Source organism: Mobilitalea sibirica (genome assembly GCF_015999265.1).
GTDB classification, from domain to species: Bacteria; Bacillota; Clostridia; order Lachnospirales; family Lachnospiraceae; genus Mobilitalea; species Mobilitalea sibirica.
Map to the genome: position 1 here is coordinate 1 of NZ_JAEAGR010000008.1, position 57,671 is coordinate 57,671.

Genomic DNA, 57,671 nt, shown 5'->3' on the forward strand with positions numbered 1-57,671 from the left:
CTTATAAATCACCTTCTTTCATAGTGTTAGCGAGGCAGTACGAAAGTAGTGGTAGGCGATTTATAAGTGTATTTTATTACAAATAAATATCGGGGTGAAGTACCACCCCAATATTTATTATAGAACCTTGTATTATAGATATTTAAATGGTTATTGATATTTATTCCAAAGGTATAGGAAACCAAGATCCAAGGACTTTCTCTGCTAATGTATAGGTTTCCTCATAGATAAAAGCCCCCTGTCTGGCGATATCGGAAACCCCGTGGAGAGAAGCTTGTTCAACGGTGTAGTCGGTTAATTTAAAAACATCATAGTTATAATCAGCAGGACCATGTTCGTAATGAGTCACAATCGGTATGATGCCGGCATCGCTTATGTAAGTTTCGTTATCCTCCTTAATAATTGTAATATTGGCCATGCCGCCAAGCATTCTAGGAGCTTCTTTTTGGTAGGATAAAAAATTCCCCAAGGAGTAATAAACCAGCATTCGATGATTTTCATCGGTCTCAATCCATTCTACCGGCTGAAGAACATGGGGATGTGCTCCAATCACGAGATCAACCCCCAATTGATAATAGAAGTCCGTAAGATCCTTTTGTGATTTTGTGGCCTCATATACATATTCAGACCCCCAATGAGGGAATACAATTACAAAGTCCGCCAGTTCTTTCGCCTTTTTGATATCGGCTGACATCTGTGCCTTATCCAGCATATTCACTAACCAGGGCATATCTTTAGGTAATTTATGTCCGTTTAAGCTAAAGGTGTAATTTAGCATAGCTATTTTAATCCCGTTCTTCTCTACGATTGGTATGGTTTCCTGATCTTTTTGACTTTTATTAATACCAAGTACTTTGATGAAGGGATACTTGTCCCAAAAGGAAAATGTATTCATAACAGCTTTTTTTCCTTTGTCCATAGTATGATTTGTAGCATGCAGAACGACATCAAAGCCGGCGTTTACAATAGCATCACCGATTTGTGTCGGAGAATTAAAATTCGGGTAGCCGCTGTAACCGAGTTCAGCGCCTCCCAGGATGGTTTCTTGATTAATAACAGCAATATCTGCTGCTTCTATATCTTCTTTAATTCTATCATATAAATGATCATAACGATAAGAGCCATCTTCTTGTTTACCGCTTTGTACCACCTCAATATGAATCAGATTATCTCCCACTGCCAATAGGGTTACCTTATTTACATCCGTGTCTGCTATGGTCTTTACCTTATCTGACATAACAGGTATTACCCTATCCATATCTACAGGATATGAAGCATCTTTATCTCTTCTGCTATTTGAACCACTGGTAGCGGAGGCTTGCGCCAAAGGAAAATCTGACCAACGAACCAAGGTATCTTCTTCAAATGTCCAGGAGGGTGTTTGTAAAGGATAGGTGAGTTCCAACTCATAATACCAAGGATCCTCGGGATGGAGAGGATTGATCAGTATATGAAAATCTTGGGCCGGCATATAACCTTGAGCGAGAAGAAAACTGCGATTTCCGTCCATATCCTCTGCAACATCTACAATAAGTACGCAGTGACCGGGGCTTCCCCCTTGTAAAAACATATCCCCCGGTAAAATCTCATCGATGGTAATGGGGGTACTTTCCTGTGACAGGGAGAGGGTACCGGCATAAGAGAATACCATATCAAGATATTTACGAAAGGTTTCATAGGAGTCATCATAAGTCTTGGTTTTACTCCAACGTACATCATTACCTTCTACAATGATGCGATAGCCGTCCCTCCACTTAGAATACTCCATGAAAAAGCCGTTGGTCAGATGAAAGGCGATTTTGTCATAGGCACCTAAGGACCAATAATATTCAGCATAAACCCGCATCACGGAATCGGCACATTGTTGAAGATCCCTATTACCTATATCCAGATCAAAAACAGCGATATGGTTATTTTGATTTTGTTTTATCTTCCCGTCATATAAAAGAACCTTGCTTCCGTTTTCCTTTAGCTTTAAATTCCGCATAAAAGAGGTGAATTCACCCTCCTGTGAGGATATACGTTCATATCCTGGAGGGGTATTAATTCTACTTTGCAGAGTATTACCGGAGGAATTTATAAAGGAAAAATCTGAATCCGAGATTACCTCATCAACGATAGGATTGATTACGCGTTCATCGGATTTCTGCGAAGGTTCGACCTCAGAGTCTGCATCTTCCTTATTCGTTGTAGCCGATAAACTATTATCTTCAGCAGGAACGGTGGATGGGGAGGATTCGGAGGGATGATTTTTATTGGAACAACCATACAATAAAAAAGCCATAAAAATGGTAACCAAAATAATTTTATAAAATACATTTTTGTTGCGACTAACATTAGGAATAACAGTTTTCATACATGGCTCCTTTCAAGGCGTATCTAATCTATTTTCTCTCATTGAAAACATTGCCATACTTGTTTATAATTATAACATAAGGAATAAAAGATTACTATGAAGACAAGAATAAATCATTCAAACATACCTGTCTTGTAATTGATTTCTTTATTCCATAAACAATATGACATTTATATAGGGAGACTGAAATTGAAGAAAATAATACTTAGTATATGTGGTATCATCTCGTTAGCACTTGGAGTGATTGGCATCTTTTTACCGGTTCTGCCAACAACACCGTTTGTTTTATTATCGGCAAACTTATTTGTTGCTAGTAGCCCAAGATTATATAAAAAACTGATTAAGAATAAAATGTTTGGAAGTATCATAGAGAATTATCGTAATAAAACCGGTGTTCCTATAAAAGTTAAGATACGGGCAATTGTGTTTTTATGGGTGGGACTAATCCTATCGATGCTTCTTTTAAAAGCGATATGGATCATCTTAATTTTGTTTGTTGTTGGTACCGGGGTGACAATTCATTTAGTTACATTAAAAACCAGGAATGATTAATATAGTAATGCATATAATAATAAGAATATAATAAATGAAAATCTTTGACAAATACAACATTGCATGGTATACTTTGTCATAAATATAATGAAAAAAGGCTATGAAGAGAAGAGTAGACAGTGGAGCGGTTAACAGAGAACCCCGTTAGCTGAGAAGGGGAAATGGATATTATCCTGTTTATCCTTAGGAGACGTAATTCCTATTAGGAAAACACGCAGATATTGTTGAAGATGGTCTTGGAGCTGCGTACCGAGGAAGGATTTCTTAGGCTACGACGGTAGCAACCGTTATATTGCTCAGCTGTCAAAGTGCAGTGAATGAGGTCTTTATCGTGAGATAAAGATAAATTAAAGTGGTACCACGGGAGCATCTCTCGTCTTTAAAGTGATTTAAAGACGGGATTTTTTTGCGTTAAAGTAAGGGGAAAATCATAAAAAAGTTATGAAAGAAAGGAAGAGACGATTATGAGCAAAAAACCATATTATATTACAACAGCAATTGCTTATACATCTGGAAAACCGCACATCGGTAACTCTTATGAAATTGTCTTGGCAGACAGTATCGCGAGGTTTAAACGATGGGAAGGATATGATGTATTCTTTCAGACGGGTACGGATGAACATGGACAAAAAATTGAACTAAAGGCAGCAGAGTCAGGGGTTACACCGAAGGAGTTCGTAGACCGGATAGCAGGAGATATAAAAGATATCTGGGATTTAATGAATACCTCCTATGATAAATTTATTCGTACGACAGATGCTGACCATGAAAAGCAAATTCAAAAAATATTCAAAAAACTGTATGAAAAGGGAGATATCTATAAAGGTACCTATGAAGGAATGTATTGTACTCCTTGCGAATCCTTCTTTACCGCTTCCCAGCTAGAGAATGGTAAATGCCCGGATTGTGGCAGAGAAGTACAGCCTGCCAAGGAGGAAGCATATTTTCTTAAACTAAGTAAATACGCTGACAGACTGATAGAACACATTAAAACACATCCGGAGTTTATTCAACCGGAATCCAGAAAAAACGAGATGATGAACAACTTCCTGTTACCTGGACTACAGGATTTATGTGTATCCCGTACTTCATTTAAGTGGGGTATCCCGGTAGATTTTGATGATAGGCATGTAGTATATGTATGGATTGATGCTTTAAGCAACTATATTACAGGCATCGGATATGATGCTGACGGTAACAGCAGTGAGCAGTTTAAAAAATTCTGGCCCGCTGACCTTCATCTGATCGGTAAGGATATCCTCCGCTTCCATACGATTTATTGGCCGATTATGCTTATGGCTTTAGACATACCTCTACCGAAGCAGGTGTTTGGACACCCTTGGCTGTTACAGGGAAGCGCAGGGGATAAGATGAGTAAATCCAGAGGAAATGTCCTTTATGCAGATGATCTGGTTAAGCATTTTGGTGTCGATGCAGTTAGATACTTTGTCCTTCATGAGATGCCCTTTGAAAATGACGGTATCATATCCTGGGAACTTTTAGTAGAAAGAATAAATTCTGATCTTGCTAATACCTTAGGAAATCTGGTAAACCGTACGGTATCCATGTCCAACAAGTATTTCGACGGAATTGTAAGGAATGGTAAAGTAACGGAAGAGGTAGATGAAGAGTTAAAGAAACTGGCTCTGGAGACACCGAATAAGGTAATCGCCAAGATGGAAAAACTTCGGGTAGCAGATGCCATTAGTGAAATATTTACTTTGTTTAAACGTTGTAATAAATATATTGATGAAACCATGCCTTGGATTTTGGCAAAAGAGGAAGCCAAGAAGGAACGGCTGGAAACTGTGTTATACAATCTGGTGGAAAGTATCTGTATCGGTGCGAGTCTGTTAGAACCGTTTATGCCGGAAACTTCAACAAAAATACTTACACAATTATCGACAAAACCAAGGACACAAAACGAAATCGGAGAATATGGTCTTTATAAGGACGGAACAAAAGTAACAGAAAAGCCGGAGATTTTATTTGCCCGTCTTGACCTAAAGGAGGTACTTGAAAAAGTGGATGAAATGAACAAAGCACTCGAACAAAATGTAACAGATACCGTACAGAATGCAATGGAAGACACATCTGTCATTGATATTGAAGCTAAGCCGGAGATTACCTATGATGATTTTGCGAAACTGCAATTTCAGGTAGGGGAGATCATAGCCTGTGAGGAAGTAAAAAAATCAAAAAAATTATTATGTTCACAAGTAAGAATTGGCTCTCAGGTAAAGCAAATTGTCTCCGGTATTAAGGCATATTACAGCCCGGAGGAAATGGTAGGTAAGAAGGTAATGGTGGTAGTGAACCTAAAACCTGCTACCTTAGCCGGTATTTTATCCGAGGGAATGCTACTTTGTGCGGAAGATGCCCAGGGTAATCTCTCTTTGATGGTACCGGAGAAGGAAATGCCTGCCGGAGCTGAAATACAGTAACAGATATATAGGTAAAAAAGTACAATGAGATTTATGGATAACGGGAGGTTGGAGAATGTTAAACCATATTGGTACAAAAACCTTGGAGACAAATAGGATTCTATTAAGAACGTTTCAAGAAGAAGATGTAAAAGACATGTATGAAAATTGGGCCTCGGATGATGAGGTTACAAAATATCTTACATGGCCAACCCATAAGGATATGAAAGTCACGGAGAGCATTGTCTCTATGTGGTTATCAAAGTACAGTGAGCTTGATAATTATCACTGGGCAATCGTTTTAAAAGATTCGAAGAAAGTAATAGGTACCATAAGTCTTATGAATATAGATAACCATAATTTAAGCTGTGAGGTCGGTTATTGTATCGGAAGGCCTTGGTGGAATCAAGGGCTTGTGACGGAAGTCTTTAAAGAAGTCATAAGGTTTGGATTACTGGTAGTGGGCTTTGAACGAATTACGGCCAGACATGATGTTGTAAATGCGGCATCCGGAAGAGTTATGGAAAAATGCGGACTCCAGTATGAAGGAACCTTAAGAAAAGTATTAAAAAATGGTAAAGGCGAATTGGTAGACTGTAGATATTATTCCATTTTAAAAAGCGAGATGTCATAACTATGAAATAAAAAATAGAAATCTATTCTATATTAGAAAATTAAATTAAGTACAGTTATTCTTAGAAATAAACAGCTGTAAATTCTGAAAAAAATGGATTTACAGCTGTTTATTATTATATGTTTAGGATTAAAGTTATAAATTAGGCTATAATCATTAGGTAGCTTTCTGTCATAGTGTTAAATCAACGTCGGGAACATGATTGCAGGGAACCTGTTATCGGCGCTGTACTTTATTTCCTATCCAAATATCAAGGTGATTGTCAATTATACCAAAGCCAGCGGGCCCGATATCTAATAAAAACTTATGAAATTCTTTTGCAACAAAATCATCCTGAAGTTCTTTTTCGGCTTTTTCACGCAGTTCCATAATTTCAAGATAACCGACAGCATATGGAAGGTATATGGCTGGCTCTTCCAATAAGATTGAATAGATTGACTCTGCAACATTTTCATCACCAACAAAGTTCATGATATAGGAAACAGCCTGTTTTTTACTCCAGCCTTCATAATGAATCCCGATATCGGTCCGGGCATACATACATAATATTACAATGTTATTATGTTTTAGAAAGTCGGCCAGGTTTTTATCAATACCTGCTAACTGATAGGAATACATCTCTACATAGGTAGCCCATCCTTCATCATACCCTAAAAAATCCATAAGATTTCGAATAGGAGCAGGTTTTTGATTTCGGAAATATACGCATTGGTATAAATGCCCCGGATAGCCTTCATGAGCTACGGTAGTATAAATCTTAGACAGAGTTTCATTGTCATTTCCATTAATATAAATATTATTATTCGTATAATTATCAAGCGCAGGCACCAGATACATAGCCGGACTTAAGTATTCAGATAAGGATTCATGGACATATTTAATTTGACAATTGACAGGAACCGGCTCAGGAAAATCCTCTCTTATATCTGTTTTCAAATCATTTAGTATTTCTTCCGGATCGGTAATTGGAAAGGATGTGAAGGATTGGTATTTGTCAACGATTAAGGCATCACTCATAGTAAGAGTGGTTATATTAAGAATTCCTTTACCAATAGCGACATCCAGCATCTTAGCCATATCCTCCATACTCTTTTCTGATCCGGTTTTAAAGCGAGCTAGACACTCATAATAAGACTGTCCCTCCGGGTAGTTATAAAGACCTCCCGGATTGATACCGGAACCTTTTAAATCCTTTAGACATTGAATAATCATTTCATAGGCAGGAATGATATAATTTAAGACCCCATTTTGGTTAGCCTCTTGATAAGTAAGGATTTCTTCCTTAGTTAAGCCTTCATACAGTCGTACCTTCTGATTAAAATAACCGATTAAAAAATTGTTCTTAGGATCAGCAATAAAGGCCTTACACTGCTCTATAATTCTATCTGCTACCGCATCATCCATAAACAAGCCTTTCTTCGACTTTTCTTTCTCAAATTCTACAATATCTTTAAAATAATCATAGACACAGGGAAGAAGTTCTATATAACGATCAATATCCTCCTTACTGTAAAAATTATATTCAGCTAACAATATTGGAAGCTGAGCCTGGATACCGGTTGTAGGACCAAGACACTCTATATAATAAAGATATTTTCCGAACTCCAGATCGTTTTTCAAATAATTACTTAGTATATCATAGGTAAGCTTTTGTTCCTTGGATAATTCTTCATAATCATATTGCGTAAGTCTCTTTAAGTAATTTTCAGAAAGAGAGAGCCCTTCATACATATGTTCTATATTATATTCACCCAGTGTACTTTTTGAATAATTTATTCCAAAGTTCTCCGGTTGTGCCAAAGAATAGTTTAGCATTAAGGTATCTGATTGAACTTCCTGAATAAACATATCATTGATAAAGTGGTCGAATTCCTTTTGTATATCTTTCGGCCGGTTTTGCTTCTCACATCCGTTACCCAATATAGTAAAGATGAAAATAAGAAGAAGTAAGGCATAATAGCGGATTACTTTACGATACATAAAAACCTCCTGCAAGCTGATCATTATATAGTTTAAGTATAGACATTTGTAAAAAAAGTTTACATCGGTAAATTCATGGAATGCTGTAAAATGAGTTAATGGGAATATGACTTACCGTAATGCACTGTTTGACGGACATATTGCTTCGTATGTATGACTAGAGCGAACAATTTTGTTAGATAAAGGCATACGAAGTAATGTGTCCATCAACCTGTGTGTGAGGTAAGCCATATTCCCTTAATAATCATTTTGCAGCATCTCCTTAAATAAATATATTATTATTTTATAGTATTCATAGAATAGAGCGCTAAGAAGTAGTACCTTAAATCTTGTGTAATAAATTGCCAAATCAAATTGATAAAAATCATTAAAGGAAACTGAAAAAAAAGCCGAAATATAAGTAATCTTGATAACAAATTACAATAATGTAAATATAAAAATGGACGTGAGGATATGGAACAACAGATACTTGGAGCCGGTAAGGGTCTTAAGGCTGATAAAAAACAAGATTTCATACAAAATACATATAGTGGATCAGATAATAAATCCGGTTTGACATCTCTTAAAAAAGGGCAGCAGATTACCGGAGTTATTACTGCGATCGGAGATACCATAACGTTATCCATCGGTGGGCAGATGATACTGGCCAAGGGGAAACTGCCTTCCGATACAGTCCCCGGGGAGAGTAAAGTGTTTCAAGTACTTAATGTATCCGATCGGCAGTTAGAACTTGGAATCGTTGATTATGATAAATCCGGTAAAGAGGGTCAAGGCCCAATGGCAGTCATGAAACTGGATCTAGATCAGGAAGTTTTTTTAACTCGGATGGATTACACCGGAAAGCAAGCAGAACAAGAGAAAGAGTTCTTGCTTATGAAGCAAAAGATAAATGAAATTCTCTCAAAAATGACAGAACTGGATTATCAGTCTTTGGAAAAGGAAGGCTTTCCTGTAGAGAGTTTTACAATAGAAGGACTATATACCGCTTTAAACAGGATAAAAAACAGTCATGATAATATGTCCTTAGACAAATCCATAGACAGTAACCAATTTACAGATCAGTACATAAAAGAGTTTTTAGAGAAAGCCAATCTGCCCGTTACCAAAGAGATGATACATAAAATATCCACAGCTTTGAGTTTAAGTGAGGCAATATCACAGATAAATGAAAAAGCAATTAAATTCTTAATTAGTACAGAACAGGCACCAACCATTGAAAATATTTACAGAGCTCTTTATAGCCAGAATGCATCAAATACGGGACATAATAAAACACTCTCAGAACAGGACTGGAAGGAACTGATTCCGCAGGTGAAAGAGGCTCTTGAGGCAGCAGGCTATGATATTACGGAAGAAAATATGGGACGGGCCAAATGGCTGATAGAAAATCAGCTTCCGCTAACCGGACACAGTCTGGATTACTTAAATAATTTGAAAAGCATCTCAGGGCAGATAGATAAGGCTGAAATTCTTCAAAGAATCGTTGAAGGAGTGAAAAGCGGAATTGCGCCTAAGGATATCGTGTTATTACAAAAGCCGAGGAAGGATATAGAACAGTTAATTAAGGATATTCATTCCATTGAAGAGGATACGATCGGTGAGGCCATAAAAGAATCCTTAGAGCTAACGATACGTAAATTAGTTGCGTATCAAAAAACGATAAAAGAGCCGGAAAAACATGAAAATAAGAATTCACATCCTCCCAGGTCCGGCGAAGCGATAAAGGCACAAAGACAACTGGAAGAAATTCGACTTAAAATGACAGCAGAAGCGGCACAGAGACTGGAAAGCAGAGGGTTTCATATAGAGACACAGAGATTGGAAAGAGTCGTAACAGAGCTACGTAAATTGGAGGATGAATATTACCGAGAGCTTCTTATAGAGGCTGATCTGGAGGCAGATCAAGAGCAAATCAGGGTTTTAAGAGAAACGACTCACCATATGGAGAGATTTAAGCTGTTACCTTCGTATATCCTCGGAAAAACCCTATCCGGACGAGTAACCCAGACCGTTCCGGGACTTTTGGATAACGGTGAAAAGCTTATGGCTGAGTTATCAAGAGCGAATGAAGCGTATGAAACCTTAATGACAGTTCCAAACAGGGAATACGGTGACTCAATCCAAAAAGCATTTAGCCATACAGATCAGATGTTAAAGGAAATGGAGCTTGAGACCACATTGCTTAATCAAAGGGCCGTAAGAATTCTTGGGTATAATGGCATGGAGATTACCAAAGAGTCAATTGAAAAAATTAAGGCCTATGATCTGGAGGTTCAGACTCTAATTAAAAACTTACAACCACAAATAACCGTAAGAATGGTGAAAGACGGCTTTAATCCCCTTCATCTTTCCATCGGGGAATTAAATCAAACCATTGATAAAATAAAAAGTGAAATGGGATCTTTACCGGAAGAAAAGTATGCGACGTATCTTCGTAAGCTGGAGAAGGAAGAAAGTATCTCCCAGGAAGAGAGAAAAGCCTATATCGGGATTTACCGATTATTGCATGCGGTCGAGAAAACAGATGGGGCTGCGCTGGGAGCATTAATAAAAGCGGAGAGAGAAGTAACACTGAGTCATCTGCTTACAGCTGTTCGTACCCTTAGAACTGGAAGTATGGATGCGAAAATTGACGATGGTTTTGGTTCGTTACAGAGTATCACTTATAAAAATGAAACCATAACGGAGCAATTAGAAGCGGTCTTCTCAGAGCAAGGAAGTACGGACATTATGAGAGGAAACGATCAGGCAGTAGGACTTTATCCGAAGGAACAGATAGAGATTTTACATACAATGCTAAAACAGATGAAGGAAGATATAACGCCCGGTGGACTAAATGAGGCAAGGAATAGAATCGCGGGATCGTCACAAGACATTAATTCTTCCGTTTTAGAATTTATACCGGAGATCTCCTCGGGCAAGGGAATATGGGAAGCGATAAAGGATATCCCGATAGAGAAATTATTCGACCGGCTGCCTACACCGGAAGGAATGGAGGATGATCCGGTTTATATTCAGAAACTACAAGAGCTTAGACAGATTTACAAGAATTCAGATCAGGCAATGCGCTTTCTTGAGGACTATAAAATCCCCAGTACAACAGTAAATGTTATGCTGGCTAAGCAAATGCTAAGTGATGGCGGAACTTTATTTAAAAAGCTGCAAAATCAGGATAGCGAGAAAATAATAGATGAAAGTTTATCAAAGAGCCTTAAGAAAATAGAGGAACTGTCCGATACAATATTCGACAGGAAAACCTTGATGAATGCCTATGATGATTTGGAGAAGAATGTAGACAACCTGATTGAGAGGGAATTACAGACCGGACCGGTAGAACAGATTAAGCTAACTGAGCTAAAAAGCATGAGAGCACAGATGTCATTTATCAGGACTTTGGCAAGGAAGGAATATTATCAGATACCGGTTAATACACAAAGTGGAGTAACTAATATCAATTTAACCATTGTCCGAAATAATCATGCCACAAACAAAGTATCCGTTACTATGCAATCGGATTATCTCGGTAGCATAAAAGCGGAATTGACCCTGAAAAAGAATACGGTAAAAGGTTATATCAGCAGTGATAACAGAAAAGGATTAGAGTTATTACAAGATCATAGTATTGAGATTGAGAATATCATAAAAGAGAATAAAGTCACTTTAAAACAATTGAGCTATTGCCTGCAACAAAATAAGAAGGATACATACGCATATCAAAATCCGGAGGAAAACGGACACGAGGAAACGGTATCATCGGAAACAGAAAGAGTATTATATGGGATAGCGAAGGGCTTAATTCTAACAGTGCGGGCAGCAGAGCTTGCCGGAGCGGACAAAGACAGAGCCGCATCATAACAATGAATTATTCGGCCACATGGAGGTTGCTGATATTAAAAAGTAAATAATGAACTGGGGCAAACCATAAACAGGGAGGGTATGGCTGCCAAACAAGAAAGGGAAAAGGTGAAATAAAATGAGAATTAACCATAATATTTCGGCTTTAAAAGCAAACAACCAACTGGCCAGAACCAATAAATTACTGGATGGAAGCTTAGAGAGATTATCCTCCGGTTTTCGTATTAACAGTGCAGCGGATGATTCTGCAGGTCTGGCAATTTCCGAAAAGATGAGAACCCAGATATCCGGCCTGGAACAAGCCTCTAGAAATGCATCTGACGGTATCTCCGTAATTCAGACGGCAGAAGGAGCTTTAGTAGAAGTGGAAGCTATGCTGCAGAGAATGAGGGAGCTGGCGGTTCAATCGGCGAACGGTATCTATACTACGGACGACCGTGTAGCCATCCAGGCAGAGATTGATCAGTTAAATGAAGAAATTACAAGAATATCGGAAACGACCGAGTTCAATACCATGACACTTTTGGATGGTAATATAGACCGTAAATCCTACTCCAGTGACAACCGCGTAAGCTTAATCTCCTTATCGGATACAGTATCTGTCGGTGAGTATGGCATTAATATCATACAGGATGCAAGACAAGCCGTTATTGTTGGTCAGAGAACTAATTTCACCACAGGGGTACCAACAACAGAAGTATTTATCACGGAAGACCAGGCTGGATCAATTAACGTTAACGGAGAATCAATTGTAGTAAAAGCAGGAGATTCTTTAGATCAGGTGTTTGAAAAACTTAGGGATGCCTGTGATAATGTTGATGTGAATGTATTTGCGGTGGATTCAGATGCAGTATTTGGAGATCCCCTAGCAACGCCAGTTGTATTACCCACTTTGCCTGTTACAGGTGACAACTTTGATTTGGCCGGATATGAAAGTAAGCAACTAGAGGCCGGTGACACCTTGGTATTTACCAGTAGGGATTACGGATCTAAGGAAAAGCTTGAAATTCATGTTGACAATGATGACTTAAGCGCTCTCTTAGGGTTAACCATTGAAGGGGCAAAAGCAGAGGGTATTGATGCAAAAGCAACCTTAACTTATAAATCCGTAGACCCGGATTCTTTATTTGAAAACACGGCTACAGTGTCCGTAAATGGTAATAAAGTTACGGTTTCTGACCGAAATGATTTTAATATGGTATTTGAAGTAAAACCAGGTACTGTTGGAACGCTATTCGACGATTTTCAAATCAATGTGAATAATGATGGTAATCCTGTTGCTTCTCCTAATAACGATGTAGATAGTGATCCTTCGACAGACAATTCGGTTGCGATTACGGTATCTGTACTTGATGCCGGTCCGATGGATCTTCAGATTGGAGCAAATGAAGGACAGATAATGTCAGTCAGAATACCAAGAGTAACCCCGGAAACTTTAGGGGTTGATAAAATAAATATCGGTACAGCAGACGGTGCACAGGAAGCGATAACACTTCTTGATACTGCAATTAATATGGTATCTGCAATTCGTTCAAAGCTTGGTGCCTATCAGAACCGTCTGGAGCATTCCATTTCAAATCTGGATGTAACAGGTGAGAATATGACGGAATCCTTATCCCGTATTGAGGACGCGGATATGGCGGAAGAGATGGCAGATTATACTCAGAAGAATGTATTGGCACAGGCAGGAACCTCAATGCTGGCACAGGCAAACCAAAGACCACAGACAATCTTATCCTTATTACAGCAATAATAATGACGGTTAAGACAGATTTTGTGGGAGGGACATTACGATGAAGAAAGAAGCAATACAGAGCTTTACGGCAAGAATCTCACAGGCATCAAAAAGTGAGTTGATTGTAATTCTATATGAAATGACGTTAACCGAAATAACGGAGGCTAGGGAAGTTTATCATGCAGGGGATATGGCTGCATTTAATAAGGAGCTGAAGAAGGCACAGAAATATGTAAGTGAGCTAATGGCAGCTTTGGACTACAGATTTACGCTTTCCTACGATTTGTTAAGTCTTTATCTATACATTAATAAAAGGATCATAACAGCAATTATGAAGAAAAACCCCCTTCCTTTGGATAGCGCCGAAGTGGTACTAAAGAAGCTGCTTATTGGTTTTGAAGGGGTCAGTAAAGCGGACACCAGTGGTCCTATGATGCGTAATTCGCAACAACTCTATGCGGGCTTAACCTACGGTAAAGGTAAGTTGAATGAAACTTACATAGATCCTGATAACAGGAGCCGAGGGTTTATAGCATAAAAGCCAATACGAAAGAGGAATTTACAAAGTACAAAAGAGCTTGTAAGTAACGTAAGTAAAAAGCAGCTAAATACGAAAGAGAATTACCTTATTTACAAAAGAAAAAAGATAGAAACACGAAAGAAAAATGGATGATTTACAAAAGAAAAAGGATATACAAAAGATAATAATGTAATACGAAAGTACGAAGGAAAAACGTGCAATGTAATGAGTACAAAGGACAAAGTTTAATGTACGTAGACTAAAATACGGAACTAGCGAAAAGCCACAAAGAGAACAAAAGAAAAAGCATATAAAAGAAGAAATACAAAAGAAGAAATACAAAAAATATCTAAGTACGAGAGAGAAATGTTTAGAACACAGATCAAAGAGAAAGACGTTTCGACAATGTCCAAAACGTGAGACAACAATACCAAAGAAACAACATAAGTAACGAAGGATAAGACTTAAACTACGAACGAAAACACTTCAAAGAACCAAAGAAAAGTATAGTAAGGAACTACGTGATTAATACTTATAGTACAAAAGACGAATTATATGTAAGCCTTTGAAGGACGAAAAGAAGGTAACATAAGAAAAACAACAAAAGAAAAAGAACCGGTCTGTCAATTTTGAAGGCCGGTTCTTTTAACGTATTAAAGCTCATCCGGTTTTCTCGGCGTTCTTTTCATATTCTTTCGCCTGTTTCAGTAAGTATTTATATCGGTTTTGTACGGCATTTAACTCGTAAATACAGCTATCAATCAAATCCGGGTCAACAACATTTTGAAAATGGGAATAGGCAGCCTCCAGTGCCACTTTCGTCTTATTAATCTCCTCAATAAGATGGTTTTCCTTTGAACAAATTTTCTTTGAAAATAGCTTCAGCCTCATGATCCCTCACCATCCTTTTCTATTACTAATTTGTTATTAGTATAGTCAAAAATTTTGCCATTTATTCTATTTCCTAGAATAAAATGGATAATTCCGTATATAAATGTAATGGGTTGTATTAAGTTTTTGGAGGCTTGTATGAATCAAAATAGTATTATCCTTCTGGCTATTATAATAATATGTGTCGTTTTTATTGCTGTCTGCCTCATTAAGCGCAGGCCTGATTTGATTGTCGATTTTGGACTAAGAGCGGCAATAGGAACAGCAGGGATCTATCTTCTTGACTTTATATTAAGAAGCAGGGGATATGATTTTACGGTAGGTATTAATGGGTTGACGGTTCTTACTAACGGGTTGCTTGGTTTGCCGGGGTTTATCATGCTTTATGGGCTGGCATTCTATTATACCGTTTCGTAAGTTTTTTTGTGCACTATAACCAGTAAGCAACAAAAAGTTGTATAAAATACCAAAGTTAAAAATTTTAGATGGGAAGTATTGACAGTTTGTGAGTCATATTGTAACATATAAATGTAAAAAATTTCAAAATTCTTTCTTTATCAACGAAATTCATGCAGTAATGTCCGTTAATGATGTAAAGCGATCTGTAATAACTCCTGACGAATAAAATATAATTTCTTTGTGTTTTCAATGAAGCTTTTTCTCAAATTGTTATTCTAGATATTTTCTCTTCAAAACGATCAAAAATCTTATTCCAAATTTATTCATTAAATAAGAAGTATATACTTATTATCATGTTATAAGGTACTTAAGGAGGATTGAGTTTATGGATAAACTTCTCATAATACTTGATTCGGATGTCACATATGCGATCCGATTCATGGAATATATGAAAAATATGGACGAACCGGAATTTGAGGTTTCGGTCTTTTCTAAAAAAGATAGTTTATTAGATTATATTAAAGTACAAAAAGTTGATGTGCTTTTATTGGAGGAAAATCAATCTCCTAAGGATATACCTAGAGAAAATATTAAACATATTTTTTGTCTTTCAGACCATAGAAATTCTGATAAAGTAGCGGAGTACCCACAGATTTATAAATATCAATCTGCAAAAGAAGCTTATAAAGAGATAGTGTCTCATTATTACAAACTGGAGAATATAAATCATTCCGAGTATAACGACGGGAATGTAAGGTTTATTTCTGTATTTACTCCAATACCGGGCTATACAAAAGCTTCATTTGCCTGGACATTGGCTAATATATTATCCGAGAACAAAAAGGTGCTATTCGTTCCGTTTGATTTGTTACCGATCAATCAGCTCTATGGCAGGGAAACTCTAAATCAAGCAATCTCGGAATTTATATATTATTGGCAAGAGGAGAATGAGGATGTGAATCTGAAGATGAAATCACTATTACAGTATTCGGGAAAACTGGCACATCTGTCCGGAGTCACCCATGGCTTAGATCTTCTTTCTATTACCGGGGAGGACATTAGAAGATGGATAGAGAATTTACAGGTTAACAAAGACTTTGATGAAGTCGTTTTCTACCTGGGAATGTATACGGAAGCAACAGTGGAAGTCATAAAAAAGAGTCAAAAGTGTTATGTGGTAATCGGAGAAGGAGTTTATGAAGAAAAAGTAATGAAAGAATGGGAAAGACAAATGATTTTTTTAGAGATACCGTTACAAAAGGACAAATTTGTTAAGGTATTACTACCGGATCTTGAGTTATTGGATTCGAATAACATGCAAGTGCAGTACTGTGACGGAATACGATCTATGGCTTTGCAACAGGCATTAAAACTATAGCTAAGGGGGCATCTATGAGCTGGTTAAAAGAGAAACTTCAGCAATCCGTACTAGAAAGCATAGATTTATGCAGAGAAGTATCGGATGACGAACTATTAAAAACCATTGATTGCATTTTGGTGGAAAAGAGTAAGGAAAACTATATCAGTATGCAGGAAAAGAGGAGGCTAAGGAGAGAAATATTTAACTCCATTCGTAAACTGGATATCCTGCAAGATCTAGTAGACGATAAGACAATTACAGAAATTATGGTGAATGGAATGAATTATATTTTTATAGAGAAGGATGGGACAATCTCTCCCTGCGATATGTGTTTTGAATCAGAGGAGAAGCTGGAGGATGTGGTACAACAGATTGTTTCCCAATCCAACCGAATTATAAATGAAGCGAATCCTATCGTGGATGCCAGACTTTCGGACGGTTCGAGAGTCAATATTGTACTACCGCCCATTGCCATGGACGGACCGGTGATTACCATCAGAAAATTTCCGGAGAAGCCTATCACAACCGAGCAGTTAATTGAATATAATACAATCACCATGGAGGCTGCTAATTTTCTAAAGCAGCTGGTTGTGGCAGGATATAACATCTTTATCAGTGGAGGAACCGGATCAGGTAAAACAACATTTTTAAATGTACTATCGAATTTTATACCCTCCAATGAAAGAATTATAACAATAGAGGATTCTGCGGAACTGCAGATACTTAATATTCCCAATTTGGTTCGTATGGAGGTACGTAATGCCAACACGGAAGGAGAAAATGAGATAACCATCCGGGATTTAATTAAGACATCCTTACGGATGCGCCCAGATCGAATTATCGTTGGTGAGGTGAGAGATGGGGCAGCAGTTGATATGCTTCAGGCGTTTAACACAGGTCATGATGGATCCCTATCAACAGGCCATGCCAATTCTCCGGTAGATATGTTAAGCAGATTAGAAACCTTAGTATTAATGGGAGCAGAGATTCCCCTATTAGCCATACGAAAGCAAATAGCTTCTGCCATAGACATTATAGTTCATCTTGGAAGATTAAGGGACAAGTCCCGTAGAGTATTGGAGATTACAGAGGTACTGGATTGCAAAGACGGAGAAATAAATCTTAATCCGTTATATACCTTTGTGGAAAGTGGAGAGGAGTATGGGAAAGTGCATGGATATCTCACAAGAATAGGGAGCCTAAAACGTACGGATAAATTACTGCGGGCAGGGATAAAACCGGAATCATAGGAAGAAAGCTTCTTGTAATCTATAATAGGTCTAGATAAAGATGAAAGGAAAGTAGGGAATCCCATTTGATAAAAGATTATAGTGAATATCATTTCTCCTTCCGGGAGTATATAAGGTATATGTTACAAGGCACATTGTATATTTCATTGATCGGCGGATTATTTTATCAAAGTATCTTTGGAGTTGTCGTCTTACTTCCTGTTGTCTGGCTTTATTGTAAAAAGAAAAAGACAGAGCTGATAAATAAAAGAAAATGGGAGTTAAATCAAGAGTTTAAAGATGGTATTATCAGCTTATCTGCAGCACTTAGTGTCGGGTATTCTGTAGAACATGCCTTAGAAGAGGCTGTGAAGGATTTAAATCAATTATATAAACCTGATGCCTACATTGTAAGGGAATTTACCTACATAGTAAACCAGATAAAAATGAATATTTCCGTAGAGAAGGCCTTAAGTAACTTCGCCAACCGGTCGGGAGTGGAGGATATAGTAAGCTTCGCAGAAGTGTTTTCCACAGCGAAAAGAACCGGTGGAGATTTAATTCAAATAATTAAGATGTCAAGTAACACAATCAGTTCAAAAATTGATGTAAAGCGTGAAATTATCACTTTGATTACCGCTAAAAAATATGAAGCGGATATTATGAAAGTAATACCTCTCGGAATACTTCTTTATCTATCGTTCTCCTCACCCGGATTTTTAGCACCTCTTTATCATAATCTGTTCGGAATTACAGTAATGTCACTTCTGCTTATGATCTATTTCGGAGCTTATCTACTTGCAGATAAGATCGTATCCATTGAAGTCTAGGGGGTATCCTTATGATCTATATTAATCTTTTACTTATTTTTATTTATATCACGGTATACCTTCTCACTGTCAAAAAAAAGCCAAAATGGTATCAAAATATTGATAAAAATGAGCATAAACTATATTTTTTATATCCGATTACTGATTTTATACTATCGAGACCCGGGATTAACAGGCTGATTTATAAAAATAGCAGAGTAAAGGATGCCATCAGAGCCTTGAATATATCTGTAAAGATGAAATCCGAACAGACACTATATTGGAATCAAAAATTGGCTCAGGTTATATTCGTTGTATTTCTATTCAACTTAATATCCCTTATGGGGGGACTTATGAATGCTGGGGGAGTAGGACAGTTAGAAGGAAACCGTTTTGTAAAACGTCCGGATTATTGGGAAGGAAGCAGAGAGGTTAATTTAGAGGTTAAGTTGAAACCCTCTGAAACATTTAAGTCGGAGGATACGAAGGGGTTAGAATTCACCAAGGATATAACACTATCTTTGGAAGAGCGAAAGCATACCGAGGCAGAGATACATAAGGTATTTGATCAAAGCTTTCAATACTTAAGGGGTGCGGTTTTAGGAGAGAATTCATCAATCGAATATGTTACCACGCACTTAAATTTCATAGACATCATTCCTGGAACGCAGATTTTAGTAGAGTGGTTTCCGGAGGACATTAAACTGATCCATAAAGACGGAAGCATACAAAATAAAGAAATCGAAAGAGAGATTTATACCTCGATTTTAGTTAAGCTTTCTTATGAAGAAGCCATTAAGGAATATCAGATTGATGTTGTCGTTATTCCGAAAACCTTCACAAGAAAGGAAAAACTTATCAATCGATTGGAGGATAAGCTAAAGGAAACCTCAGAGGAAACTTCCACAAAGGAGAAAATACCTCTTCCTGAAACTCTGGATGGGTTTACATTAAGCTGGAAGGAGAGAAGAAGATCCTATGGTATGACGTTATTTATAACAGGATTTATAGCTGCAGTATTTACCTGGTTTTTATCAGATAAAGAATTAGAGGATAGGATGAAAAAAAGAAAGGAACAGATGCTGATTGATTATCCCGAAATTATCAATAAATTTACTTTATTGATGAATGCCGGTATGACTGTAAAGCAGGCTTGGACTAAAATAACCGAGGATTATGACAAAAAGACTTGTAACAAGAAACGTAATGTAAGATACGCATATGAAGAAATGATCCAAACCGTTCATGAACTTAATCTGGGCGTACCGGAAAGTACTGCCTATGAGAGTTTTGGAAGGAGAACCGGTGTACTTTCCTACCAAAAATTTAGCTCTTTGGTTTCTCAAAATTTAAAAAAAGGGAATAAGGGATTAAATGTACTTCTTCAAAAAGAAGCTTTAGAAGCTTTTGAAGAACGTAAGGAGATAGCGAAGAGATTAGGAGAAAAAGCAGGAACAAAACTGCTGTTACCTATGATGTTAATGTTACTGATAGTTTTAATTATCATTATGATACCGGCATTTGTTTCCTTTGGATAAATTAAAGCAAGGAAAGGAGAAGCTGCTTTTTAGGGCAGCGAATGAAAGCATATGAAAAAACTTATTCAAAAGCTTTTCCAAGGGAAAGCAGAGGGAATAGGAGTCGTAGAAATTATACTAATCCTAGTTGTACTAATCGGATTGGTGTTAATATTTCGTGAACAGCTGGAAGCACTGATTGATAATATATTTAAATCAATTACAGGTAAGACCAGTTCAGTAATCGGTTAATATAGATTGCTAAGAAAGGTGGGAGTAAAAATCTGCGAAAAGAACAGCGAAAGAGAAGGATCGATTACTATATTTTTAAGTCTAATTTTACTTTTGATTTTATCCCTTATTATGACCATAATTGAAGGGGCTAGGTTAAGTACGGCAAGAATATTTGCCGAGCGGGCTCTTTTAACAGCGATGGACTCTGTGTTAGCTGAATTTTATGACCCCCTTATGGAAGAATATCATCTACTGGGGTTAAACACCGGGTACGGTAACAATGAATCGGAAGATAATAATATTCTAACAAAACTGGATGAGTATATGAGCTATACCTTTGAACCAAACCAAGGTATTCGCAATCACAATGACAATCTCGAGCTTTATAATATATCCATTGATAACATACACATGAAAGAACGGACCAATATAACAGATTATCAGGGTGAGATATTCATAAACGAAGTGGTTTCCTATATGAAATATAAGGAACTAGGGGATTCCATTGAGCTTATCCTAGACAAGTTATCCTTACTGGAAGAAACAAAAAAAGTCAGTTATCTCTACGAAGAAAAGCACAAACTAGAGAAGGAAATACTCGTAATAGATGAAGGAATCTTACGTCTTATGTGCCTAATGGATGGAGTAATGACAGATAATAAAGGGCTTCAAGTGAATAAAGATGGTGCCCTAAGAACCTTACCGGACTATATAAAGAAAATACAGTTTGGCATCATTAGCAAAGAACAGGTTGGAATTAACAACGAAGATATTTTTATTGCTTTAAAAGACAGTTATGTGAATACGAATGATTTATTCAACCGTATTGAAGAGAATTTTATCAGCTTTGAAACTACACATATAAAAACAGAGGAATTAAAGCAAAGGATCACGGAAGCGGAAAGCTCATTAATTGAGGCAGAAAAATATTTATCCGAATTGCAGGGTATAACCCCAAGAACGAAGGCTCTCGAAAAACAGATCGATAACTGTATGGAGGGTATCAATTCCTTGGTGGCAGATAAAGATGCGCTAGAAAAAGAAAAGAGCGGCTTTGAACAACGAAAGCTACAGCTTTTAGAGGATATTGTGCTCGTAAAGGATAAGCTTTCAGATACAATACATAACATAAAGCCTCTTCTTGAAGAAGCTATTGCTGTGATGGAGGATATTATATCCGCAACAAAACAAGCCGAACCACTTATAACGCAGTACGAGATAAAACTTTCTCAGGAGAAGGGTCAACTGGGAGATGAAATATATCGGAGTTTGGAGGAGGAGCTTTCGGAGTTAAAAAGATATACGCTGGATAACAAAGCCGGATATAATTTTATACAGATGAAACAAGTTTTACAAAAGAATCTACAGAGGATAGACACTACGATTCATATCATAAATCAGGCAGAGCAATCCTTAGGGGTATCGGATTACATAGGAGCAAAAAGCAGTTTTCACTCAGCAGGAGAAGCTATCTTGGGATATCAGACATCAGAACTAAAGCTGGATTACAGTACGCTTGTCCTAAGCAAAAGTGAAAAAGCAGATCCAATCGGAGAGATCCTTGAATTGTTGAATGAGGGAATGATCTCACTGGTCCTTGACCCGGATACGATTAGTAATCTTAAGCTCACCGAGGAGGAACTACCTTCTGATCTGGAAGCGTTAGCTACAAAAGAGGGTACACTTCACTTTACCTCACTCTTTTCGGGAATGAGAATTGGGAGCTTAAATTCCGGTTTAGGAGATTTATTTGCACATATGGGTAACTATAACTTCTCCTCAATGGTCGGGGAAGTGGTGGAGGAAATTGCGGAGATCGTGTTATTTCAGGAGTATCTACAGGAACACTTTTATAGCTATACGCAGGATCAAACAGAAATTAATTATAGAAAGCCTTCCTCTCTTCAATATGAACAGGAGTACCTATTCATCGGAAAGAAGACGGACAAGGATAATCTGGAAACTGTTATAGCAAGAGTTATATTTCTTCGTACCCTCTTGAATTTCACAGCTATCTTAGGAAATCAAACTCTTCGAAACGAAGCTAGGCTCCTAGCAACGGCATTGGTAGGCTTCTCTGGTTTACCGATTCTGGTTTCAATAACACAAACCGTTATATTAATCCTATTATCTTTTCAGGAGGCATTGGTTGATACCTGTGCATTACTGATTGGCAAAGAAGTTCCAATCTTAAAAAAGAAAACAATCCTTGGAATTCATGAGTTGGGTTTATTAAGCCGAAGTAACATAAGGTCTAAAGCTGCTACCTATAAAGATCAACCCAAGGAAATCTCTCTTTCCTATCAGGAAATCTTAAGAATATTTTTATTATTTCATAACAAAAAAGAGCTATCCTATCGTTCGATGGACTTAATACAGGAGAACATTAAAATTCGATATGAAGACAAGTTTTCTATAAATCATTGCATGTTTGGATTTCGAGCTGAAGCAAAATTTCATATAAAACCGAAGTTTATTACAGTACCAATCCTTAAGGATTTATTAGGCAGTAATAATCAGGACTTTATCCATCTATATGAAACATCCTACAGTTATTAATATAAACAGAAACATAAGATAAGAAATTTAATTGATATCAATATAAAATCATGGTTACAAGGTCTTTCCATTATCTTTCACACTAACATCTCACCATATATCTTTATCAATATACAGGCCTAATAATATCAATCTTTGATGGTACGGGATGTCCGCTCTTCTGGTAAATCTTTAAATATTCATATTCTTAACAATCATTTCTAAAAAATAAATCAAATAAATCTCTCTCCAAGAAATCATTTGCTTAAAAATCAATATCATGTAGAAGAACGGACATCCCGTGCCATCAATGCGTTAATAACAAACCGAAATATCATTAATTTCGTCTGTAATATCAGCTTAGCACCAATAACTACTCTACAAGGCGTTTGTAGATGATTTTAGTAGTAACCATGGTATAACCAATAGCAATAAAAGTATATATAATTAATTATATGTTTTCTATTAGAGATTGGCAGAACTAAAAAGGTAGGAAAATGAAAGAAAAGTTAAGATTATATAAATTTATTTCCTGTCATAAAAAGCCACCTGCCAGAGGCAGTGGGATAAAAGCTTCTCTAACGATAGAAGCTGCTATCGTTTTACCGGTGTTTTTGTACTTTTTTATAGCGATCATCTATTTTATTCAGATTATTACCGTGCAGGAACACATTCAACAGGGGATCACTAGAATGGGGCTTAGTTTGGCAAAATCATCTTATCTCTACTCTGATTTTACAGGCCCAGATGAGGTTGAAAGCTATGATGCCTCTGATTTTGGCTATGAAATAGAGTATGAGTTGAAAGCCCTCACTGAGGCTGCGTTGGAGGGTACGTTTTTAAAACAAATGGTAAAAGCTTATCTGGATGCAGAGATTGTTAATCACTCCGCCGTTTTAGATGGATTTAACGGTCTTAGCTTTTACGAATCTAAGGTTTTGGATTCTTCGGACTGTATAGATATCGTTGTCAGATACCGTATCAGAATACCTGTGAAACTATTTGGATTAGAAGACATACGACTGATACAAAGGGTAAAGCTTAGAGCCTGGAATGGACATCGGGTTCCGGCATGTTATAGAAAGGAAACCGAAGGGGAAGAAGATGAGACTTATGTCTATATCACGAATACGGGTTCGGTCTATCATAAGAACATGAACTGCTCCCATATTAAATTATCCATTGAAGAGATATCTTATGTGCCAACGGAGCGTAGAAATAAAAGCGGAGGAAAATATTATCCCTGCGAAATATGTTGCTCATCGGATGTACTATATAACCTGGTTTATTATATTACCGCGTACGGTGAGAGATATCACACAAAAAAAGATTGTCCTAAGATAAAAAGGACCGTAACGAAGGTATTATTATCTGAGGTGGAGGGAAGAGAGCCTTGTAAACGTTGCGGCAGATGATAAACGGCAATAATTAGGCAAGGTTTAGGTAAGGTTGTTCTTACGTTAGCCTAACTACTCGAATAAAGTATAAGAATTAGATACATTAGATTAAATATGATATGTTTACACAAAAGAGGATATTAAGAATGAATAAAGTGTAAAGGATAAAAAATACAACGTATCATAAAGGGAGAACAATTATGGCAGATACAATGATTAAATTTATTATAGGGGGACTGTTACTCTTATGTGCAATCCAAGATGGCTTTCATAAAAAGATTAGTACCTGGTTTCTTATCCCCTGTATGGCATTATTAGTTGCATTAATTCCGTTTAGCATAACCCCTTCTATCCCGGAACGAATCGGAGGTGTATTGGTAGGAGTTGGCGTCATTGTTATAAGCAAGGCAACCAAAGGTAAGATTGGAATAGGAGATGGGATTTTACTCTGCGTAACAGGAATGGGCATAGGGTTTTGGACAAACATAGAGTTGTTTGCCCTAGCGCTGTTAGCTGCAGCTATAGTTTCTATAGGGTTATTGGCTCTAAAACGGGCAAATCGTAAGACCAGCATACCCTTTGTTCCGTTTTTATTGCTTGGGTATATCGTAACCGTAATAGGAGTTAGATAGGCGCTAATATGCATATGAAAGCAATATAGCAGTTTGCTAAGTAATAACTCCTTGCGGGAGGATCTTATTTTGTCATAAATGAGGTTAGGGAAGAAGTAGGCTCTCTGGGACGAACATGAATTTAGGTACTAGGATGAGTAATTATTAACTTTTACAGGAGAGTTTCTTATGAAGAAGAAATGGGAGGGAAGTCTGACAATTGAAGCGGCACTCATTATGCCTGTGATAATCTTAGTGATTTTATTTCTTATATATCTTTCCTTTTATCTTCATGACAGATGTAAGCTTCAAGGAATAACGAATAATACTCTTTTCAAGGCAGGACAGATAATAAGACATGCTGGAAACATCGATTCAGAGGAAATAGATTATGAACATATAAATGACAGAGGGGTCTTTTACCTTCTCTTTGGTAATTCAGAGGAAGAGGAAACTAAGATTCGATATTATCTGTTTCAGCAGTTTGAGAAAGGGCTGTTTATAACAACGATATATAATATAAAAGTTGATTGCAGTCATAACAAAATTAAAATAATTGTAGAGGCGGATATCAAGATACCGGTACCGGGTATAAAAGACTTTTTTAATCCAGATCGAGCGTTGGTGATACAAGCCGAAGGAGCTGTCCATAATCCGACCCAAACCATACGGATGGCAGAGGTTATCTTAGAAACCGGATCTAAAATCAAGGGGTTCGATGCATGGAAGGAAAAAATGAATAAGATTCTTAAGATAATAAAATAGCGAAAACCGTCTTATATAAAATCGGGATTAAGATCAGAACGTAATCGATGTGTAACTTAATGAATGAAAAACGGGTTTATCATCAAAGTTATTCTAAGGAGTGTATTACATGAATGCAGAGTATAGGAAGGATCTACACCATAAATATATGGTGTTGCAACAAAGTAAAGATAGCGAAACGCAACCGTATTGTATAAAGATGCTGAGTAAGAATAACATGGAAGGGCTTCTTATGTTAGAACTACGATGTATTGATAATCATAATTTTATATACTATGACATTACGGCGAAACAATCCTTAAATCAGTTGTTTGTGAAAAACAATATGAACGCCTATGATGCCAGAAACTTATTGCTGGGAATTATGAATGCAATAGAACTGACTTATGAGTATCTCTTGAATGAGGATGACATAATTCTATCTTCAGAATTTATCTATGTTGATTTGGTAACGAATAAGATATCGCTTTGCTATTATCCCGGCTATCAACAAGACATAAAAAATCAGATGAGCCAGTTGTTGGAGTATCTCATGAATCGAATCGACTATAACGATAAAGAGGTTGTAATGCTGGTTTATAACCTATATGCCATCAGTAAGGAAGAGGGCTATGCCTTTTACGAACTAAAAAACCAGTTAAAATCGGATCTAACAACGTACATAGAAGAAACATCGTACTTACAAGAAGCATCGGCTAAGAATACAAAAGTCGATAAAAATTCACTTGTATCGATGCATCAGGAAGGACCTAATAATATAAAAGTGTTAGACAATGATACATCTACGAAGAAAGATAAGAGACCACCAATCAACAGACTTATGAATAAAAACAATATGCCTCCGTGTACAGATAATGAGCATGGGTTAGGGGTTATGAAAGAGATGGTGACAGGGGAGAAAGAGATATCATATTATCCGATTAAAACTTATCTTCTTAGTGCTGCCGGTGCTTTATTCGGCATAATACTTATATTCATAGGATTTACTTCAAAAATAATTTATCATTCGATGGGTAGTCATATCGATGTTAGTAAGCTTTGTGCATTGCTTTTGATCATTTGTTGCATTGAGAGTTATTTTATGAAAATTATATGGGATAAAAAGAATAAAATTACGAAGCTGGTTCCAATGGAAGAATATATAAATCCCTTGGAGGATACAGCACCGGAGGAAGAGGCTTTGGAGAAACCTATTACCACAGATAAAAGATTACATATCAAGGATGAGGAGGAAGTCTATCATCAGGACTTCTACTCCGCTGAACAAAGAAAGCAGAAGAATAAGAAAGCGCAGTATAATCAAAATCAATTCGAAGAGGATGATAACCCAACCTGTTTGTTAAGTGAAATAAACCAAAGGATACAATATTTCTTAAAACCTGTGGAAGAGACAACTTATGATGCAATTCATATAACAGAATTCCCCTTTTTTATCGGGAAACTTAAGCAGAATGTGGATTACTGTCTGGAAAAAGAAGTGGTTAGTCGATATCATGCAAAGCTGACTATGGAAGGAGACCGCTTCTACTTAACGGACTTAAATTCAACCAACGGAACTTTTATCAATAAGGAATCCGTTCCAACATATCAACCAATAGAAGTGAAAGAAGGAGATGAAATTGCATTTGCCAATATAAAGTATCGTTTTGAGATACAATAACTATTATATATTTTTATAAAGATAGAAATAAATAGCTCCACCATAAATAAACCCGATTGGATATCAACTTCTCAGACGGGTTTATTTTCGCGAAAACATGCTTAGATTCTGGATATATTTATTTATTTTTAATATGTCATTGTAAATATTGGGATTTGTTTGGTACAATTATGTTAATGATTTAAGTAAGAAGATACATTAAGGTCACCTCATTATTTATGAAAATAATTCATAGTGAATAAAGAAAATTTAAGGGAATATTATGAGGTATATGGTATAGAAGAAACTAAGAAGATGTTAAGAAGTGTTTTCTATTAATATATTGAAAAGGGGAGTGTTTGATGAAACAATATGTTATGGCACTAGATCAGGGAACCACCAGTTCCAGATGCATTATATTTGATAAACAGGGAAAGATGAAAAGCATTGCACAGAAGGAATTTACTCAGATTTATCCAAAACCCGGCTGGGTGGAGCACGACCCCATGGAGATATGGTCCTCCCAGGTCTCCGTAGCGACAGAAGCTATGGCAAAGTTAGGTATTCGCGCAGAGGAGATTGCCTCCATCGGTATTACGAATCAAAGGGAGACAACCATTGTATGGAATAAACATACCGGACAACCGATTTCTAATGCCATTGTGTGGCAATGCCGTCGTACCTCCGGTTATATAGAAGAATTAAAAAAGAATGGAGTGGAAACCTATATTAAAGAATGTACCGGCTTAGTCGTAGATGCATACTTTTCAGCGACTAAGGTAAAATGGATGTTAGAACATGTGCCGGGGGCCAGAGAAGAAGCCAGCAAGGGAAACCTCTTATTTGGTACGGTGGATACCTGGTTGATCTGGAACCTTACGAAGGGAAAAACCTTTGTTACGGATTATACCAATGCTTCCAGAACCATGCTGTTCGATATTAAGAAGCTACAGTGGGATAAGAAGATTCTAGGAGAGCTGGATATTCCGGAAAACATGCTTCCTGAGGTGAAACCATCCAGCTGTATCTATGGGAATACTGATCGTTCCATCTTCGGTGAGGAAATACCAATCTCCGGGGCAGCAGGGGATCAGCAGGCCGCGTTATTTGGTCAATGCTGCTTTACAAAAGGTGAGGTAAAGAACACCTATGGAACAGGATGTTTTCTTCTTATGAACACCGGGGATGAAGCAATAGAATCAAAGCATGGATTATTAACTACGATGGCAGCTTGTACGACGAATAAACCAGAATACGCCTTAGAGGGAAGTGTCTTCGTTGCCGGTGCAGCCGTTCAATGGTTGCGGGATGAGCTTAGACTGATACGTACGGCAGCAGAAAGTGAAAAATATGCAACGCAAGTTGAGGATACCAACGGAGTGTATGTTGTACCGGCTTTTGCAGGACTGGGTGCCCCTTACTGGGATCAATATGCCAGAGGAGCTATTGTAGGGATTACCAGAGGCAGTAACCGAGAGCATATTATTCGTGCAACCCTAGAGTCAATAGCCTATCAAACCTATGATGTACTTAAATCCATGGAAAATGATTTGGGAATGAGTTTAAAGTCTCTGAAGGTGGACGGTGGTGCTTGCGCAAATCGTTTCTTAATGCAGTTTCAGGCAGATATCTTAGAGACCAAAGTGCATAGACCGGAGTGTATTGAAACCACAGCCCTTGGAGCGGCTTACCTGGCAGGTCTGGCTGTGGGCTTTTGGAAGGATAAAGAGGAGATTAAGAAAAACTGGTCATTGTCAGAGACTTTTGAACCTAATATGAACGGTGAAAAAAGAAGCAGTTTGATTAAAGGATGGCAAAAAGCGATAAAACGCTCCTTTGATTGGGAAGAGTAAAGAACAGTAAAAATAAAGGATATTAAGATGAGAATAGCAGACAGTTTGATAAATCAATTAATTCTTATGGGATATAAGAAAGTGAATCTTAGCACAGATAATATCGCTCTGCTTTATCTGCCGGATAGCAGCAGAGTTATTATTGTGGCTCTTTTTCGGGTTTATAAAGGAGATGAGATAACAGAAGATGACTATAAACAAATACTCAATCAGATTAAGACCAAATTTACGGAACATGGGTATCAGGAATCGCATCTTCTAAGTATCATTTTTACCGGGAATCCGGATAAAGTAAAGCATCTGTGCGTTGATATGGATGTTCATTGGTTAATCAACGTAGATGAGGCCCGATTACTTATCTATGAAAACCAGTCAACCGATTATTATGGTATAAAACAAATCATAGAAGATTTAATCGATAAGATATATTATAACAAGCAGATATTACAGTATAACTCCGGAAATGACAACGGGTATGAGAAAGAGCAAGACAGACATACCATGGAGGATAAGGATGAGTATCGGGAGCTATGGAAAAGGAATAACTCAGGAGATCAATTAAGTAATAACGGTGATGGCAGAGGGAAAGATACTATAATTTACGATACAACCTTAATGAAGGCGGATAACAATCCAAATAATGAGTATAAGACGATTGATCCGTACATTGACTATTACAATGAGGAAGAGAATGAACAAAACCGGTCTTCGGATTCGTACCACGGTGTTAAGCTTGGTTGGCTAAGTTTGTTTAATACTATTATTATTTTACTAAATATCTTAATTTATCTGGCTGTTTATCATACACACATCTTTGGTGAAAGTAATCAGGCCATAGCCGGGGGAGCCCTTTCCTGGTATTTTGTTAAGGAAGAGGAAGAATATTATCGCATCCTGACCTCTATGTTTTTGCATTCGGATTTTTCTCATCTAATTAATAATATGCTTGTTTTATTCTTTGTTGGAGATAATCTGGAGAGGGCGGCAGGAAAGATAAGATATTTACTGTTTTATTTCGGTTCGGGAATTATTGCAGGGATTTCCTCCATCGGTTATAATATGAGAAAAGACGGTTATAACTATACTTTTTCTGTAGGTGCTTCCGGTGCCATCTTTGGTGTTGTTGGCGCGATGGTTTATATCCTTATCGCTAATAAAGGGCGTTTAGAAGATATCAGCAGCAGGCAAATTATACTATTTACAATATTTAGCCTTTATGGAGGTTTTTTCAGTTCGAGAATTGATAATGCCGCCCATATCGGTGGTTTTATGGCCGGATTATTGTTAGCTGTAGTCCTATATCGGAAACCAAAGAAGAAGTATATCTTAGAATAATCAAAAGAGATTAAATGAAAGACGGCAGGAGGAGAGGTAAGCCCATGAAGATAAATATCTATTATGGTGGTAGGGGGTTAATTGAAGATCCCACCATTTATGTAATGAGTAAACTTACATCGGTTTTAGAAGAAATCAGAGTTCAAGTGACCAGATACAATCTTTTTGAAGAGAAGAATACGATTGCCATGCTGCCTAAGACATTAAAGGAAGCGGATGGTGTTATCCTTGCCACTTCAGTGGAATGGATGGGCATAGGTGGCCTGATGCAGCAGTTTCTGGATGCCTGTTGGCTCTATGCTGATAAAGAGAAGCTTAGTAAGCTTTATATGTTACCGGTGGTAATGGCCAGTACCTATGGGGAAAGGGATGCAGAGCTTACCCTAATGAAAGCATGGGAAATTCTTGGCGGAATACCCTGTAACGGCTTATGTGCTTATGTGGATGATCATGTTGATTTTGAAACGAATTTAGATTATGCGAAACTGATTGAGAAACAAGCAGAAGCCTTTTACCGTATGATTAATCAAAAGACCAAAATGTTGCCGACCAGTAATGCAGCGATAAAACAAAATGTCCTGAGAAATAATTCCATTGTTCTGACACCACAGGAAAGCGAGCAGCTCTCTATGTATGTATCAGACGATACCTATGTGAAAAAACAAAAGGAAGATATTGAAGAGCTGACACAGCTGTTTAAGGAAATGCTTGATAGCGGGGAAAATGAATCAGGACAAGAGTTTATTAAGAATTTAAAGGATAATTTTCATCCATTAGATGATTTTGTTGCATCCTATTCCATTACCATAACTGATATCAAAAAAACTCTGATTGTTGAGATTAATGATAAGCGTTTAAAATGCTATTATGGAGAGAAACAGGATGCAGATGTAATTGCGAAAACCACTCATAATGTAATGAACAGATTGGTATTGGGTCGTATTACCTTCCAAGGAGCATTTATGTCCGGTGATTTAACCGCGAAAGGTAATTTTAAGACACTTAGAACCTTTGATCAGGTATTTCAGTTTAACATCTTATAGAGGAAGCAGAATGGTGAAGCAGGTTTCTTCTTCCTTGGAAGTCACACTAACGCTGCCATAATGAAGATCTATGATTTTTTTAACAACGGCTAAACCGACACCGGTTCCACCTTTCTTATAAGTGACAAAGGGTATAAAGATACTGTTGATTTCATCTTCCGGTATGGGAAGCCCATTATTACTAACCTGAATCGAAAGCTTTTGTGGTATCTGTTGATTTCCTGCAAGATAATCTAAGATAATATGAATGAAGTTACCTGGTGTAGTTGCCTCAAAAGCATTCTTAATTAGATTCGATAAGACCTGTTTGATTTTAGCACAGTCACATTCATAAGAAGAGAAATAAGTCTCACAGCCCGGACGAAGGATGATATCTAAATCGATATTTTGATTGATGGCCTGAGGCATAAAATTATTTTTCATTCCTTTGATTAAAGAAAGTAAATCACATTTTTCTTTCTTAATACTGTTGCAGGTATTTAACAGGGAGGCATCTGCCATCATGTTTTCCAAGTCATGGACTAGTTCATGAAGTTGGTCCCAATATTTGAAATCTTTTGTTTCAGGATGCTTCGCTTCTATGTATTGAAGGGTACCTTTCATTAAGGAGAGAGGATTACGCAGTTCATGAACAAACATGGTAGTAGTTTGCTTGTTATCCTGTATAATTTTTTGGATAACAGCTTCAAAGTCGGGATTGGATTTAATAAGATTAGTGATTGTATCATTATTAATTTCCGAATACATTCATATTCCCCCTTTAAACGAAGAAAGCAGAACAGAAAAATCAAAGGATTTATGTTGATCTTCTTATCTCTCATAATTTTAGTAACATAAAGATAATATCAAATTTTGGAAAATTATGCAATAAAAAGCGTAACGCAACAATCGACAATGGAGGTGTTGTAATGATGCAGGATAATTGTATCTTTTGTAAAATCATAGCCGGAGATATCCCCTCAGCAACCGTATACGAAGACGAAGATTTTAAAGTAATTATGGATATTTTTCCGGCTGCCAGAGGACACGTAATTGTAATACCGAAAAAACATGCAGCGAATTTATATGAGCTAGAGGAAGAATCCGCAAGCAAGGCGTTAATTGTAGCAAAGAAGGTAGCGAAAGCAATGAAAGCAGAACTTGGTTGTGAGGGCTTAAACCTCTTGCAAAACAATGGTGAAGTAGCAGGTCAGACAGTGGATCATTTTCACATTCATTTAATACCCAGAAGTGAGGAAGACACGGTTAACGTAACTTGGCCCCAGGGTAGCTATAAAGATGGGGAAGCGGCACAAATAGCGGATGCCATAGCAAAGGGTATTTAAAAAACAAGAAATAATAATAGAAATTATAATTGAGATAAGTTTTAATAAAAAACTCAAAGAATGCAAACATAATATACGACATAATGGATATTAATAAGGGGCTGTAATGAAACAGATATATCTTCCGGAGTAACATTTTATCAAATGTCTTTGGACAAGGAAAATATAGTAGGTTTCTTACAGTCCCATTATTTATACTTTTCTTTTTATAACGTATGTTCTTTAATCAGTTGAATAATTGCACCGATTGCATTGTTTAATTCGCTTTTATTCATAGCTTCTATATAGGTCAGTTTTGAATCCATAACTGTTTTGATAGCCTTTAGTAAACTGCTAACGGTTAAGTCCTCTTCCCGAAGCAGATAAGAGTAACCCTGGTGTTCAAAGGATTCTGCATTCAGAATCTGATCGCCGCGGCTTGCACCCTGTGGTAGAGGGATTAGTATATTAGGCTTTCTAAGAGCTAAAAGCTCACAGATGGAATTGGCTCCGGCTCTGGATATCACCAGATCTGCAGCAGCAAAAAGATCGTTTAGTTCACTGCGTATATATTCAAATTGGACATAGCCATTTATAGCCTTTAATTTATCGTCAATATTACCTTTGCCGCAGAGATGAACGATCTGAAAATCCTTCAAAAGTGTCGGAAGCATACCGCGAATTACCTCATTGATTGCGCGGGATCCGGTACTACCTCCAATGATAAGAATTACCGGTTTGTTGGCTGTGAAGCCACAGAAATCAAGACCACCGATTTTATTACCGGTAAATAACTCCTTACGAATGGGTGTCCCTGTAAGAACAGCCTTATCGGCAGGTAGATATTTAATCGTTTCTGGAAAGTTAGCACATACTTTTTTGGCGGCGGGAATTGCAATTTTATTCGCAAGTCCCGGAGTTATATCCGATTCGTGGATAATGACGGGAATCTTATATTTTTTGGATGCCAGAACCACGGGGACGGTAACAAAACCGCCCTTGGAAAAGATTACATCCGGCTTTAGTTTTCTTAATATTTTACGCGCTTCCAAGAAACCTTTCATTACCTTAAAGGGATCGGAAAAGTTCTTAAAATCAAAATATCTTCTTAGCTTTCCGGAGGATATACCATGGTAAGGAATATCATATTCTTCAATCAGCTTACGCTCAATTCCCTGATAAGAACCGATATAATGAATATCATACCCCTCTTTTTTTAACTCCGGTAAAAGCGCGATACATGGAGTAACATGACCGGCAGTACCGCCTCCGGTTAACACAATCCGCTTCATTATATAGACCTCCAATTCTTTAACGCGATTGCCAATTGATCCGGACAGGATGTGGACTTAAAGCCACAGGTAGTCCCCTCAAGTTTCTTTATCACATCATCTACCGGCATTCCAACGAGCAGCTTGGACAATCCACTGGCATTACCGGCACAACCATTCTTAAATTGTACAGATTTAATCGTATTACTGTTTTCATCTATTTCAAAGTTTATTTCACTACTGCATACCCCTTTTGTCTTATATATCATGTCTGCTTTTCCTTTCGCTCATATAATTCCTGTTCTACTCTATGTAATCCAATTATAATCGAGTACATTTTATCTCACCTATTCATAATTTGCAAATATTTTCTTTTTGCTACTATGATTTGTTACTGACAATTTTAGCTTATATAGTAAACTTTATATTATCATTTTATTAGAATTATAGCCATTTTTCTTTCATCTATAATTTTATGAATCGAACCGGATCAGGTTTTAATTATTACTTTATTTTATTGAAGATGCAGAAATTCAACTGTGACTCAAGAATTCAACTATAAAGAGAATAATATTGATAAGAAAGTCATTTACATTTTTGGAATAAAGTGTATAATGTCAACATATTACATTGGTAATATTTATAAAACAAACAGTAGGGGGGAAATGATATGTTAAGCTTTGAAACAAAATATAAACCGGAAGAAGTAGGTTATGATCCTGCAAGATTGGAAGTTGTAACCAAGCATTTCGAAGATATGATAGCGCAGAAGAAAATAATCGCTGCGAATTATTGTATGGCAAGAGACGGTAAGGTATTTGCCGATATTGCTGTCGGTAAGCTTTCTTTTAGGCAAGAGGATATAAGAGAGCATCGGCCGGATACCATTCAAAGAATCGCATCCATAACGAAGCTTTTTACAACCGTGGCTATCTGGCAGTTGGTGGAGAACGGTAAACTGAGAGTCAATCAAAGAGTTGGTGAAATTATTGATGAGTTTAATGAAAAGCCTTTTTATGATATTACCATAGCTCATCTGCTTACCCATACCTCAGGTTTACATCCGGATCCCGGCTGCTTTGAGAACAAGTACTTTCAGTCACCCTGGGATTTTATCGTAGAGGATAAGGGGAAGAACTGGATTGCAGCAGCTTTAAAAAGCGGAATGCGAATGAAGCCGGGACAGGAATGGGCTTACTGCAGCTTTGGCTTTGTCATCTTGGGTGAAATCATTACAAGAGTCAGCAAAGAATTTGCCAACGACTATATTACGGAGCATATCATAAAGCCCTGCGGACTTAAGGATACCGGCTTTGATTTTTTGAGGCCTGAAATTATAGCAAGAACGAATATACCGAATGAAAGAAGAGAAAAGGCTATAAACGAAATACTTGCAGGAACCTTTGAAGATGACAGGGAAGAGTTCTGGGATAAGATACCTCAGACCGGAGGTGCGATCTATTCAACTGCGTCTGATTTATGCAAATTTGGCACAATGCTTCAACAGGGCGGTTATATCGACGGAGTCAGAATCTTAGGACGTAAAGCCATTGAGAAGATGACTACTTTATATACCGCACCCCATATTAAGGATTATTGCTGGAATGCCGGCGGTGTATACCGGGAATATGGACTAGGACCGGATATGCGTTGCACTGATATGTGCATCTACTCGAAGGGCACTTATTTTCATGAAGGATCGGGCGGATGTGCTCTTATCATTGATCCGGTAGAGAAATTAGTGGTTGCCTTCTTTATTCCCTTCGTTGATGATGTATGGAGTCCGGAACCGCTTTATAATGCGGCCGCTGTGATGTGGGCAGGGTTAATATAATTATAGTGTAACATAAGAAATGTTGTTATGAAACTCCCGAAGAAGAGAAGTACCTAATGCTAATAACCTTTCTTTGCTAGAATGAGCAGGAACAGTTAGTATGTCTCGTTATATGTACTTAGAAGGTCGGCTTTGGGAGTTTTTATGACATGGAGGTAAACATGAAGTACATACGACATAAAATAGAGGTTATGAAAGCGGTAGCCCTAGTTACTTATAAGGAATGGAGTGCCTACCGTACGCATTCCATGGTATCCATATTTGTGGGCCCCGTTTATTTTATCGTTCAGTATTTTATATGGACGGCTGCCTATGGAAACCGGACAGAGTTAAACGGAATGGAGCTTTCCCAGATGATAACCTATTTTGGTGCATCCACACTGATTGGTTATCTCACCATGGATTTTGCGGATTGGAATCTGCAGATGCTAATACGAACAGGGAGATTTCTTACTTTTGCCCTTAGACCAATTCACCACCGGTTTTTTGCTTTCTCACAAAAAGTAGGCCATAGGGTATTAGGTTTGATTTTTGAATTTATCCCCTGCTATTTTATATTTACATTACTATTCCGGATACATATGGTGCCGAAGCATTTTGGTTGGACCCTTCTTTCAGTTGCACTGGCTTTTCTGATGAATTTTTATGTGCACTATATTCTAGGTATGACAGCCTTTTGGTTTACACAGTCGTCTGGAATCAGACGGGTATTTGATCTTTTATCCGGCGTATTTTCCGGGGTGTTTATTCCTTTGGTGTTTTTTCCTATGGGCCTTCAAAAAGCGTTGTTCTTCCTACCGTTTCCGTATATGTCCTATGTACCGGTTATGGTGTTTACCGGGGAGTTCTCTTTGGCAGGAATTCAGATGGAGATTCCTACAATTGTAGGGTTACAGGGCATCGCAGTGGCATTCACCATATTACTAAGTGAAGTTATTTATAAAGCCTCGATCAAACACTTTAACGGTGTAGGGGCATAAGATTTCGCAGGAAGGACGCAGGATGAAAATTAAACGATATATATTAATTTATAGAGAATGTGTTAAGGTGGCTTTTGCCGCGGCATCCACCTACCGGCTGAATTTTATTCTAAACTGTATTATTATGTTGATCGGAGATATTCTATTTCCTCTCATTACGATATTGATCTATGGTTCTGGGGCCGGGTTTGAAGGATGGACAGTTTATGAGGTACTACTCATTCAGTCAGTTTTTACGATGTCTATGGCAATTGCAGACATGACCTTTCATGGTATTTTATGGGCTACAATGGGTCACGTTAGACAGGGAGATTTAGAGATGGTTTTAATTCTTCCTGTGGATACGATGTTCCTCCTGATGGCAAGGACCTTTTCCATTGATGCGGTTGGTCTGTTTATCGGAGGATTAACGATCTTTATCGTAGCCTTAAGCCATATTGCGTTGCCCACCGGATTTATGTGGTTGCAATTTATAGTATTATTTTTAATCGGATTGTCCGTCATGATGGGAATAGCTCTATTGATGGCAGCTACTTCTTTCAAATGGGTAGGGAATTCCCGTATTCCGGAGATATTCGATAGCATACGCAGCTTTGGAAAGTATCCGCAGAGTATCTTTCCGAAGGCAGTTCTTATGATAACAACACTAGTCATTCCGGTAGCGATGATTGGTTATTTTCCGGCAACGGCTTTACTTGGACAGGGTGATATCAAGATGATGCTGATTTTAATTCCCTGTATAGTATTTTTGATTTTAGGTATTACATTATACCGGCATATGGTTCGCCTATATCAAGGCGTTGGAGGTTGAACATGGGTAACATCATAACAGTAGAAAACTTAATAAAGAGATACGATACATATAAAAGAGGCAGTGGTTTTAAGGATAGTGTGAAATCCTTGTTCCATCGGGAGAAGGTACCTGTCATGGCGGTGAATAATATATCCTTTTCGGTGAAGGAAGGGGATATTATCGGAATCTTAGGACCGAACGGTGCCGGTAAATCGACAACAATTAAGATGCTGACTGGAACACTTTATCCCACAGACGGTAAAATTGAGGTAATGGGTTATAACCCTACAAAGGATAGAAAAACCTATGTACATCAGATAGGAGCCGTATTCGGGCAGAAATCACAGCTAATATGGGACATTCCGCCGATTGACGGATTTCGTATGAATAAAGCAATCTACGGGGTATCGGATCAGGATTATGAAGAACGGATTAAAGTTATGTCCAAGCTTTTTAATGTGGAAGAATATATTACTAGACCGACCAGGGTACTATCCCTGGGTGAGAGGATGAAATGTGAATTTATCATGGCAATGCTCCACCAACCGAAGGTAGTATTCTTAGATGAGCCTACGATTGGGTTGGATGTAATTGCAAAACAAAAAATTCGGGAGTTTATTCTTGAGATGAATAAGCGGGGCACCACCTTTATTCTTACAACTCATGACCTGGAGGACGTGGAACAGCTGGCACGAAATGTGGTAATCATAAATCACGGTGAAAAGGTCTTCGATGATTCCATTCATAGCTTAAGAAAGGTTTTAGGGGCGAAAAAGATTGTTGAGCTGACGCTGCATAGCCCAATTGATCAATTAGATATGGAGGGTGTCAGCATTCTGGAAAGGAAAAATGAGCTGAGTATAACCGTAAGCGTTGATTTAGATATCATCGCAATCAATGATTTTATCTCAAGGCTTTCGGCTCTATGTGATTTTACAGATATATCGATTAAGGAGATGCCGATGGAGACGATTATTACACACATTTATCAAAGTAAGAAAGAAAAATAGCAGTTTAATTACTCGGAGAGCTGACGTGATTTATGGATAGCTTAAAGTATGATTACAGCTACAAACAAGTTCTAATAGGGAAAGATGCCGCGGGTATCCTGTGGGAACTTACCAAGCAAAGATGGATTCTTCCGGTTGTATTTTAAACACGTTTCGGTTAAAATATTCCTAATACTAGCGTATTGTTTTTATTCGCCGTCCAAATCAACTGATATATAAAAGATGAAGAAGAGAGTATGCTGGATAAGAAATTAGGAGGTAGGGAGATGTTAAAACTCGGAATCATCGGTGCAATGGAGGAAGAGGTTAATATATTAAAGAGCCGGATGCAGGAGCCAAAGGTGAAAAGAATAGCATCCATGGATTTTTATGAGGGATTGCTCGAAGGGAAACCGGTAGTGGTAGTTCAAAGTGGAATTGGGAAGGTAAATGCAGCTATTTGTACACAGATATTGGCGGACCATTATCAGATCGAAGCAGTGATTAATACCGGAGTGGCAGGTTCTTTAAGGAATGAAATTGATATTGCGGATATCGTATTATCTACCGACGCTCTGCAGCATGATATGGATGCGACCGGATTTGGATATGAAGTAGGTGTTATTCCAAGAATGGAGAAGTCCGTGTTTGTGTCAGATCCGGAGCTTCTTGCAATGGCCAAAGAGGTCTGCAGGGAAGAACTTTCGAACCTAGGCGTTCACACTGGAAGAATTGTCAGTGGAGATCAGTTCATCTCCGATTCAGAAAAGAAAGAATGGCTGGTTAAGCAATTTAACGGCTACTGTACGGAGATGGAAGGAGCGGCAATCGCCCAAACTGCATCTTTAAACCAAATTCCATTTTTAATTATACGAGCGATATCCGATAAGGCAGACCACAGCGCTGAGATGTCCTATAAGGAGTTTGAGGAGCTGGCGATTAAAAATACCGTGATTTTATTAAATGGTTTAATTAAAAGGATATAGGATCATTTATTTTTAAGTAACAGAAGATAATTCCTACTTCTGTATAACATAGGAATATAACAATATATAACATAGTATATAAAAGCATTATTATTACCGTTATCAATAATAAAAGCATACGATATAACGAAAAAAGTTGTTAGAGACAGAGCTGTGTTTAACAACTTTTTTTTCGTAGTACACTCTTTGACAGACACAATTCCGATTATAACCGATTTAGTGAACAGAGTTGTACGATAATGGCAGATATAATCGATGCTGTGTCCTTCAACCTGTGTTATGTCACATCCCCAAAAGCTTTCTTTCCAACAGACCTTTTGCTCTAATTTTATGCAATTATTACAAAAACTACTGTAATTCTTACCTTGCACAGGACGTAACATATAAAGTATAATAATGGAAAGCTACACTATAATATAAAAAGAAGGTGAACAGGGATTGGAAAATCAAAAGAAGATTAATGAGATGATACATAACATGGAGCAAATCATCGTAGGAAAAAGAGAAGCCATTGAATTTGCTTTAATTACCCTGCTGGCCGGAGGACATTTACTGCTAGAGGATGTTCCGGGTGTCGGTAAAACTACTTTAGCCAAAACCATTGCTCAGACAATTCATTGTGGTTTTACAAGAATACAGTTTACACCGGATACTCTGCCCAGTGATGTAACCGGCTTATCCATCTATAATATGCAGACCGGAAAGTTCGAATATTCCAAGGGTGCTATCATGGATAATATTATTTTGGCAGATGAAATTAACCGCACATCACCAAAGACGCAAGCCAGTTTATTGGAGGCCATGGAAGAAAAGCAGGTTACGGTGGATGGTGTTACCTATCCCCTTCCGAAACCATTTATGGTGATAGCGACTCAAAATCCGGTTGATTATCTTGGTACTTATAATTTACCGGAAGCACAGTTAGATCGTTTTATGATGAAAATATCCATCGGTTACCCTTCTGCTTCCGATGAAAAGATTATGGCGGACCGCTTTTTAAGCAATCAGTTAGTGAAAAAACTGGAGCATGTAGTAGATGGGGCAACGATAGTTCAAATGCAGAAGGAAGTAGAGCAGGTGAAAATCGGTCAGGATCTGGTTTCCTATATTACAAAGGTGATTCAGGAAACAAGAAAGGATAATAATATCTCTCTGGGTGCGAGTCCGAGAGCTACTATAGCATTAATTCGAGCATCCCAGGCCATGGCTTATGTGGAAGGAAGGAATTATTGCATTCCGGATGATATCATCCGTTTAATCAATCCGGTGATATCTCATAGAATTATTTTATCTCCGGAAGCTAGATTATCTCAAACGAAGGTGGAGAAAGTGCTGAAAAACATCATTTCTAAGATTCCCATTCCGGTGCTTTCTTAGTACATAGTAAGGTTGTGTTTACATGAAAATAAATCGGTTGATTTGTGCTCTTATCATCATAGGGTGTGGTGTCTTTGCCTCGTATTACGGAGGCAATATTCCCTATGCACTTTTTTACTTATCTATATTGATACCAATCATAGCCTTTCTTTATACTGTTTATGTGTATTTTCAATTTAAGATCTATCAATCCATGAATAATTATTTGGTTGTTAAGGGAGACTGGACCGAATATTCTTTTGTAATCGCTAATGAGGATTATGTCACATTTCGCAATGTGAAGGTTAATTTTTTGAGTGACAAATCAAAGATAGAGGATACCGGTCAAAGCACAGAGTATAGTCTGCTTCCGAATGAAAGTGAAAAGATGGAGACAAGGATTAAGTGTAATTACCGAGGAGAGTATTATGTTGGTGTAGATTCCATAGAGGTCACAGATTTTTTATATCTCTTTACTATCACCTACCCCTTAAGTTCTAAGTTAAAAGTAGTTGTTCTTCCAAGAGTTGTTCCATTAGAACAACTGGGTATTGCCCCACCTCAGGTGGATGTCAAAAATCCGATTCGTCATAGTAACCAGACAGAAGAGGAATTGGATACAGAGCTTCGCAATTATAACCAGGGAGATAACAAAAAGAGGATACATTGGAAAGCAACCGCTAAGGTTCATGAACTTATGAGCAGAAAATATTATCATAGGCCGAAAGCTGAGATTGTTTTATATATGGATCTTAGAAAGGTGAAGGAAGAGGAGCTCCAGGTCGTAGCGATAGAAGATAAAATAATTGAAAGTGTACTGGCCATCGCTAATTATTATGCCCTTAGGGGAATAGCATCCCATATTATATATGATATGGAGGGCAGGAAACAGATTAATATCTCCTCTAAGGAAGAGTTTAATGCTTTTTATAAAACCTGTGCGAAGTTGAATTTTATAGCAAAAGAGCCGGTGCAGGATATGATTATGGACAAAATTGTCCGCGGTGAAGAAGGAATGTTTGTGGTTGCGGCTACGCATCTGCTTACCAAGGAAGTTTATTTAACTGCCTTAAAGGTTATGGCAGGAGGCAATCATCTGTGTATCCTATTTATCAGTGATGATGTCTCAGAAGTAACGAAGGAATTGATTAACGGTATCCGTATGTCGGGGGCATATATTTATCAGATTATGTCGGAGGATGAAATCGGAGACATACTTTCTAAGGAAGTTTTAAGTTGATTTTTTAAGAAAAGTAAGCTAAGGGAGGCTTCTTTTATGTTGAATGATAAAGAAAAGATGTATCAGGTATATCATGCATTACTTAGCATGGTTTTAACCTGGGCATTGACGTTAACAATCAATCAATATTATGAGCTTAGGGTACATTTTTTATTATGTGCTATTTTTTCCTTTGTTCCGGCAGCCTTGGTTTATGTGTTTGACTGTAACCGAAAGAATACAGTGAGTTATCTTATTATTGCAAGTGTCTTGCCGGTCTTGGCTTTGTTTTTCTGGATCAGGGGCATCAATCCTATTCGTTGGTTTCAGGAGTTGATTGAATGGATTATTTATTTTGATGGAACCGAAGAACTATATAAAGGTTCCTATGCCCATTTTGTTGTCTATGCGGTGGCTTTCTTAAGCTCTATTTTGTTTTATGTTATTGTAAGATATGAGATTACGAAGATGATTCTGGCGGCTGTTGTTCTTGCATTTATGATTTATCTTGCCATTCAGGAAATAGATATAAGTAAAGTGGTAGTAGGGATCGGTATTTTTTACTTTTTATCAATTATAGTCGAAATCTGCGGTAGATGGTATACCCGTAAGGCCGGTAAGCAGGAAAAGCGGGCAGGGATATTATATCTGGCACCGGTCTGTCTACTCTTGGCTGTTCTTTCGGTCAGTATGCCATCTAAGCCGGAGCCACTTCAGTGGAAAGGCGTGAAGACATTCTATCATAATATAAAGGATAAGATGGAATTCTTGGTTTCGGAGTGGGGAAAGAAAGAGGGAGAGTTTTCGATAGCCTTTACCGGATATTCGGAAGAGGGCGGTAGTTTAGGTACAGCATCTTTAACGAGAGATAATAAGATAGCGTTAAAAATATCGAGATATAGTGGGTATAATCCGATTTATCTGATTGGTTCTGTCAGTGATACCTATACGGGGAATAGTTGGGAGAAAAGCAGGAACGATTATCTTGAAGGAGAGGCGGAATATCTTCTAGATTATGGAGAGATGGTTATGGCATTATCCCGACTTGACAGTGAAATCATTCAAGATGAACAACTGGTTGAGCGAAGATTATTAAAAGTGGAGTATGAATATATCAAAACAAAGACCTTCTTCTATCCGTTAAAAACCAGCTGGGCTGATTTATTAGAAAAACAAAATGATTTGAGTACCGAATATGCTAATATCACCTTTCCAAAAGCGGTTGGAAAAGAAACAGCCTATCAATTTATCTTATACGATATGAACTTAAAGGGAGAAGCTTTTCAAACAATGCTTCGGGAGCTTAACTCCTTCTCCTATAATACAGAAATCTCAATGGATAGGAAAACAATTCTATGGTTGGAAGATTACTTATTTTATTATGACAGTATCGATTCTATAAGTAACCGAACCAATTTTTATGAGCTTTTAAGAGACAGAGCGAATTATATCAATGAATTATATACCACACTTCCGGAGACGTTGCCTGAGAGAGTAAAAGAGCTCGCATATGAAATAACAGAGGGTTATGATACAGATTACGATAAATTAATTGCAATTGAAAGCTATTTAAAGGATTATACTTATACCTTAGATCCGGGGAGACTGCCAAAGGACAGGGATTTTGTAGACTATTTTCTATTTGATAGCAAAGAGGGATATTGTACTTCCTATGCAACGGCTATGGCTATACTTGGCAGATGTATCGGAATACCCACTAGATATGTGGAAGGGTTTGCAGCTGATTACAATGAAGAACCGGCAGATCGTCATATGTATCCGGTTAGAAACAGTCAGGCACACGCTTGGGCTGAAGCTTATATTGAAGGGTTTGGCTGGGTACCATTTGAATCAACCCCTCCCTTCTATGATAACAGATACATCACTTGGAAAGAGAAAAAGAAGTCACAAGAAGCTGGCTTGCCACTGATGGAAGAGTTTATACCTCCACAGGAGATATATCTACCACCGGAAGAGGGGTTTGTTGTTCCTTTGCAGCAAGAAAAAAAAGCTTCCAATTTTATGGTTGGTTTATTGATAACATCAACCACTGTCTTAATACTTATTATTTTACTCGTTATTTATTATATAACCCTAAAATATAAGTACAATAAGATATTTAAGAAAGCAGATTACAATAAGAAGATGTATATGCTGTTTCTCCGTATTCTCAGATTGTTAAAACGGGAGGGCTTTGTGCTAGGAGCGCAGGAGACAATTTTGATGTTATCAAAAAGAATAAGGGACCTTTACCATTATGACAGGGTTGAATTCTCGGATGTGGCAAACATATTTATGCGGTATCGTTATGCGGATGCCCGAATTACAGAAGAAGAATTTAACAGGGTAGCAATCTTTTACCAGGGACTTGAAAATAAACAGAGAGAAGAAATTACGAAATCAAGACTTCTCCTTGAAGAATTTATATTTCTTATGAAAAAGAGTAACCGCTAACTATTCATGGATCATACCGTAGATAAACTTATGAGATTTTATTCTTAGACGATAATAAACATAGATGAGGTATGGCTTTATGAATAGCCCGGATTAATTATCTTTACTTAAACTGACGACTTTCGCTCCGGTATAGTAGTGGGTAAGGATTTCATTATAGGTATAGCCTTCATTGGCCATGGAGTTAGCACCATATTGACTTAAGCCTATTCCATGTCCCACTCCGGTACAGATTACTCTTACTTTACCTTCATATTCTTCAAGGTAAAAATGATTCGAATTAAGACCTATCACCTTGGCAAATTCCTCACCGTTAACGGTTTGGCTGCCAAGGTTTATTTTTGTCACATATCCGGTACTATCCCGTTGCGTAACCTGAATATCTTCAAAGAGACGATCTTGTGATATGGTGATGTCGGTATAAGCATTTTGAACCAGCTTCATAAATTCAGGGATTTCGTATTCGGTTATTCTAAGATAATTTATTGAGGTTACATCCTGCTTACTGGAGACGCTGGTTAGGTAAGGGATATCAACCCCCCAGGCTTCAGAGGCATTCCTTGTATAACCGGAGCCGGTGTAGAAAAATACCGGTAAGATTAACTCACTCTCATAAACAAGGATCTGGTCTCCGGTTGCATATACGGCATTTTCTAACTTCGTAAAATAAGAAAGATAATCCTCACTGCCCCAGAACTGTTCCATATCGGATAGACTGATGTAGGACAAACCAAGTTCCGAGGTAGTAAAACTCTTTTGTCCGGGGTTTTCTTCCGATAAGAGGGATACATTGTACAGGGCATAGGTTCTGGCAATAACGGACTGAGCCTTGAGAGCCTCCAGATTATAACCGGCCGGCATATTCGCTGCAACAACACCGATTAAGTATTTATCAAACTCCAATTTTTCCTTAACACCGTTTTTTTCATAATAGACTTCAAAGTCCATATTGCTTAAGGAATAAGAGAGATTATCCTCACCCGAAAACATTAGTGTTAGAATAAAAGGAAATAAAAGTACAATCACACCGATTAAGATTGCTTTCACAACTAACTTTTTCATGTGTCCCCCCGAAGATAATAGTATGTATCTATACATTATATTAGTGTTGGGGTTGTTTATGTCTAAGCATTGCGAAGTGTGATAATAAATGCTATGAACGGAAAGACGGCACATGGGGTTCCCCACACACTCATTGGAGTACACCTGCTCTTATTTGTCTGCCTATTTACGTACATGAATGTACGTAACAGTCAAACAAATCAGAGAAGCTGTTCTCCAAATAGTGCATTAAGGGAATCCCCATGTGCCGTCTTTCCGCTGTAAGTTATATAATATATTTATTTACCTAGATAAGCACGGGTGTATTATATTTAAAGCCGTTGGTGGATTCTTTTATCCTATTACATTATCACTTCGCCGATTACACCTTTCCCGATAAAGGCCGCGTTTGCTTCATCTGTATCGATATGCATTGCTAAGGCAAAGTTCTCATGTACGCGGACTACGACATCGCCAAAGATAACCTCTCGATCGGTGTTAACCTTAACTTTAACGATCTGCTTATCCTCAACGCCAAAGTCGGAGGCGTCCTGAGGTGTCATATGGATATGCCTTTTCGCTACAATTACTCCCCGGTCAAGAAGGACTTTTCCGTTAGGAGTTTCAATTGTTATCCCCGGCGTATCATCGATATATCCGGATTCCCGTAAAACACCTTCCACACCGATGGCGCGGCAATCCGTTAGAGACAGCTCAAACTGAGAGTTTTTTCTAACGGGTCCTAAGATAGCTACATTTTCAAAGGTTTTCTTACTGCCGATTACATTAACCCGTTCTTTGCTTAAAAATTGACCGGGTTGGGACAACCACTTGTCCGGGGTTAGTTGGTATCCTATACCGAACAAAATATCTACATGCTCCTGTGACAGATGTACATGTCTAGCTGAAACTTCTACCATTACTTCTTTTTTCATAGTTAATCTCCATTCATTTATAATGTAAAGCTCACGGCTTCTATGTTGTTATATAGTATATACCGTTTCGTATAAGCCTAACAATTAATAAAGCGGCTGGTAAATTAAATCTCCATCTTTACATCCTGTCTCTTGATCTCATCCGCTTCGAAGAATTCTCTCGGACGAATATTGATTTGATTCGCTACAATACTGGTTGGAAAGGAGACAATTCTTTGATTTAAATAAGAAATATTACTATTGTATAAACGTCTTGCGGCCTGTAGATGCTCTTCCACATCCATAATTGCTGCTTGGAGCTGCTTAAAATTATCACTGGATCTAAGTTCCGGATAGTTTTCTGCTACAGCATGAATAAAGCTTACGGCCTGATCCATCTCTGAAGAGGCTTCCTTACGAACTTCCATATTCATTCCGGATCGAAGCTTAATTGTCTCTAAGATAGTTTCTTTTTCATATTTTGCATAACCTTTACAAACATCCAGCATTTTTAGCAGGACATCATAACGTTTGGTTAAGGCTACATCAATATCTGATAATGCTTCATCGATTTTTACCTCAGCTCGCCGGAGACTATTCATGGTAGCGATGTACCAGATTACCACAATTACAGCGACTGAGAATACGAGTATTAATAAGATTGATACGGTTGGCAATTTCTTATCCTCCTTATTCTTTATAAATATCTCTATCCAGATTTAAACTATCAACTATGTTTATGATAGCATTGATCTCCTGTTGTACTTCCAGGCTTACCTCTGTCAGATCGATTTTAGTAAACACGGAGGGCTCCATCGCATCCTTGCCGGTGTCAATGGCTACATGCAGTCGGTTTTCGGTGAAGCCGAGCATGAAGTCTCCATCCATAGTATTATTCATGTCCTTAAGCACTTTCATGAAATGAGGTGTCAGTATATAAAAAGCTTCATGATCATCCTGAGCATACACTTTGAACTGTTCGTTAAAGTAGATGTCTTCCATGTCAACACGGTGGCGACGTTCTTCCCGTTCGGTAAATAGGGAACTGTTTCTCTGAGAATAATGAAAGCCTTTGCCTATAATCTGAAGATCAAAATGGAATTCCTTATTAAACTCAAAGATAAGCCAACGACCGTTTAGATATGTAGTCGTATGGGTATGCTTACCGCTGTGGGTAACCTGCTGGATCTTTATATCCGCCCGTTCAAAAAATACATTCCTATAGCTACCTCTTACATAGTCGTTCGTATAATAGCGGTTACCCAGGCACATCATACCAGTAGCTTTGATGACCTCTTTCGGTATACCCTGCTCATTATGAAATTCAACTTCGCTAAATGCTTTACGAAAAGGGGTTTCAACCAGAACGGACTTAAAAAGCATTTTATAATCTTTAAAATATCGGGAGCATTTTGTTATCTTACTTAGGAGTAAGAATATAGCTATCCCTGAAAATAGTGAGATATAAATACCGGCTCTTATTGGCGATGCCCTTAACAGGAAAATAAAAATGATAAAGCCAAATATAATAGAAGCGGTTAACGCCAAGAATATTGCGAATAACGCTTTCTTTCTTAAAGTTTCTAGTTTATAAATATTTTCATCCATATTTACTCCTTAACAATATTTTTATATAGACATTATACATTAACTGCATAAACTTACAATAATGGGTAAATGTTATTAACTCAATTTTAATGAATTTTTAATCTACCTTTGAAGGGATAATTATATAGATATATTTCTTGAGATTCTCGGACTTTTCTTATTTTTTTCTTAAGGTATTGAAATAATGCCCCAATAATTGGTATAATATGTATAATACTGTAAGGAGGTGTTCCTATCGATATTTTAAGAATAATTCAGGACATGTTGTCAGGTATCAATAAATTCATTTCTGGATACTGGATATTTATCATTCCGATCCTATTATTTACATATTCATTCTTAATGCATAAGCATAGTAAGACAGAGGATGAGAATATAACGATTATAAAAAGATATTACTATACAATTATTGTTCTTATATATATCATTATTATTAAGTTTTGTGATGTTCCTGCATGGTGTTCTACCGGTATGTTCGGCATCACCGGAGAAGTCTGGTCCTATATTATTTTAATGATAGTAACATTGCTGCTGGCAGTAATCCTAGATAGTTTCATTATCTCCGGGTATGTATTTAAAGAATTCGGCTTCTTCGGAGCCAGATTCATTCGAGATGTAACGCAAAAGACGGTCGAGCTTCAGAAGAAATATGTTCTCAGTCTTGAGGGAAGTTTAAAGACGGTCTATGCGATTCCAAAGAATATTCATGACTACTTTTCGGATCCGGACATCAGAAAGAAAGTATTAAAAGGAAGTTTTGATTTTCCAAAAGAATTTAAGAAAATCTTAAAATGTTATTATGGTATGAAAAATATCGATGCAGATGTGGATGTATTTTTCTATAACATATCCAACGAGGAAATTGATAAAATAGTAGAGGATTGTACCGGTGTATATTCTCTAAAATGGAGCGAGAGAAAAATACTAAAAGAGCGTTTGCATAACACCAACGGAATACGATGGTATATCGATAAAAAGGATTATTCGGTTTATCTGATCACGATTAAATACGGACCGGCACCTGAGGTTATGCTGATGATCAGTATTAAGTCCTTTAACGAGGCAAACCTACTGGATTCATATCCCATCTATCACTTTGTTTACCTAATTCAGATGGAAATTAATAATATCATAAGTGCGGAAAAACAGTCATATAAGTAAAATCAAGTAGACATTGGAAAAAAATGTGTTATACTAATGGTATGTTATTACAGAAATGAGGGATATCATTGTACAAAATGAAGAAGGGACAATTAAAAAAAGAACCTGGCCTCTTAAATATTAGTGGACAAGTAGTAGCAGTTAATAGACAAGCGATGCTAGATTTAGAAGAAAAAGCAGAAACTCCAAAGGTAACTATGGAAGACTTCTATTTTGATATCAAGCCCGATGGTGCTATCTATGGTAAGGAGAAAAACAGCTTTGAGAAAGCGAAAGCACAATCTGCTAAACTAACTAAAATATTCACGTCATATTAAACTTAAATAGGCGCTGTTGCAAAATGTAATCACCGATCAAATTCGGATAAAAACATTTTGTAATAGCGCTTATATTTTTATGAATTATAAAATCTGTCTCTACATACTATATATTAGTGTTTTAAATTTGGGAGATGAACTATGGGCAAAAGTAAAGAGAACAATACAGAGAAAAAGAGTGAAGCGAAGCTGCAATATGGAGACCCCAGTACCGTAATCGGTATTCCATCCGATGTCCCTACTTATGGACATGATAAGTTTATAAAGGGTAAAAGAAATGCAGAGAAATTAACCCGCATTTTTAGGGTATGACTAAAAGATATAGTTCACAACAAAAAGATAACAACGGAAAATAACAAATCAATCTTAATCATCCTCCAGTGCAACAGAGGAAGCTTTTATTGTTGCTGCTCCGGCAATAGAAGCATGCAAATACAGCCATAGTTTTGAAAATAATCCGTTCATCTGGAACTTAATAAACCAAAAACGTACATGTATATTGGAAAAACTGTTTCTTGATCCTTTTCCCCAACTCAGAGGCATTGTATCTGCTAATAGATGCGCTACAAAGGACATACCAATAATTAAGATGATTAATCCTACTATGTATTTAAATACCGGTATAAATCTAGCTATAAAGGAAAGGATAAATGCACAAACGATAAAAAATATAAAATAAGGATTAAGTACACTGTGGGTTATCCAGTTACGATGACTGGTTCCTAATAGTGGCTCAATAATATTATATACAATATTTGAATTAAGCTGATCGATATCCGGTGCATAATATATAGTATCTTGAATATTGTTTACAAAAGGAATCCAGCTGGTAAACACGCATAAAAAGTCAATAATGTTAATAAATAAGGTAATAAAATAATTAATAATTGGATTAATAATCCAACCAATTAACCATACAGTATGGTTCCCCTTTATAGCTGTATTATAAGTCATTTCGTATGCACTAGGTAAAACGTCAAGGGTTAAAATGCTACCAATAAATCGAAATAATCTGCCCATCGTCAGTCTCCTGTCTTAATGTACCATCTGTACTTTTTCGTGAAAATAATGTAATGTCTACATGTATTCCTGTTAATAAAAGGTATTAAAAAATAAGTTGCTATATTTACTATTATTTTATACATTAATTTGACAAAAAGCAACAATTTTCGATACACTAGTAGATAGTTTTAATATTATTATTGATGACAAGTAATTATAAGTACAGTGATTAGAAATTTAATTAAAACAGTCATATAAAAATATAGAAAAATTTAGAATTTGTGTTATTATATAAAATAGTATGAAATGTTCTAAGATAAGGGAGGAGATTTGATGAAAGCAGTTATGTCAGATTTTTTAGTGAGCAGTAAGCCACTGGTTCGTAAATTGATTGATAGATTATCGAAAACCTATTCCTATGTATCTGTATTAGGTACGGATACCAAGGGAAAGAGCTATGTTGTATCTAAGACGGCAATTGAGGTTAAGGATATTATCTTTGCAGAGAGGGGTTTCGTCGTACGTATACATAATGGAGTGAACTATTCCGAATATTCCTTTAACGAAATTAGCGAAGAGGGCTTAGATCAAATTGTTGAAGAAATAAATAATAAAATAGGAAAAGTTGCTAGGATTATACCGGCGAATTCTTATGAAGTAATAGAAGAAGAGGCTATAAAACAAAGCTTATTTGGTGATATTGAGATCAATCCGGAAGAGATAAGTTCCATGGAGATCATACATAATCTAACAGAAGTTAAGGATTTAGCCTTACAACGATCGGAACTAATAGCAAATGTTCACGTGGTATATAATTCTTATCATATATCCAAGATTTATATGTCTGGTAAAAAAGATCTGGAGCAATCATACTTCTTAGGGGAGGCCTTTATTTCCTGTGTAGCAAGAAAGGCAGAGAAAACAAAGAGATATTTTAAATCGCTTTCCGGTAACAAGGGGTATGAGATAGTTAGTAAGTTAAAAGATATGGCATTGGAGATTGTAGACCAGAGCATTGCTCTATTAGATGCAAAGCCTGCAAAACCGGGGGTTTATGATGTTATCTGTGCACCGGATATTACAGGGTTGATTGCTCATGAAGCATTTGGACATGGTGTGGAGATGGATATGTTCGTGAAAAACAGAGCTAAGGGTGCAGAATATGTTGGAAAGCCCGTTGCTTCTAATATCTCGACCATGCATGATGGTGCAGTGGCAGCAGATCATATGGCTAGTTATCTTTTTGATGATGAAGGAACCCTTGGTAAAGATACAATTGTTATAAAGGACGGTATCTTGCAAACGGGTATATCGGATCTCTTGTCTGCGCTAAAACTTGGTACAGTACCTACAGGAAACGGAAGAAGACAATCCTTTGAGAGAAAAGCGTATGCCAGAATGACCAATACCTTCTTTGAGGGGGGTAAGGACAAACTGGAAGACATGATAGCTTCGATTAAACAAGGATATCTACTGGAGGGAACCTTTAGCGGAATGGAGGACCCTAAAAACTGGGGCATCCAGTGCATTGCATTACTTGGAAAAGAGATTATTGATGGTAAATTAACCGGCAAGCTTATCTCCCCGGTTGTAATGACCGGCTATGTTCCGGATCTCTTAAAATCAATTACAATGGTTTCAGAAACGGTAGAACTGGGTGGTGCCGGTTTCTGTGGTAAAGGATATAAAGAATACGTGAAAGTATCCGATGGTGGTCCCTACATTAAGGCGAAAGTGAGGTTGGGATAATGCTTAGAAGAATTGAACAGATACTAAAAGATCAAAAAGAGATTAGTGGATATAAAATATGTGAAGACAGAATAGAGTCCAGTGAATTATTCTTTGTTAAGAAGAATGTGGATATGGACCGTGCAAAGAACGTGGTTCATTATAAGGTGACGGTATATGTGGATTATGAGGAAAACGGAAGTAAGTTTAAGGGGTCGGCTACCACGAATGTAGACCCAACCATGGATGATAATGAAATTCGAAACGTTATCGGAGAAGCGGCATTTGCATCCAAGTTTGTTAAAAATCCATATTATCCGATAACAAAAGCGGTAGCTTCTTATAAAGCCATGCCGGAAAGTAAATATTCCAAGGAAAGTATGTCCTATTGGATGAATGAAATAACGAAGGCAGTATATAAAAATGATGTGTATGAAAAAGGCGGAATTAATTCCTGTGAGATCTTTTTAAATAAAATCAGCACCCATATCATTAATTCGGAAGGCGTTGATGCGAAATCCGTTCGTTATGAAGGGATGGTTGAGTTTATTGTCACTTGGAAAGAAGAGGGGGATGAGATTGAATTATACCGATGTCTGAATTTCTCGGATTTTGATCCGGAGGTATTGTCCGGTGAGGTTAAGACAATGATTCAAATCGCCAGAGAGAAAGCAATTGCAAAAAACACACCTGCGTTAATGAATTCGCCTGTTATATTTACAAGAGAAGCGGTAAAAGACATATTCGGCTTCTATTACTCAAAAAGCAAAGCAGAGTCCATCTATAATAAGTATTCTACTTGGGAAATAGGAGAGCAGATTCAAGGTGAGAATATTAAGGGAGATCTGATTACGATGTCACTGGATCCGTTTTTACATAACTCTACTGCCGCCGCAAGTTTTGATGAAGATGGTTTTCCCCTTGAACCTGTTAACATTATTGAACAAGGTATTCTTAAAAAATACATGGCAAATACCAGATATGCGCATTACCTTGAAGTGGATACTACCGGCACGATCTTAAATATGGTTGTAAATGGGGGTAGTAAAACCCTTGAAGAGTTAAAGCAGGAACCTCATATAGAAGCAGCTGCATTCTCAGACTTCACCGTTGATAATCTATCCGGAGATTTCTGTGGAGAGATTCGATTGGCTTGGTACTTCGACGGTGAGAAAACCGTTCCCATAACAGGCGGATCCATCTCCGGCAACATCAATGAACTACAGCATGAGTTATATCTATCGAAGGAAAGAATGAAGGACAATACATATGAAGGCCCGAAAGCACTAAAATTCATGAATGTGACAATAGCGGGAGTGGAATGATTTAAGAGATAGTTATATAACGAATTATAAAAATGACCTATGCTTAAAAAAATTGCATAGGTCATTTTTATTGATATATGTGTAAAATATTTTGGAATAAGATAAAGAGATAGAATATAGTAATGATAAATATCCCCTAATATGCTATAATTAGACAAAAAGCATCGTAATATTACACGTGATTTTAAAGTACTCAAACAGGAGATAAGAATGATAGAAGAACAAAAGGAACTGATGAAAAGAGAGCTGATCATCATTAAGAAGCTGCATAATCGAACGGATTATACACAGATGGATAGCATAAAGGCAATCTATAATTACGTAGTTTCGAAAAATTTACTGAAAACAAAGCTGGGAGAGAAATACCGGAATAGACTACTTAGCCTGCAGGGGGAAACCAAGGAGGTCAACTTCTGTATCATATGCGGGAAACCATGTGAAGACAATCCACTTGTATGTAATCAATGTAATCAAAAACTGGTGGGGACAGAGAAAGAGCAAGCACCGCAGGCACCGGTTGTAACGGAGGCAATAGGCCATGAATCAGCGGCTACGAGTACAAAAAGAAGTGAAGAGGTTCTTGAAGCCGGAATAAAAGGTAAGCCGTCAAGTAAGAACAAAGGCTGGAAGATAATTAGCTCAGTTGTTCTTCTTCTATTATTATTTTTCTATATCCTAGGGAGAAATGAGAATGCTCAAGATAAGGCTTCGGATAACGACAGCATTTACTCTAGGGAAGAACAGGATATGAATATTCAAGAAGGAGAAGAAATAGAAGCTAGTTCAGTGGAAACTATGTTGCCAAGCCTACGAAATTCGAATTCCGATAGTTCGGGTGTTGAAAATTCAGATGATGAAACTTCTGAGTCGAACCATACCTTGGAAGATACGGAAGAGGACATTACGATAGATCAGAATATCGAAGAAGCTGGTTTTGATTTTACGGAAGAGGAGTTGATGAATGGAATCCATTCGTTATTGGTTCCTCAACAACTGGACCTTGGTACGAAAAAAGACTATCCACACATTTTTCTAGTGGTAGAGGGTGACACTGCAAGTAATGTGGCGTATCAGGTAGTCTTGAATGAAGCCGGGAAGGTTCAAACAATCAGTATCAATATATCCGCTCCGGTTGAAACTTTGGACATCTTCAGTAAGGCAGTTGCCGCAGCGATCTTAACCTGTGATCCGTCTATTACATACGAAGAAGCGATGTCTATCATTGATATAACAGGTGACCCGGAGGTTATTACAATAAATGATATCAGCTATTTTGCAGGCCCATTATCGGAGGATCTGTTAAGCTTTTTTATTACAAAGGCTGATATACCAAATGATTTGGATTCAAGCAAAAGCGAAACGGATGATAGAAACTCAGATAGTAGGAATGAGTATAATAATGATATAGGGAATGATGGTAAGGATCGCACCAATGCGGACAGCGCTGATATGGACATCAATGTGGAGGATATTTATGCAGAGATAGAAGGGTATGAGTTGTCTCCCCTGTTAGGTATGACTTCGGAGGAGGTGAATAACCTATTAGGATATCCCCTATTTACCGATGGTAATACCGAATATTATTCTGATATTTTGAGTGTTGTATACGAAGATGGAGTCGCTTATAAGGTTATTCTGGGACTGGAGGAACGCTTTGATTTTACCCAGAAAGAAATTCCTGAAACAATTCATTCCATTGACGGCATTCGTCTTGGTGATACCAAGGAGACGGTTCTTGGTTTTGGAAAAGAAACCAGATTATTCATTATGCAAGGTGTATTCTATGGTAACACCTATCAAATTGAGCAAGATGGCTATTATGTAAATGTGGATTTTTTTACCTTGGAAGATACAGAGGAAGAAGCACCGATTTATCGAATTGTACTGACGCGATTAATACCGGTAGAATAGGATTTTCTTACGCCAAGGCTAACTCTTTATCCTATAAGTACAAAAGGAGCCTTTACTCCATAGCTGGTTCAGCTATTGTGTAAAAGCTCCTTCATGTGTCTCATACTTAGAGCATACTAATTAGTCTTTCTAGTTCTTCTGATAAAACCCTTGCCTGTACAAAATCAGTATCTTTTAAAGCCATAGTTATTTTTGTTTCTATTGCTTTTATCTTTTGTTCCATTTCTAGATAGTCTTTATCAAAATAATCATCGTAAATTGACTTTCTGAATTTTCTCATACTCATTTTTCGAATCGTCTTATCTTCAATGATTAAAACATAATCCACACAGTTTACAATGGAATAGAAATCATGAGATATCATGAAAACAGCACCCTTATATTCTTTTATGGCATCTTCCAATGCTATCTGCGAATAGGTGTCCAGATGACTGGTGGGTTCATCCAGAAGCAACAGGTTGGCTTTACCGGCACCGATTTTAGCCAATTGTAGTATGGTCTTTTCTCCACCGGATAAAGTGCCAATTTTTTGAGGAAGAATCTCTTCCTCAAAGCCATAGTTTATCAGATAAGAGTTTATCTCGTCATAAGTGTTAAACCCTATATTAAAAAATTCGTCAAGGATCGTGTTCGATTCATTTAGCATCTCCCCTTGTAGTTGCGACAGATAAGCCACTTTTATGTCTTCATTAATCTCGATTGATTTTTGATTGTTTTTATAGATATCCCGGAGTAGGGTTGTTTTTCCGGTACCATTGGAACCGATCAGAGCCACTTTATCCTTTGCTTTGATTTCAAAGTTGGCATGTTCTATAAGCATATCCTCAAAGCCAACATTGTAATCCGTAACCTTTAATGTGACAGTTGTATCATCAAATTTTTGATCTACATCGAAGCTGATCTTAGGTTGCTTTATATTCACGAAGGGGGCTTTAATCCTACGGGCTTCTAACCTTTCCTTGATTTTAATTCTAGCTTTTAGAGATTTGCCCCTGGAAGCTTCCGTGTGAATCGTAGCTACAGCTCTTAATTTATCAATTAAGGCCTCGTTTCTTTCAATTTCCTCCGTATCAGCAACAGACAGTTCCTGTAATTCGATTTTCTTTTGAAGCAAGGAGAAGTTATATTCAATAAAGCTTCCGTCAAACTCTTGGAGCTCTTTGTTCTCAAGGTGTAGGATTTTATTAAAGCAATGATTTAACAGATACCGGTTATGTGTAATAACAAGCATCGTTCCTTTGTGGGAATTAATGAGATTTTTAAGGGAATTCAGGTTATCAAAATCTAAAAACACATCGGGTTCATCCATTATCATTAAATCCGGATGGGTTAGCATCTCCTTAATCACCTGAACAAGCTTAAATTCCCCTCCACTAAGTTTAGCAAGCATCAGATTTGAATGTTTACTTAGGTTAGCAAGATTAAGCTTCCTGTGAATGTTTTGTTCGAAATCTTCCCCACCAATGGCATGAAAGGCGTCTAAAGCTTGTTGGTACTTCTCCAATAAAGCATCAAGATCTGTAGAGGTCTCCATCTCAGCACAAATAGAGTTCAATTCGTTTTGCAACCTATTAAAATCTTCTGCGATATATTCAAAGACTGTAATTGGATTCGTAGGGTCTACCTTGGAGAACTGACTTACATACCCGATTCTACAATCGGGGGATATCTCTAACTTTCCGTCGTACATATAGTTATCCGGGTTCATAAGGATCTCTATCAGTGTACTTTTACCACTGCCACTGGATCCTATAAAAGCACAATGTTGACCCTCTTCTAATGTAAATGAAATTTTATGAAATA

The 57,671-nt window shown here is 37.4% G+C and carries 47 protein-coding genes (1 of these 47 running past the window's edge); 35 read left to right on the plus strand and 12 right to left on the minus strand.

All coding sequences use genetic code 11. From position 1 onward, the window contains the following. Window positions 1–160 precede the first annotated feature (160 nt). Entirely contained in the window at window positions 161–2,356 is a 2,196-nt protein-coding gene (locus I5677_RS08855; RefSeq protein WP_197661229.1) for a DUF4846 domain-containing protein, read from the minus strand. A gap of 189 nt (window positions 2,357–2,545) precedes the next feature. Here I5677_RS08855 and I5677_RS08860 point away from each other — a divergent pair, with 189 nt between their 5' ends. From I5677_RS08860 to I5677_RS08870, 3 genes are all read left to right on the plus strand, one after another. Further along, on the plus strand, window positions 2,546–2,908 hold the full coding sequence (locus I5677_RS08860; RefSeq protein ID WP_197661230.1) for a YbaN family protein: 363 nt from the start codon (window positions 2,546–2,548) through the stop codon (window positions 2,906–2,908). A 464-nt stretch (window positions 2,909–3,372) separates the two neighbouring features. Then, entirely contained in the window at window positions 3,373–5,352 is a 1,980-nt protein-coding gene (gene metG / locus I5677_RS08865) for a methionine--tRNA ligase (RefSeq protein WP_197661231.1), read from the plus strand. 55 nt (window positions 5,353–5,407) lie between these two features. Beyond that, window positions 5,408–5,965 carry a GNAT family N-acetyltransferase gene (locus I5677_RS08870; RefSeq protein ID WP_197661232.1) on the plus strand — a complete coding sequence of 186 codons (558 nt, stop codon included), beginning with the start codon at window positions 5,408–5,410 and terminating at the stop codon, window positions 5,963–5,965. A 216-nt stretch (window positions 5,966–6,181) separates the two neighbouring features. Here I5677_RS08870 and I5677_RS08875 read toward each other — a convergent pair whose 3' ends face one another. After that, window positions 6,182–7,945 carry a DUF885 domain-containing protein gene (locus I5677_RS08875; RefSeq protein WP_197661233.1) on the minus strand — a complete coding sequence of 588 codons (1,764 nt, stop codon included), beginning with the start codon at window positions 7,943–7,945 and terminating at the stop codon, window positions 6,182–6,184. A gap of 453 nt (window positions 7,946–8,398) precedes the next feature. Between I5677_RS08875 and I5677_RS08880 the strand changes: the two genes are divergently transcribed. The 3 genes from I5677_RS08880 (at window position 8,399) to I5677_RS08890 (ending at window position 14,073) form a co-directional block, all read left to right on the plus strand. Continuing rightward, window positions 8,399–11,800, plus strand: a complete 3,402-nt coding sequence (locus I5677_RS08880) for a DUF6240 domain-containing protein (RefSeq protein ID WP_197661234.1) — start codon at window positions 8,399–8,401, stop codon at window positions 11,798–11,800. A gap of 118 nt (window positions 11,801–11,918) precedes the next feature. After that, window positions 11,919–13,553: a flagellin N-terminal helical domain-containing protein gene (locus I5677_RS17350; protein ID WP_197661235.1), complete on the plus strand. Its 1,635-nt coding sequence runs from the start codon at window positions 11,919–11,921 to the stop codon at window positions 13,551–13,553. A 40-nt stretch (window positions 13,554–13,593) separates the two neighbouring features. After that, on the plus strand, window positions 13,594–14,073 hold the full coding sequence (locus tag I5677_RS08890; RefSeq protein ID WP_197661236.1) for a flagellar protein FliS: 480 nt from the start codon (window positions 13,594–13,596) through the stop codon (window positions 14,071–14,073). A gap of 642 nt (window positions 14,074–14,715) precedes the next feature. On the opposite strand, the gene I5677_RS08895 is transcribed toward I5677_RS08890, so the two are convergent. After that, on the minus strand, window positions 14,716–14,946 hold the full coding sequence (locus tag I5677_RS08895) for a YaaL family protein (RefSeq protein ID WP_197661237.1): 231 nt from the start codon (window positions 14,944–14,946) through the stop codon (window positions 14,716–14,718). Window positions 14,947–15,084: 138 nt separating this feature from the next. Between I5677_RS08895 and I5677_RS08900 the strand changes: the two genes are divergently transcribed. The 14 genes from I5677_RS08900 (at window position 15,085) to I5677_RS08965 (ending at window position 31,675) form a co-directional block, all read left to right on the plus strand. Next, entirely contained in the window at window positions 15,085–15,363 is a 279-nt protein-coding gene (locus I5677_RS08900; RefSeq protein ID WP_197661238.1) for a pro-sigmaK processing inhibitor BofA family protein, read from the plus strand. Window positions 15,364–15,730: 367 nt separating this feature from the next. After that, window positions 15,731–16,723, plus strand: coding sequence for a P-loop NTPase family protein (locus I5677_RS08905; RefSeq protein ID WP_197661239.1), 993 nt, complete (start codon window positions 15,731–15,733; stop codon window positions 16,721–16,723). Between the two features lie 14 nt (window positions 16,724–16,737). Beyond that, on the plus strand, window positions 16,738–17,955 hold the full coding sequence (locus tag I5677_RS08910) for a CpaF family protein (RefSeq protein ID WP_197661240.1): 1,218 nt from the start codon (window positions 16,738–16,740) through the stop codon (window positions 17,953–17,955). A 119-nt stretch (window positions 17,956–18,074) separates the two neighbouring features. After that, window positions 18,075–18,764, plus strand: a complete 690-nt coding sequence (locus I5677_RS08915; RefSeq protein ID WP_197661241.1) for a type II secretion system F family protein — start codon at window positions 18,075–18,077, stop codon at window positions 18,762–18,764. A gap of 11 nt (window positions 18,765–18,775) precedes the next feature. After that, on the plus strand, window positions 18,776–20,281 hold the full coding sequence (locus I5677_RS08920) for a hypothetical protein (RefSeq protein ID WP_197661242.1): 1,506 nt from the start codon (window positions 18,776–18,778) through the stop codon (window positions 20,279–20,281). A gap of 51 nt (window positions 20,282–20,332) precedes the next feature. Beyond that, window positions 20,333–20,512 (plus strand): Flp1 family type IVb pilin, encoded by a 180-nt coding sequence (locus I5677_RS08925; protein ID WP_197661243.1) that lies wholly within the window; start codon window positions 20,333–20,335, stop codon window positions 20,510–20,512. 6 nt (window positions 20,513–20,518) lie between these two features. Next, window positions 20,519–23,053 (plus strand): DUF5702 domain-containing protein, encoded by a 2,535-nt coding sequence (locus I5677_RS08930; RefSeq protein ID WP_197661244.1) that lies wholly within the window; start codon window positions 20,519–20,521, stop codon window positions 23,051–23,053. A gap of 476 nt (window positions 23,054–23,529) precedes the next feature. Beyond that, entirely contained in the window at window positions 23,530–24,447 is a 918-nt protein-coding gene (locus tag I5677_RS08935; RefSeq protein ID WP_197661245.1) for a hypothetical protein, read from the plus strand. Between the two features lie 182 nt (window positions 24,448–24,629). Next, complete coding sequence (locus I5677_RS08940; RefSeq protein WP_197661246.1) at window positions 24,630–25,061, plus strand: prepilin peptidase; 432 nt, start codon at window positions 24,630–24,632, stop codon at window positions 25,059–25,061. A 168-nt stretch (window positions 25,062–25,229) separates the two neighbouring features. Beyond that, complete coding sequence (locus tag I5677_RS08945; RefSeq protein ID WP_197661247.1) at window positions 25,230–25,805, plus strand: TadE family protein; 576 nt, start codon at window positions 25,230–25,232, stop codon at window positions 25,803–25,805. A 109-nt stretch (window positions 25,806–25,914) separates the two neighbouring features. Further along, window positions 25,915–27,465 carry a DUF6382 domain-containing protein gene (locus tag I5677_RS08950; RefSeq protein WP_197661248.1) on the plus strand — a complete coding sequence of 517 codons (1,551 nt, stop codon included), beginning with the start codon at window positions 25,915–25,917 and terminating at the stop codon, window positions 27,463–27,465. Between the two features lie 341 nt (window positions 27,466–27,806). After that, window positions 27,807–29,297, plus strand: a complete 1,491-nt coding sequence (glpK, locus tag I5677_RS08955; RefSeq protein WP_197661249.1) for a glycerol kinase GlpK — start codon at window positions 27,807–27,809, stop codon at window positions 29,295–29,297. Between the two features lie 27 nt (window positions 29,298–29,324). Continuing rightward, window positions 29,325–30,632, plus strand: a complete 1,308-nt coding sequence (locus tag I5677_RS08960) for a rhomboid family intramembrane serine protease (protein WP_197661250.1) — start codon at window positions 29,325–29,327, stop codon at window positions 30,630–30,632. A gap of 44 nt (window positions 30,633–30,676) precedes the next feature. Then, a complete protein-coding gene (locus I5677_RS08965; RefSeq protein WP_197661251.1) occupies window positions 30,677–31,675 on the plus strand; it encodes an SCP2 sterol-binding domain-containing protein in 999 nt (332 codons plus the stop codon). Here I5677_RS08965 and I5677_RS08970 read toward each other — a convergent pair. Then, on the minus strand, window positions 31,670–32,422 hold the full coding sequence (locus I5677_RS08970; RefSeq protein ID WP_197661252.1) for a sensor histidine kinase: 753 nt from the start codon (window positions 32,420–32,422) through the stop codon (window positions 31,670–31,672). The genes I5677_RS08965 and I5677_RS08970 overlap by 6 nt on opposite strands. A 161-nt stretch (window positions 32,423–32,583) precedes the next feature. Between I5677_RS08970 and I5677_RS08975 the strand changes: the two genes are divergently transcribed. Further along, window positions 32,584–33,000: an HIT family protein gene (locus I5677_RS08975; RefSeq protein ID WP_197661253.1), complete on the plus strand. Its 417-nt coding sequence runs from the start codon at window positions 32,584–32,586 to the stop codon at window positions 32,998–33,000. 206 nt (window positions 33,001–33,206) lie between these two features. Here the strand turns inward: I5677_RS08975 and I5677_RS08980 are convergent, their stop codons facing one another. Both I5677_RS08980 and I5677_RS08985 read right to left on the minus strand, forming a co-directional pair. Then, window positions 33,207–34,271 carry an undecaprenyldiphospho-muramoylpentapeptide beta-N-acetylglucosaminyltransferase gene (locus tag I5677_RS08980; RefSeq protein ID WP_197661254.1) on the minus strand — a complete coding sequence of 355 codons (1,065 nt, stop codon included), beginning with the start codon at window positions 34,269–34,271 and terminating at the stop codon, window positions 33,207–33,209. After that, window positions 34,271–34,519 (minus strand): TIGR03905 family TSCPD domain-containing protein, encoded by a 249-nt coding sequence (locus I5677_RS08985; protein WP_197661255.1) that lies wholly within the window; start codon window positions 34,517–34,519, stop codon window positions 34,271–34,273. The genes I5677_RS08980 and I5677_RS08985 overlap by 1 nt, the downstream gene beginning before the upstream one ends. Before the next feature lie 401 nt (window positions 34,520–34,920). On the opposite strand from I5677_RS08985, the gene I5677_RS08990 reads away from it, so the two are divergent. The 8 genes from I5677_RS08990 to I5677_RS09025 all read left to right on the plus strand — a co-directional run bounded on the left by I5677_RS08990 (window position 34,921) and on the right by I5677_RS09025 (window position 44,861). After that, window positions 34,921–36,084, plus strand: coding sequence for a serine hydrolase domain-containing protein (locus tag I5677_RS08990; protein ID WP_197661256.1), 1,164 nt, complete (start codon window positions 34,921–34,923; stop codon window positions 36,082–36,084). 161 nt (window positions 36,085–36,245) lie between these two features. Next, the gene (locus I5677_RS08995; RefSeq protein WP_197661257.1) at window positions 36,246–37,064 is read left to right on the plus strand and encodes an ABC transporter permease; all 819 of its coding nucleotides are present in this window, start codon (window positions 36,246–36,248) and stop codon (window positions 37,062–37,064) included. 22 nt (window positions 37,065–37,086) lie between these two features. Continuing rightward, a complete protein-coding gene (locus I5677_RS09000) occupies window positions 37,087–37,875 on the plus strand; it encodes an ABC transporter permease (RefSeq protein ID WP_206762688.1) in 789 nt (262 codons plus the stop codon). Between the two features lie 2 nt (window positions 37,876–37,877). Beyond that, window positions 37,878–38,867 (plus strand): ABC transporter ATP-binding protein, encoded by a 990-nt coding sequence (locus I5677_RS09005; protein WP_197661258.1) that lies wholly within the window; start codon window positions 37,878–37,880, stop codon window positions 38,865–38,867. A 266-nt stretch (window positions 38,868–39,133) separates the two neighbouring features. Then, complete coding sequence (locus tag I5677_RS09010) at window positions 39,134–39,832, plus strand: 5'-methylthioadenosine/adenosylhomocysteine nucleosidase (protein WP_197661259.1); 699 nt, start codon at window positions 39,134–39,136, stop codon at window positions 39,830–39,832. Window positions 39,833–40,270: 438 nt separating this feature from the next. Further along, window positions 40,271–41,209: an AAA family ATPase gene (locus I5677_RS09015; RefSeq protein ID WP_197661260.1), complete on the plus strand. Its 939-nt coding sequence runs from the start codon at window positions 40,271–40,273 to the stop codon at window positions 41,207–41,209. Window positions 41,210–41,231: 22 nt separating this feature from the next. After that, a complete protein-coding gene (locus I5677_RS09020) occupies window positions 41,232–42,428 on the plus strand; it encodes a DUF58 domain-containing protein (protein WP_197661261.1) in 1,197 nt (398 codons plus the stop codon). 36 nt (window positions 42,429–42,464) lie between these two features. After that, window positions 42,465–44,861 carry a DUF4129 domain-containing transglutaminase family protein gene (locus I5677_RS09025; protein ID WP_197661262.1) on the plus strand — a complete coding sequence of 799 codons (2,397 nt, stop codon included), beginning with the start codon at window positions 42,465–42,467 and terminating at the stop codon, window positions 44,859–44,861. Window positions 44,862–44,954: 93 nt separating this feature from the next. Here the strand turns inward: I5677_RS09025 and spoIID are convergent, their stop codons facing one another. The 4 genes from spoIID to I5677_RS09045 form a co-directional block, all read right to left on the minus strand. Further along, on the minus strand, window positions 44,955–45,923 hold the full coding sequence (gene spoIID, locus I5677_RS09030; RefSeq protein WP_197661263.1) for a stage II sporulation protein D: 969 nt from the start codon (window positions 45,921–45,923) through the stop codon (window positions 44,955–44,957). Between the two features lie 341 nt (window positions 45,924–46,264). Beyond that, on the minus strand, window positions 46,265–46,837 hold the full coding sequence (pduL, locus tag I5677_RS09035) for a phosphate propanoyltransferase (protein ID WP_197661264.1): 573 nt from the start codon (window positions 46,835–46,837) through the stop codon (window positions 46,265–46,267). Between the two features lie 104 nt (window positions 46,838–46,941). Next, window positions 46,942–47,493 carry a LemA family protein gene (locus tag I5677_RS09040; protein WP_243456544.1) on the minus strand — a complete coding sequence of 184 codons (552 nt, stop codon included), beginning with the start codon at window positions 47,491–47,493 and terminating at the stop codon, window positions 46,942–46,944. A gap of 13 nt (window positions 47,494–47,506) precedes the next feature. Next, a complete protein-coding gene (locus I5677_RS09045; RefSeq protein ID WP_197661265.1) occupies window positions 47,507–48,424 on the minus strand; it encodes a DUF3137 domain-containing protein in 918 nt (305 codons plus the stop codon). Between the two features lie 342 nt (window positions 48,425–48,766). On the opposite strand from I5677_RS09045, the gene I5677_RS09050 reads away from it, so the two are divergent. The 3 genes from I5677_RS09050 to I5677_RS09060 all read left to right on the plus strand — a co-directional run bounded on the left by I5677_RS09050 (window position 48,767) and on the right by I5677_RS09060 (window position 50,214). Continuing rightward, window positions 48,767–49,585, plus strand: coding sequence for a hypothetical protein (locus I5677_RS09050; RefSeq protein WP_197661266.1), 819 nt, complete (start codon window positions 48,767–48,769; stop codon window positions 49,583–49,585). Between the two features lie 77 nt (window positions 49,586–49,662). Further along, window positions 49,663–49,902, plus strand: coding sequence for a hypothetical protein (locus I5677_RS09055; protein ID WP_197661267.1), 240 nt, complete (start codon window positions 49,663–49,665; stop codon window positions 49,900–49,902). A 141-nt stretch (window positions 49,903–50,043) separates the two neighbouring features. Beyond that, window positions 50,044–50,214, plus strand: coding sequence for a hypothetical protein (locus tag I5677_RS09060; RefSeq protein WP_197661268.1), 171 nt, complete (start codon window positions 50,044–50,046; stop codon window positions 50,212–50,214). A 54-nt stretch (window positions 50,215–50,268) separates the two neighbouring features. Here the strand turns inward: I5677_RS09060 and I5677_RS09065 are convergent, their stop codons facing one another. Beyond that, entirely contained in the window at window positions 50,269–50,922 is a 654-nt protein-coding gene (locus I5677_RS09065) for a hypothetical protein (RefSeq protein WP_197661269.1), read from the minus strand. Window positions 50,923–51,237: 315 nt separating this feature from the next. Here I5677_RS09065 and I5677_RS09070 point away from each other — a divergent pair, with 315 nt between their 5' ends. The 3 genes from I5677_RS09070 (at window position 51,238) to I5677_RS09080 (ending at window position 55,868) form a co-directional block, all read left to right on the plus strand. Beyond that, on the plus strand, window positions 51,238–52,653 hold the full coding sequence (locus I5677_RS09070; RefSeq protein WP_197661270.1) for a TldD/PmbA family protein: 1,416 nt from the start codon (window positions 51,238–51,240) through the stop codon (window positions 52,651–52,653). Then, entirely contained in the window at window positions 52,653–53,957 is a 1,305-nt protein-coding gene (locus I5677_RS09075) for a metallopeptidase TldD-related protein (RefSeq protein ID WP_197661271.1), read from the plus strand. Before I5677_RS09070 ends, I5677_RS09075 begins: the two co-directional genes overlap by 1 nt. 210 nt (window positions 53,958–54,167) lie before the next feature. After that, window positions 54,168–55,868, plus strand: a complete 1,701-nt coding sequence (locus I5677_RS09080) for a hypothetical protein (RefSeq protein ID WP_197661272.1) — start codon at window positions 54,168–54,170, stop codon at window positions 55,866–55,868. 106 nt (window positions 55,869–55,974) lie between these two features. On the opposite strand, the gene I5677_RS09085 is transcribed toward I5677_RS09080, so the two are convergent. Next, window positions 55,975–57,671 carry the 3' portion of an ABC-F family ATP-binding cassette domain-containing protein gene (locus tag I5677_RS09085; protein WP_197661273.1) on the minus strand. Its footprint extends 46 nt past the window's final position, so the window shows 1,697 of its 1,743 coding nt (coding positions 47–1,743); the start codon falls outside the window, past its right edge; the stop codon is at window positions 55,975–55,977.

Excerpts from the sequence above, each read along its gene's own strand:
- I5677_RS09080 (WP_197661272.1), top strand. The coding sequence starts at position 54,168 with ATGATAGAAGAACAAAAGGAACTGATGAAAAGAGAGCTGATCATCATT.
- I5677_RS08925 (WP_197661243.1), top strand. The coding sequence starts at position 20,333 with ATGAAAAAACTTATTCAAAAGCTTTTCCAAGGGAAAGCAGAGGGAATA.
- I5677_RS08970 (WP_197661252.1), bottom strand. The coding sequence starts at position 32,422 with ATGTATTCGGAAATTAATAATGATACAATCACTAATCTTATTAAATCC.
- I5677_RS08990 (WP_197661256.1), top strand. The coding sequence starts at position 34,921 with ATGTTAAGCTTTGAAACAAAATATAAACCGGAAGAAGTAGGTTATGAT.
- I5677_RS08900 (WP_197661238.1), top strand. The coding sequence starts at position 15,085 with ATGAATCAAAATAGTATTATCCTTCTGGCTATTATAATAATATGTGTC.
- I5677_RS09020 (WP_197661261.1), top strand. The coding sequence starts at position 41,232 with ATGAAAATAAATCGGTTGATTTGTGCTCTTATCATCATAGGGTGTGGT.
- I5677_RS17350 (WP_197661235.1), top strand. The coding sequence starts at position 11,919 with ATGAGAATTAACCATAATATTTCGGCTTTAAAAGCAAACAACCAACTG.
- I5677_RS09055 (WP_197661267.1), top strand. The coding sequence starts at position 49,663 with ATGAAGAAGGGACAATTAAAAAAAGAACCTGGCCTCTTAAATATTAGT.
- I5677_RS09060 (WP_197661268.1), top strand. The coding sequence starts at position 50,044 with ATGGGCAAAAGTAAAGAGAACAATACAGAGAAAAAGAGTGAAGCGAAG.
- I5677_RS08975 (WP_197661253.1), top strand. The coding sequence starts at position 32,584 with ATGATGCAGGATAATTGTATCTTTTGTAAAATCATAGCCGGAGATATC.
- pduL (WP_197661264.1), bottom strand. The coding sequence starts at position 46,837 with ATGAAAAAAGAAGTAATGGTAGAAGTTTCAGCTAGACATGTACATCTG.
- I5677_RS08905 (WP_197661239.1), top strand. The coding sequence starts at position 15,731 with ATGGATAAACTTCTCATAATACTTGATTCGGATGTCACATATGCGATC.
- I5677_RS09045 (WP_197661265.1), bottom strand. The coding sequence starts at position 48,424 with ATGGATGAAAATATTTATAAACTAGAAACTTTAAGAAAGAAAGCGTTA.
- I5677_RS08995 (WP_197661257.1), top strand. The coding sequence starts at position 36,246 with ATGAAGTACATACGACATAAAATAGAGGTTATGAAAGCGGTAGCCCTA.
- I5677_RS08965 (WP_197661251.1), top strand. The coding sequence starts at position 30,677 with ATGAAGATAAATATCTATTATGGTGGTAGGGGGTTAATTGAAGATCCC.
- I5677_RS08880 (WP_197661234.1), top strand. The coding sequence starts at position 8,399 with ATGGAACAACAGATACTTGGAGCCGGTAAGGGTCTTAAGGCTGATAAA.
- I5677_RS08910 (WP_197661240.1), top strand. The coding sequence starts at position 16,738 with ATGAGCTGGTTAAAAGAGAAACTTCAGCAATCCGTACTAGAAAGCATA.
- metG (WP_197661231.1), top strand. The coding sequence starts at position 3,373 with ATGAGCAAAAAACCATATTATATTACAACAGCAATTGCTTATACATCT.
- I5677_RS09000 (WP_206762688.1), top strand. The coding sequence starts at position 37,087 with ATGAAAATTAAACGATATATATTAATTTATAGAGAATGTGTTAAGGTG.
- I5677_RS09065 (WP_197661269.1), bottom strand. The coding sequence starts at position 50,922 with ATGGGCAGATTATTTCGATTTATTGGTAGCATTTTAACCCTTGACGTT.
- I5677_RS09005 (WP_197661258.1), top strand. The coding sequence starts at position 37,878 with ATGGGTAACATCATAACAGTAGAAAACTTAATAAAGAGATACGATACA.
- I5677_RS09075 (WP_197661271.1), top strand. The coding sequence starts at position 52,653 with ATGCTTAGAAGAATTGAACAGATACTAAAAGATCAAAAAGAGATTAGT.
- I5677_RS09010 (WP_197661259.1), top strand. The coding sequence starts at position 39,134 with ATGTTAAAACTCGGAATCATCGGTGCAATGGAGGAAGAGGTTAATATA.
- I5677_RS08980 (WP_197661254.1), bottom strand. The coding sequence starts at position 34,271 with ATGAAGCGGATTGTGTTAACCGGAGGCGGTACTGCCGGTCATGTTACT.
- I5677_RS08920 (WP_197661242.1), top strand. The coding sequence starts at position 18,776 with ATGATCTATATTAATCTTTTACTTATTTTTATTTATATCACGGTATAC.
- I5677_RS08870 (WP_197661232.1), top strand. The coding sequence starts at position 5,408 with ATGTTAAACCATATTGGTACAAAAACCTTGGAGACAAATAGGATTCTA.
- I5677_RS08890 (WP_197661236.1), top strand. The coding sequence starts at position 13,594 with ATGAAGAAAGAAGCAATACAGAGCTTTACGGCAAGAATCTCACAGGCA.
- I5677_RS08855 (WP_197661229.1), bottom strand. The coding sequence starts at position 2,356 with ATGAAAACTGTTATTCCTAATGTTAGTCGCAACAAAAATGTATTTTAT.
- I5677_RS08960 (WP_197661250.1), top strand. The coding sequence starts at position 29,325 with ATGAGAATAGCAGACAGTTTGATAAATCAATTAATTCTTATGGGATAT.
- I5677_RS08940 (WP_197661246.1), top strand. The coding sequence starts at position 24,630 with ATGGCAGATACAATGATTAAATTTATTATAGGGGGACTGTTACTCTTA.
- I5677_RS08895 (WP_197661237.1), bottom strand. The coding sequence starts at position 14,946 with ATGAGGCTGAAGCTATTTTCAAAGAAAATTTGTTCAAAGGAAAACCAT.
- I5677_RS08985 (WP_197661255.1), bottom strand. The coding sequence starts at position 34,519 with ATGATATATAAGACAAAAGGGGTATGCAGTAGTGAAATAAACTTTGAA.
- I5677_RS08875 (WP_197661233.1), bottom strand. The coding sequence starts at position 7,945 with ATGTATCGTAAAGTAATCCGCTATTATGCCTTACTTCTTCTTATTTTC.
- I5677_RS09050 (WP_197661266.1), top strand. The coding sequence starts at position 48,767 with ATGCATAAGCATAGTAAGACAGAGGATGAGAATATAACGATTATAAAA.
- I5677_RS08915 (WP_197661241.1), top strand. The coding sequence starts at position 18,075 with ATGTTACAAGGCACATTGTATATTTCATTGATCGGCGGATTATTTTAT.
- I5677_RS08945 (WP_197661247.1), top strand. The coding sequence starts at position 25,230 with ATGAAGAAGAAATGGGAGGGAAGTCTGACAATTGAAGCGGCACTCATT.
- I5677_RS09025 (WP_197661262.1), top strand. The coding sequence starts at position 42,465 with ATGTTGAATGATAAAGAAAAGATGTATCAGGTATATCATGCATTACTT.
- I5677_RS08950 (WP_197661248.1), top strand. The coding sequence starts at position 25,915 with ATGAATGCAGAGTATAGGAAGGATCTACACCATAAATATATGGTGTTG.
- I5677_RS09070 (WP_197661270.1), top strand. The coding sequence starts at position 51,238 with ATGAAAGCAGTTATGTCAGATTTTTTAGTGAGCAGTAAGCCACTGGTT.
- glpK (WP_197661249.1), top strand. The coding sequence starts at position 27,807 with ATGAAACAATATGTTATGGCACTAGATCAGGGAACCACCAGTTCCAGA.
- I5677_RS08935 (WP_197661245.1), top strand. The coding sequence starts at position 23,530 with ATGAAAGAAAAGTTAAGATTATATAAATTTATTTCCTGTCATAAAAAG.
- spoIID (WP_197661263.1), bottom strand. The coding sequence starts at position 45,923 with ATGAAAAAGTTAGTTGTGAAAGCAATCTTAATCGGTGTGATTGTACTT.